Origin of the sequence: Streptomyces sp. NRRL S-87 (assembly GCF_000719335.1) — a bacterium.
Taxonomy (GTDB): Bacteria; Actinomycetota; Actinomycetes; order Streptomycetales; family Streptomycetaceae; genus Streptomyces.
Window position 1 is genome coordinate 1 of record NZ_JOGB01000033.1, and the last position, 55,840, is coordinate 55,840.

The 55,840-nt window shown below is 73.0% G+C and carries 55 protein-coding genes and 1 pseudogene; 22 read left to right on the plus strand and 34 right to left on the minus strand.

The features are described 5' to 3' along the window. Nucleotides 1-309 precede the first annotated feature (309 nt). Entirely contained in the window at nt 310-951 is a 642-nt protein-coding gene (locus tag IF43_RS0121385; protein WP_030203038.1) for a DNA-3-methyladenine glycosylase, read from the minus strand. Between the two features lie 107 nt (nt 952-1,058). Between IF43_RS0121385 and IF43_RS0121390 the strand changes: the two genes are divergently transcribed. The 3 genes from IF43_RS0121390 to IF43_RS0121400 all read left to right on the plus strand — a co-directional run bounded on the left by IF43_RS0121390 (nt 1,059) and on the right by IF43_RS0121400 (nt 3,169). Beyond that, a complete protein-coding gene (locus IF43_RS0121390) occupies nt 1,059-1,841 on the plus strand; it encodes a sporulation protein (protein ID WP_030203040.1) in 783 nt (260 codons plus the stop codon). Between the two features lie 120 nt (nt 1,842-1,961). Next, complete coding sequence (locus tag IF43_RS0121395) at nt 1,962-2,495, plus strand: YbhB/YbcL family Raf kinase inhibitor-like protein (protein WP_030203042.1); 534 nt, start codon at nt 1,962-1,964, stop codon at nt 2,493-2,495. A 170-nt stretch (nt 2,496-2,665) separates the two neighbouring features. Beyond that, nucleotides 2,666-3,169, plus strand: a complete 504-nt coding sequence (locus IF43_RS0121400) for an HNH endonuclease (protein WP_030203044.1) — start codon at nt 2,666-2,668, stop codon at nt 3,167-3,169. A gap of 141 nt (nt 3,170-3,310) precedes the next feature. Here IF43_RS0121400 and IF43_RS0121405 read toward each other — a convergent pair whose 3' ends face one another. The 4 genes from IF43_RS0121405 to IF43_RS0121420 form a co-directional block, all read right to left on the minus strand. After that, entirely contained in the window at nt 3,311-4,087 is a 777-nt protein-coding gene (locus IF43_RS0121405) for a sulfite exporter TauE/SafE family protein (protein ID WP_030203046.1), read from the minus strand. Nucleotides 4,088-4,263: 176 nt separating this feature from the next. After that, nucleotides 4,264-5,208: an SPFH domain-containing protein gene (locus tag IF43_RS42170; RefSeq protein WP_030203048.1), complete on the minus strand. Its 945-nt coding sequence runs from the start codon at nt 5,206-5,208 to the stop codon at nt 4,264-4,266. 142 nt (nt 5,209-5,350) lie between these two features. Further along, entirely contained in the window at nt 5,351-5,779 is a 429-nt protein-coding gene (locus IF43_RS0121415) for an NfeD family protein (protein WP_030203051.1), read from the minus strand. A gap of 97 nt (nt 5,780-5,876) precedes the next feature. Further along, a complete protein-coding gene (locus IF43_RS0121420) occupies nt 5,877-6,671 on the minus strand; it encodes an ABC transporter ATP-binding protein (RefSeq protein WP_030203054.1) in 795 nt (264 codons plus the stop codon). Between the two features lie 194 nt (nt 6,672-6,865). Here IF43_RS0121420 and IF43_RS0121425 point away from each other — a divergent pair, with 194 nt between their 5' ends. Then, nucleotides 6,866-7,654: a hypothetical protein gene (locus IF43_RS0121425; protein ID WP_030203061.1), complete on the plus strand. Its 789-nt coding sequence runs from the start codon at nt 6,866-6,868 to the stop codon at nt 7,652-7,654. A 101-nt stretch (nt 7,655-7,755) separates the two neighbouring features. Here IF43_RS0121425 and IF43_RS0121430 read toward each other — a convergent pair whose 3' ends face one another. Beyond that, nucleotides 7,756-8,412 carry a response regulator transcription factor gene (locus tag IF43_RS0121430; protein ID WP_030203064.1) on the minus strand — a complete coding sequence of 219 codons (657 nt, stop codon included), beginning with the start codon at nt 8,410-8,412 and terminating at the stop codon, nt 7,756-7,758. Further along, complete coding sequence (locus IF43_RS0121435; RefSeq protein WP_030203065.1) at nt 8,405-9,619, minus strand: GAF domain-containing sensor histidine kinase; 1,215 nt, start codon at nt 9,617-9,619, stop codon at nt 8,405-8,407. The genes IF43_RS0121430 and IF43_RS0121435 overlap by 8 nt, the downstream gene beginning before the upstream one ends. A 186-nt stretch (nt 9,620-9,805) precedes the next feature. On the opposite strand from IF43_RS0121435, the gene IF43_RS0121440 reads away from it, so the two are divergent. The 3 genes from IF43_RS0121440 (at nt 9,806) to IF43_RS0121450 (ending at nt 12,844) form a co-directional block, all read left to right on the plus strand. Further along, complete coding sequence (locus IF43_RS0121440; RefSeq protein ID WP_037889432.1) at nt 9,806-10,534, plus strand: SDR family oxidoreductase; 729 nt, start codon at nt 9,806-9,808, stop codon at nt 10,532-10,534. An 11-nt stretch (nt 10,535-10,545) separates the two neighbouring features. Next, nucleotides 10,546-11,826, plus strand: a complete 1,281-nt coding sequence (locus tag IF43_RS0121445; RefSeq protein WP_063753379.1) for an S-adenosylmethionine:tRNA ribosyltransferase-isomerase — start codon at nt 10,546-10,548, stop codon at nt 11,824-11,826. A gap of 283 nt (nt 11,827-12,109) precedes the next feature. Continuing rightward, nucleotides 12,110-12,844 carry a transglycosylase SLT domain-containing protein gene (locus IF43_RS0121450; RefSeq protein ID WP_030203068.1) on the plus strand — a complete coding sequence of 245 codons (735 nt, stop codon included), beginning with the start codon at nt 12,110-12,112 and terminating at the stop codon, nt 12,842-12,844. A 105-nt stretch (nt 12,845-12,949) separates the two neighbouring features. Here the strand turns inward: IF43_RS0121450 and IF43_RS0121455 are convergent, their stop codons facing one another. After that, the gene (locus tag IF43_RS0121455; protein ID WP_030203073.1) at nt 12,950-15,445 is read right to left on the minus strand and encodes an FHA domain-containing protein; all 2,496 of its coding nucleotides are present in this window, start codon (nt 15,443-15,445) and stop codon (nt 12,950-12,952) included. Between the two features lie 170 nt (nt 15,446-15,615). On the opposite strand from IF43_RS0121455, the gene IF43_RS0121460 reads away from it, so the two are divergent. Both IF43_RS0121460 and serB read left to right on the plus strand, forming a co-directional pair. After that, a complete protein-coding gene (locus tag IF43_RS0121460; RefSeq protein WP_324605121.1) occupies nt 15,616-17,502 on the plus strand; it encodes a streptophobe family protein in 1,887 nt (628 codons plus the stop codon). Between the two features lie 82 nt (nt 17,503-17,584). Continuing rightward, a complete protein-coding gene (serB, locus tag IF43_RS0121465; RefSeq protein ID WP_030203077.1) occupies nt 17,585-18,784 on the plus strand; it encodes a phosphoserine phosphatase SerB in 1,200 nt (399 codons plus the stop codon). 145 nt (nt 18,785-18,929) lie between these two features. On the opposite strand, the gene IF43_RS0121470 is transcribed toward serB, so the two are convergent. From IF43_RS0121470 to IF43_RS0121485, 4 genes are all read right to left on the minus strand, one after another. After that, nucleotides 18,930-19,448, minus strand: coding sequence for a histidine phosphatase family protein (locus IF43_RS0121470; protein WP_030203079.1), 519 nt, complete (start codon nt 19,446-19,448; stop codon nt 18,930-18,932). Between the two features lie 89 nt (nt 19,449-19,537). Next, nucleotides 19,538-19,768, minus strand: coding sequence for a hypothetical protein (locus IF43_RS0121475; RefSeq protein ID WP_030203082.1), 231 nt, complete (start codon nt 19,766-19,768; stop codon nt 19,538-19,540). A 186-nt stretch (nt 19,769-19,954) separates the two neighbouring features. Next, a complete protein-coding gene (locus IF43_RS43545; protein WP_267884798.1) occupies nt 19,955-20,074 on the minus strand; it encodes an SGM_5486 family transporter-associated protein in 120 nt (39 codons plus the stop codon). Between the two features lie 4 nt (nt 20,075-20,078). After that, a complete protein-coding gene (locus IF43_RS0121485) occupies nt 20,079-21,413 on the minus strand; it encodes an MFS transporter (RefSeq protein ID WP_030203084.1) in 1,335 nt (444 codons plus the stop codon). Between the two features lie 110 nt (nt 21,414-21,523). Here IF43_RS0121485 and IF43_RS0121490 point away from each other — a divergent pair, with 110 nt between their 5' ends. Beyond that, entirely contained in the window at nt 21,524-22,213 is a 690-nt protein-coding gene (locus IF43_RS0121490; protein WP_030203088.1) for a FadR/GntR family transcriptional regulator, read from the plus strand. A gap of 134 nt (nt 22,214-22,347) precedes the next feature. Here IF43_RS0121490 and IF43_RS0121495 read toward each other — a convergent pair whose 3' ends face one another. The 4 genes and pseudogenes from IF43_RS0121495 to fabG form a co-directional block, all read right to left on the minus strand. After that, nucleotides 22,348-24,108: an immunity 49 family protein gene (locus IF43_RS0121495; RefSeq protein ID WP_030203091.1), complete on the minus strand. Its 1,761-nt coding sequence runs from the start codon at nt 24,106-24,108 to the stop codon at nt 22,348-22,350. A 73-nt stretch (nt 24,109-24,181) separates the two neighbouring features. Continuing rightward, a pseudogene (locus IF43_RS38210) lies at nt 24,182-24,415 on the minus strand (hypothetical protein); the annotation flags it as partial. A 430-nt stretch (nt 24,416-24,845) separates the two neighbouring features. Beyond that, a complete protein-coding gene (gene fabI / locus IF43_RS0121505) occupies nt 24,846-25,616 on the minus strand; it encodes an enoyl-ACP reductase FabI (RefSeq protein WP_030203098.1) in 771 nt (256 codons plus the stop codon). Between the two features lie 5 nt (nt 25,617-25,621). Continuing rightward, nucleotides 25,622-26,341 carry a 3-oxoacyl-[acyl-carrier-protein] reductase gene (gene fabG / locus IF43_RS0121510; RefSeq protein ID WP_030203101.1) on the minus strand — a complete coding sequence of 240 codons (720 nt, stop codon included), beginning with the start codon at nt 26,339-26,341 and terminating at the stop codon, nt 25,622-25,624. A 184-nt stretch (nt 26,342-26,525) separates the two neighbouring features. Between fabG and IF43_RS0121515 the strand changes: the two genes are divergently transcribed. The 3 genes from IF43_RS0121515 (at nt 26,526) to tyrS (ending at nt 30,791) form a co-directional block, all read left to right on the plus strand. After that, the gene (locus tag IF43_RS0121515; protein ID WP_030203103.1) at nt 26,526-28,049 is read left to right on the plus strand and encodes a TldD/PmbA family protein; all 1,524 of its coding nucleotides are present in this window, start codon (nt 26,526-26,528) and stop codon (nt 28,047-28,049) included. Further along, entirely contained in the window at nt 28,046-29,437 is a 1,392-nt protein-coding gene (locus tag IF43_RS0121520) for a metallopeptidase TldD-related protein (RefSeq protein WP_030203105.1), read from the plus strand. The genes IF43_RS0121515 and IF43_RS0121520 overlap by 4 nt, the downstream gene beginning before the upstream one ends. Before the next feature lie 88 nt (nt 29,438-29,525). Then, entirely contained in the window at nt 29,526-30,791 is a 1,266-nt protein-coding gene (gene tyrS, locus IF43_RS0121525) for a tyrosine--tRNA ligase (RefSeq protein ID WP_030203108.1), read from the plus strand. 126 nt (nt 30,792-30,917) lie between these two features. Here tyrS and IF43_RS0121530 read toward each other — a convergent pair whose 3' ends face one another. Then, a complete protein-coding gene (locus IF43_RS0121530) occupies nt 30,918-31,196 on the minus strand; it encodes a GlsB/YeaQ/YmgE family stress response membrane protein (RefSeq protein ID WP_030203111.1) in 279 nt (92 codons plus the stop codon). A 223-nt stretch (nt 31,197-31,419) separates the two neighbouring features. On the opposite strand from IF43_RS0121530, the gene IF43_RS0121535 reads away from it, so the two are divergent. After that, nucleotides 31,420-31,746: a DUF3099 domain-containing protein gene (locus IF43_RS0121535; RefSeq protein ID WP_030203115.1), complete on the plus strand. Its 327-nt coding sequence runs from the start codon at nt 31,420-31,422 to the stop codon at nt 31,744-31,746. Between the two features lie 141 nt (nt 31,747-31,887). After that, the gene (locus IF43_RS0121540) at nt 31,888-32,127 is read left to right on the plus strand and encodes a hypothetical protein (RefSeq protein WP_234332424.1); all 240 of its coding nucleotides are present in this window, start codon (nt 31,888-31,890) and stop codon (nt 32,125-32,127) included. Between the two features lie 71 nt (nt 32,128-32,198). Here IF43_RS0121540 and moaA read toward each other — a convergent pair whose 3' ends face one another. The 3 genes from moaA to IF43_RS0121555 form a co-directional block, all read right to left on the minus strand. Next, the gene (gene moaA / locus IF43_RS0121545; RefSeq protein WP_030203132.1) at nt 32,199-33,188 is read right to left on the minus strand and encodes a GTP 3',8-cyclase MoaA; all 990 of its coding nucleotides are present in this window, start codon (nt 33,186-33,188) and stop codon (nt 32,199-32,201) included. 186 nt (nt 33,189-33,374) lie between these two features. Then, nucleotides 33,375-35,012 carry a cation acetate symporter gene (locus IF43_RS0121550; protein ID WP_030203136.1) on the minus strand — a complete coding sequence of 546 codons (1,638 nt, stop codon included), beginning with the start codon at nt 35,010-35,012 and terminating at the stop codon, nt 33,375-33,377. Then, entirely contained in the window at nt 35,009-35,374 is a 366-nt protein-coding gene (locus tag IF43_RS0121555; protein ID WP_030203139.1) for a DUF485 domain-containing protein, read from the minus strand. Before IF43_RS0121555 ends, IF43_RS0121550 begins: the two co-directional genes overlap by 4 nt. Before the next feature lie 235 nt (nt 35,375-35,609). Between IF43_RS0121555 and IF43_RS0121560 the strand changes: the two genes are divergently transcribed. After that, complete coding sequence (locus tag IF43_RS0121560; RefSeq protein WP_030203141.1) at nt 35,610-37,151, plus strand: S8 family serine peptidase; 1,542 nt, start codon at nt 35,610-35,612, stop codon at nt 37,149-37,151. Between the two features lie 151 nt (nt 37,152-37,302). Here the strand turns inward: IF43_RS0121560 and IF43_RS0121565 are convergent, their stop codons facing one another. From IF43_RS0121565 to IF43_RS0121575, 3 genes are all read right to left on the minus strand, one after another. Further along, nucleotides 37,303-38,346: a zinc-dependent alcohol dehydrogenase family protein gene (locus IF43_RS0121565; RefSeq protein ID WP_030203150.1), complete on the minus strand. Its 1,044-nt coding sequence runs from the start codon at nt 38,344-38,346 to the stop codon at nt 37,303-37,305. Between the two features lie 150 nt (nt 38,347-38,496). Then, a complete protein-coding gene (locus IF43_RS0121570; protein WP_078910340.1) occupies nt 38,497-39,222 on the minus strand; it encodes a lysoplasmalogenase in 726 nt (241 codons plus the stop codon). Then, nucleotides 39,219-40,160, minus strand: coding sequence for a sterol desaturase family protein (locus IF43_RS0121575; protein WP_030203154.1), 942 nt, complete (start codon nt 40,158-40,160; stop codon nt 39,219-39,221). Before IF43_RS0121575 ends, IF43_RS0121570 begins: the two co-directional genes overlap by 4 nt. Before the next feature lie 121 nt (nt 40,161-40,281). On the opposite strand from IF43_RS0121575, the gene IF43_RS0121580 reads away from it, so the two are divergent. Next, complete coding sequence (locus tag IF43_RS0121580) at nt 40,282-43,362, plus strand: NACHT domain-containing NTPase (protein WP_030203156.1); 3,081 nt, start codon at nt 40,282-40,284, stop codon at nt 43,360-43,362. Nucleotides 43,363-43,411: 49 nt separating this feature from the next. On the opposite strand, the gene IF43_RS0121585 is transcribed toward IF43_RS0121580, so the two are convergent. From IF43_RS0121585 to IF43_RS0121600, 4 genes are read right to left on the minus strand one after another with little or no spacing between them, the layout of a single operon-like run. After that, on the minus strand, nt 43,412-44,656 hold the full coding sequence (locus IF43_RS0121585; RefSeq protein ID WP_030203159.1) for an amidohydrolase family protein: 1,245 nt from the start codon (nt 44,654-44,656) through the stop codon (nt 43,412-43,414). Next, a complete protein-coding gene (locus tag IF43_RS0121590; RefSeq protein WP_051795788.1) occupies nt 44,653-45,969 on the minus strand; it encodes an amidohydrolase family protein in 1,317 nt (438 codons plus the stop codon). Before IF43_RS0121590 ends, IF43_RS0121585 begins: the two co-directional genes overlap by 4 nt. A 10-nt stretch (nt 45,970-45,979) precedes the next feature. Then, nucleotides 45,980-46,864 (minus strand): SDR family NAD(P)-dependent oxidoreductase, encoded by an 885-nt coding sequence (locus IF43_RS0121595; RefSeq protein WP_030203164.1) that lies wholly within the window; start codon nt 46,862-46,864, stop codon nt 45,980-45,982. Beyond that, nucleotides 46,864-47,661, minus strand: coding sequence for an acetoacetate decarboxylase family protein (locus IF43_RS0121600; RefSeq protein WP_030203166.1), 798 nt, complete (start codon nt 47,659-47,661; stop codon nt 46,864-46,866). Before IF43_RS0121600 ends, IF43_RS0121595 begins: the two co-directional genes overlap by 1 nt. Before the next feature lie 137 nt (nt 47,662-47,798). Here IF43_RS0121600 and IF43_RS0121605 point away from each other — a divergent pair, with 137 nt between their 5' ends. From IF43_RS0121605 to IF43_RS0121625, 5 genes are all read left to right on the plus strand, one after another. After that, entirely contained in the window at nt 47,799-48,431 is a 633-nt protein-coding gene (locus tag IF43_RS0121605) for a TetR/AcrR family transcriptional regulator (protein ID WP_030203169.1), read from the plus strand. 175 nt (nt 48,432-48,606) lie between these two features. Next, complete coding sequence (locus IF43_RS0121610; protein ID WP_030203170.1) at nt 48,607-49,578, plus strand: DEDDh family exonuclease; 972 nt, start codon at nt 48,607-48,609, stop codon at nt 49,576-49,578. A gap of 64 nt (nt 49,579-49,642) precedes the next feature. Further along, entirely contained in the window at nt 49,643-49,852 is a 210-nt protein-coding gene (locus IF43_RS39710) for a hypothetical protein (protein WP_078910341.1), read from the plus strand. Nucleotides 49,853-50,000: 148 nt separating this feature from the next. Further along, a complete protein-coding gene (locus tag IF43_RS0121620; protein WP_051795791.1) occupies nt 50,001-50,843 on the plus strand; it encodes an SURF1 family protein in 843 nt (280 codons plus the stop codon). Between the two features lie 104 nt (nt 50,844-50,947). Continuing rightward, a complete protein-coding gene (locus tag IF43_RS0121625; RefSeq protein WP_030203175.1) occupies nt 50,948-51,703 on the plus strand; it encodes an SDR family oxidoreductase in 756 nt (251 codons plus the stop codon). A 152-nt stretch (nt 51,704-51,855) separates the two neighbouring features. Here IF43_RS0121625 and amaP read toward each other — a convergent pair whose 3' ends face one another. The 7 genes from amaP to IF43_RS0121660 all read right to left on the minus strand — a co-directional run bounded on the left by amaP (nt 51,856) and on the right by IF43_RS0121660 (nt 55,545). Continuing rightward, nucleotides 51,856-52,416 (minus strand): alkaline shock response membrane anchor protein AmaP, encoded by a 561-nt coding sequence (gene amaP, locus IF43_RS0121630; protein ID WP_030203178.1) that lies wholly within the window; start codon nt 52,414-52,416, stop codon nt 51,856-51,858. Further along, nucleotides 52,413-53,039 carry a DUF6286 domain-containing protein gene (locus IF43_RS0121635; RefSeq protein WP_037889444.1) on the minus strand — a complete coding sequence of 209 codons (627 nt, stop codon included), beginning with the start codon at nt 53,037-53,039 and terminating at the stop codon, nt 52,413-52,415. Before IF43_RS0121635 ends, amaP begins: the two co-directional genes overlap by 4 nt. Further along, on the minus strand, nt 53,036-53,338 hold the full coding sequence (locus IF43_RS0121640; RefSeq protein ID WP_051795799.1) for a hypothetical protein: 303 nt from the start codon (nt 53,336-53,338) through the stop codon (nt 53,036-53,038). Before IF43_RS0121640 ends, IF43_RS0121635 begins: the two co-directional genes overlap by 4 nt. 171 nt (nt 53,339-53,509) lie before the next feature. After that, complete coding sequence (locus IF43_RS0121645; protein ID WP_030203185.1) at nt 53,510-53,701, minus strand: hypothetical protein; 192 nt, start codon at nt 53,699-53,701, stop codon at nt 53,510-53,512. A 25-nt stretch (nt 53,702-53,726) separates the two neighbouring features. Then, a complete protein-coding gene (locus IF43_RS0121650) occupies nt 53,727-54,212 on the minus strand; it encodes an Asp23/Gls24 family envelope stress response protein (protein ID WP_030203187.1) in 486 nt (161 codons plus the stop codon). Nucleotides 54,213-54,409: 197 nt separating this feature from the next. Further along, nucleotides 54,410-55,189, minus strand: a complete 780-nt coding sequence (locus tag IF43_RS0121655) for an enoyl-CoA hydratase/isomerase family protein (protein ID WP_030203189.1) — start codon at nt 55,187-55,189, stop codon at nt 54,410-54,412. 134 nt (nt 55,190-55,323) lie between these two features. Next, nucleotides 55,324-55,545: a helix-turn-helix domain-containing protein gene (locus IF43_RS0121660; RefSeq protein WP_030203198.1), complete on the minus strand. Its 222-nt coding sequence runs from the start codon at nt 55,543-55,545 to the stop codon at nt 55,324-55,326. Between the last annotated feature and the right edge of the window lie 295 nt (nt 55,546-55,840).

Here is a 55,840-nt window from a genome sequence, read left to right on the forward strand (position 1 = left end):
CGCTTCCTTCGTTTCCGACTCTATCAGATCTTTTCTCGACCCGATTTCCTCGGCGCTTTCCGGTTCCGGCCCGTTTCCCTCTCGGGGGGCTTTTCCCTTTCGGCGTTCACTACGCTAGCGGATTTTCCGCCCGACTCATAATCGAGCCGGCAGCGGGAATTCGGGCACGCCGAATAGACCCCGCCAGGGTGAATCGTAGGTAGTGGTTGGCCGCTCCGGGCTGCCCGGCCCCGGCCCCCGATGGGGTCGGACCAAAAGCAGTACCGTCTCAAGCGGCTCGGGCTACGTTAATAGCCTTGACAACCCGAGTCAAGTCGATCTGCGGCGCGGCGCGTGGGCCCGGTACGGGCTCACGGTGGGCTCGTGCGCGAGCCAGAACCGGTAGGGATGGTGGGCGCCGGCGCCGCCCACTCCGGTGCGGGGACCGCTGAGCACCAGCTCGGGATCGGTGGGCGTGCCGGTGAGGACGGTCAGCGGGTCGTCCGGTCCCCCGCACAGGTCGGTGCCGTCCAGGACCCGGGTGACGTCGAGGGCCGTGGCCAGGCGGGCCGGCCCTTTGGCCAGTTCCTTGTCGTTACGGGCCGAAAGTCGACGTTTACGAGCGAGCTCGGCGCCCTCGGTGATCTCCCCCGCGCGGATCAGCACACCGCTGGCCGTGCCCTCCGGGCCGCACACGAGGTTCAGGCTGAACCACATGCCGTAGATGAAGTAGACGTACGCGTGTCCGGGCGGTCCGAACATGGAGGCGTTCCGGGGGGTGCGTCCGCGGTAGGCGTGGGAGCCCGGGTCGAGCCGGCCCTCGTACGCCTCCACCTCGGTGATGCGCAGCTCGATCGTTCCCTCGTCCGTGCGGCGCACCAGCGTGCGGCCGAGGAGATCGGGGGCGACGGAGAGGACCGGCCGATCGTAGAAGGAACGGGACAAAGGCGTACGGTCGGTGCGTGCGCTCATCCGTCCGAGCGTAGTGGACTGCCTGCTGGTGGAACCAAGGGCCTAGGGTTCCGCGTTTGTAGGGGTCAGTCCCGCGGTCCCGCAGACGTATAGAGGAGATATCAGGCATGGGGTTCAAGAAGCTGCTCGCGGCCATGGGTGCCGGCGGTGCGTCGGTGGAGACCGTCCTGTCCGAGGTGAACGTCGTCCCCGGCGGTGTGGTCCAGGGTGAGGTCCGCATCCAGGGCGGCAGCGTGCCGCAGCAGATCGAGGGCCTGTCGGTGGGCCTGCAGGCCAAGGTCGAGGTCGAGAGCGGCGACCAGGAGTACAAGCAGGACATCGAGTTCACCAAGGTGCGCCTGGGCGGTGCCTTCGAGGTGCAGGCCGGTGCCGTGCACGTGGTGCCGTTCGGTCTGGAGATCCCCTGGGAGACCCCGGTCACGCACTTCGCGGGCCAGCACCTGCACGGCATGCACATCGGTGTGACGACGGAGCTGGAGATCGCGCGCGCCGTGGACGCGGGCGACCTGGACCCGATCAACGTGCACCCGCTGCCGGCGCAGCAGGCGATCCTCGACGCCTTCGGCCAGCTGGGCTTCCGCTTCCGCAGCGCGGACATGGAGCGCGGGCACATCCGCGGCACCCGCCAGCAGCTGCCCTTCTACCAGGAGATCGAGTTCCTGCCGCCGCAGCAGTACCACGGTCTGAACCAGGTCGAGCTGACCTTCATCGCGGACGGCCGCGAGATGGACGTCGTCCTCGAGATGGACAAGAAGCCGGGCCTCTTCAGCGAGGGCAGCGACACCTACCGGTCGTTCACGGTCGGTCTGCACGACTACCAGAACACCAACTGGGCGGCCTACCTGAACGAGTGGATCGCGTCGGTCGGTTCGAAGCGCAACTGGTTCTGACCGGTCCGCTCGTGCAGCCTGGTGCAGCCTGGTCCTGACAGGGCCAGGCTGCACGCCGTTCGGGCGGGTCAGAATCGGCTCGCACGTCGCACGAGATCGCGCTTTTCAGGAGGTTCCGTAGTGTCCGAGCTCAAGAGGCCGTCGCTGCCGCACGATTTCCACCCGGAGGTCCCGTCGTTCACCGTGGTGAGCGGTGACCTGGAGGCGGGTGCGGACCTCGGGCCGCAGCTGGTGCTCGCGGAGGGCAACGTCTCGCCGCACCTGCGCTGGCAGGGCGCCCCCGAGGGGACGAAGAGCTACGCGGTCACGTGTTTCGACCCGGACGCGCCCACCGGCAGCGGCTTCTGGCACTGGGTGCTCTTCGACATCCCGGCCTCGGTCACCGAGCTGCCGACGGGTGCCGGCACCGGGAAGTTCGAGGGGCTGCCCGTGGGTGCCGTGCACGCGCGCAACGACTACGGGACGAAGGACTTCGGCGGTGCGGCGCCGCCGGCCGGCGAGCGGCACCGGTACGTGTTCACGGTGTACGCGGTGGACCAGGAGAAGCTGGGCCCCGACTCGGACGCCTCCCCCGCGGTCGTCGGTTTCAACCTGCGCTTCCACACCCTGGGGCGGGCGCAGCTGATGGGTGAGTACGAGGCGCCCGCGGAGTAACGCGTGCGGTGCGGCGGGCCGATCGTTCGCCGTCCGTTTGCCCGGTCCTGGTCTAAAGGCGACCAGGACCGGGCATTTTTATTGCGTTGTCCCGCCGGACACACCCGGCCAGAGTGGTTCGTGGCCTTGGGCGCCGTGGGGTGCGGGCCTGCACACGGGAGGTGGGCGAGATGCGGGACACGCTGGTACTGAACGCGAGCTTCGAGCCGCTGTCGACGGTGACGCTGAACCGAGCGGTGGTCCTCGTGCTGCAGGACAAGGCCGTCGTCGAGCAGTCCCATCCCGAACTGCGGGTGCGTGCCCAGGCGGTGGAGCTGCCGGTGCCCCGGGTGATCAGGCTCTGCCGGTACGTGCGGGTGCCGTTCCGAAGACATGCCCCGTGGTCGCGGCGGGGTGTGCTGGTACGGGACCGGCACCGGTGCGCGTACTGCGGCCGGAAGGCGACGACGGTGGACCACGTGGTCCCGAAGGCGCAGGGTGGTGGGGACACCTGGTTGAACACGGTGGCCTCGTGCGCGGAGGACAACCACCGCAAGGCGGACCGGACTCCGGAGCAGGCGGGCATGCCGCTGCTGCGCGGGCCGTTCGTGCCGTCGCCCACCGACGCGATGCTGTTCGGGCTGGGGACGGCGGAGCGGGAGGCGCTGCCGGACTGGCTGGCGCCCTCGGCGTAGCGGCTCCCCGTTCCCGCGTACCGCGTACGGCGCCGTGGACGGCGGCCGCGTTCCCCGTGGCCGGCGGTCCCGGGCGCCCCCGTGCCGACGGCCCGCTCCCTGCCGGGGGCGGGCCGTCGGCGTGTGCGGGGCGGGGTCGTGTCAACGCAGGACGAGTTGGACGATCGCGACGGTGCCGACGACGACGATGAGCGCGCGCAGGGCGGTCGGGGGCAGGCGGCGGCCGACCTTGGCGCCGATCTGGCCGCCGATGGTGGAGCCGACGGCGATGAGCAGGACGGCGGTCCAGTCGAATGCGGCGACGAAGAGGAACACCACGGCGGCGATGCCGTTCACGAGCGCGGCGATCACGTTCTTGACGGCGTTGATGCGCTGGAGGTCCTCGCGCAGGAGCAGGCCCATCAGGGCGAGGTAGAGCACGCCCTGGGCGGCGCCGAAGTAGCCGCCGTAGGCGCTGGCGAGCGTCATCCCGGTGAGGAGGGCAGGTCCGCCGTCGGGGTGGGCCGGTTCGGCGCCGGCGGCCTCCTGGCGGCGGCGCAGGGCGGCGGCGAGGCGGGGCTGGAGGACGACGAGGACGAGGGCGAGCCCGATGAGGACGGGCACGATCGTGTCGAAGGACTCGGACGGCAGGGTGAGGAGCGCGATGGCGCCGGCCGCGCCGCCGACGAGCGAGACGGAGCCGAGGCGGAGGATCCGGGCGCGCTGGCCCTTGAGCTCGTGGCGGTAGCCGATGGCGCCGCTGATCGAACCGGGTACCAGGCCCAGGGTGTTGGAGACGTTGGCGGTGACCGGTGGCAGGCCGGTGGCGAGGAGCACCGGGAAGGTGATCAGGGTGCCCGAGCCGACGATGGTGTTGATGGTGCCGGCGCCGATGCCGGCGGCGAAGACCGCCAGTGATTCCCAGATGGACAAGGCCATCCCCTTCACATGAGGTTGTCGCCTCCCCGCCGTGGAGGTCGGGGGGCCGTCGCCGATCATGCACGAAGGGGGCGGTCGGGTACACGTGCGCACGAACGCCCGGCCCCTGGTGCGGGGCCGGGCGCGGGTTCGTGCGTGCGGGGCGCGGGTGCGTGCGTGCGGGTGCGCCCGGGGAGTCAGTCGAGGGGCGGCTGTTCGCGGCGCGGGGCGCCGATGTCCTTGCGGGGGGCGCTCGGAGTACCGCCCATGGCACCGAAGTTGCCGAGGGCCCCGCTGAGGCCCTTGAGCGCGTCTCCGATCTCGCTGGGCACGATCCAGAGCTTGTTGGCGTCGCCCTCGGCGATCTTCGGGAGCATCTGGAGGTACTGGTACGAGAGGAGCTTCTGGTCGGGGTCGCCGGCGTGGATGGACTCGAAGACGGTGCGGATGGCCTGGGCCTCGCCCTCGGCCTTGAGGGCGGCGGCCTTGGCCTCACCCTCGGCGCGCAGGATGGCGGACTGCTTCTCGCCCTCGGCCTTGAGGATCTCGGACTGCCGGACACCCTCGGCCTGGAGGATCGCGGCGCGCTTGTCGCGGTCGGCGCGCATCTGCTTCTCCATCGAGTCCTGGATGGAGGTGGGCGGCTCGATGGCCTTCAGCTCCACGCGGTTGACGCGGATGCCCCACTTGCCGGTGGCCTCGTCGAGGACGCCGCGCAGGGCCGCGTTGATCTCCTCGCGGGAGGTGAGGGTGCGCTCCAGGTCCATGCCGCCGATGATGTTGCGGAGGGTGGTGACGGTGAGCTGCTCGATGGCCTGGATGTAGCTGGCGACCTCGTACGTCGCGGCGCGGGCGTCGGTCACCTGGTAGTAGATGACCGTGTCGATGTTGACCACCAGGTTGTCCTGGGTGATGACCGGCTGCGGCGGGAAGGGGACGACCTGCTCGCGGAGGTCGATCCGGTTGCGGATCGAGTCGATGAACGGGACGACGATGTTGAGGCCCGCGTTGAGGGTGCGGGTGTAGCGGCCGAAGCGCTCGACGATGGCGGCGCTGGCCTGCGGGATGACCTGGATCGTCTTGACCAGGGCGATGAAGACCAGCACCACCAGGATGATCAGGACGATGATGATCGGTTGCATACGGCTCCCCGTACCCCTTCTGACTGCCTGTCCGGCCGCTGTGCTGCTCTGATTGACTGATGGTCAGTCTCCCAGACGCGCGGTCCAGGGGACGCGGGGTTGGCAGATCACGCCCGGTAGGGGTGATGGCCGCCGGCGGATCTCAGATGACCACGGCGGTGGCACCGTCGATCTCCACGACGTCGACCTGCCGTCCGGCTTCGAAGACGCTCTCCTCGTCGAGGGTGCGCGCGGACCAGACTTCGCCGGCGAGTTTGATGCGGCCGCCGTGGGCGTCGACGCGTTCGAGGACCGTGGCGGTACGGCCCCGCAACGCGTCCACGCCGCTGGCGAACTGGGGCCGCTGGGAGCGGTGCCGGTTGGCGATCGGCCGGACGACGGCGATGAGCGCGACCGACACGACGGCGAACACCAGGACCTGGCCGGTGACGTGGACGCCGAGGGCGGCCGTGCCGGAGGCGGCGAGCGCGCCGACCGCGAACATGCCGAATTCGGGCATCGCGGTCAGGACGAGGGGGATGCCCAGTCCGACCGCGCCGATGAGCCACCACACCCACGCGTCGATGTCCACGGGGTCATGGTAGGTCGGGGGGCGCGGTCCGGACAGGGGACGTCGGGTACTGCGGCGCCGGTGGTGGAGGCGTGGCCGGCCGGCCGCGTGGACGTCGTCAGCGCAGGGGCAGTCCCTGGGCGGTCCAGCGGTCGCCGTCGGTGCGTTCGACGACGAGCGGGAGGCCGAAGCAGAGGGAGAGGTTGCGCGAGGTCAGTTCGAGGTCGATCGGGCCGGCGGCGACGACCTTGCCCTGGCGGACCATGAGGACGTGCGTGAAGCCGGGCGCGATCTCCTCGACGTGGTGGGTGACCATGACCATGGAGGGGGCGAGCGGGTCGCGGGCGAGGCGGCCGAGGCGGCGTACGAGGTCCTCGCGGCCGCCGAGGTCGAGGCCGGCGGCGGGCTCGTCGAGGAGGAGCAGCTCGGGGTCGGTCATCAGGGCGCGGGCGATCAGGGTGCGCTTGCGCTCGCCCTCGGACAGGGTGCCGAACTTCCGGTCGAGGTAGTCGGACATGCCGAGGCGGTCGAGGAAGGCGCGGGCGCGCTGCTCGTCGATGTCCTCGTAGTCCTCCTGCCAGGTGGCGGTCATGCCGTAGGCGGCGGTGAGGACGGTCTGCAGGACGGTCTGGCGCTTGGGCAGCTTGTCGGCGAGCGCGATGCCGGCGATGCCGATGCGCGGGCGCAGCTCGAAGACGTCGACCTTGCCGAGGGTGCTGCCGAGGATGCTGGCCGCGCCCTTGGTGGGGAAGAGGTAGCTGGAGGCGACGTTGAGGAGGGTGGTCTTGCCGGCGCCGTTCGGGCCGAGGATCACCCAGCGCTCCCCCTCCTTGACCGACCAGGAGACCTGGTCCACCAGAGCCCGGCCCTCGCGGACCACGGATACGTCCACCAGCTCCAGTACATCGCTCATGAGCGCGTTGTCTCCCATTGCAGTCTTGGTTGTCCCAGCCGCCGCCTGTCGGCGCAGCCCCCAGGGAAAACCTACGCCACTCGGGGTGGGGTCCGAAGACGCGGGCCTTCGGTGGGCGGGTGGCGGGGGCCGGTGCGGGGGTGGGACGGGGCGGGGTGCGGGCGGCGGGCGGGTGCGGTCCGTAGGGTGGTCGCATGCTTTCGGAACCACGTTCAGGGCGGTTGGTCGCCTGGGGGAACGCACTGTTGGGCGGGTTTGTGTCGCCGGACGACGCCGCGGTGGCGGTGGTCGGCGGGGATGCGGTGCACCGGGTGGAGGGGTTGCCCGGGGAGTCGGGGCCGGTGGGGCTCACGCTGGGACTGGGGCGGCTGCGGGCGCTGGGGGCGACCGGGCTGCGGGTGGCGCTGCCGGCGCCGGGGCATCCGCTGGGGCTGAGCGGGCCGCCGGAGTTCAACGCGCGGGCGTTGGAGGCGGAGGAGGCCGTGGTCGCGGTCGGGGCGGCGGTGGGGCTCGTGCCGGAGGTGTACGAGGCCGGGCCCGCGGGCGACGTGCACGTGGAGGTGGTGTGGCACTGCCTGCCGGTGCGGGAGGCGCCGCCGGCGGACGTGCCGTCGCTGGGTGAGGCGGAGCGGGAGCTCGCGGAGGCCCTGCGGGAGGCCACGGAGGTGCTGACGCGGCTGGACGTGGCGGCCTCGGGGCCGGTGGCGGCGGCCGCGCTGGGCGCGTACCGGGCGCGGGCCGAGGCGGGCCGCGAGGTGCTGGCGCCGGGGTATCCGGGGCGGGCGGTGCGGGTGCTGGAGCTGGCGCAGCGGATCGCGCTGATGATGGAGCTGGCGACCGGCTCCGGGCACGGGGGCGCGGTGGCGGCGTCGGAGATGGCGGCCCGGGCGGAGGCGCTGCGGCCGGTGGAGCGGGTCGCGCGGCGGGCGCAGGTGGCGGCGTACAACGCGTACGTGGAGGAGCAGGAGCGCAGGCGGGGGTGAACGCGCGGCCCCGCTCTCCCGGGTGGGGGCGGGGCCGCGGCACGTCGGGGTCGGCCGGTGGTGCCGGAGTGTGCCGGGGACGTCCGCGGCGGGCGGCCGGGTCAGGCCTCGGTGAGGCCGTGGCGTACGGCCCACAGTGCGGCCTGCGTGCGGTCGGCCAGGTCGAGCTTCATCAGGATGTTCGACACGTGGGTCTTGACGGTCTTCTCCGACAGCACGAGGGCGCGGGCGATCTCGCGGTTGGAGCGGCCGTCGGCGATCAGGCCGAGCACCTCGCGCTCGCGCTCGGTCAGCGCGCCGCCGCGGCTGGTGGAGGGGGCCTCGTCCTGGGCGAGCAGGACCCCCGCCACCTCGGGCTGGAGCAGGACGTGGCCGGCGTGCACGGAGCGGATGGCGCCGGCCAGGGCGTCGGGGTCGATGTCCTTGTACACGTAGCCGGCGGCGCCGGCGCGCAGCGCGGGGACCACGGTGCGCTGCTCGGTGAAGCTGGTGACGATCAGGACCCGGGCGGGGTTGCCGCGCTCGCGCAGCCGGCGCAGGGCGTCGATGCCGTCGGTCCCGGGCATCTTGATGTCCATCAGGACCACGTCGGGGCGCAGCTCCTCGGCGCGGGCCACGCCCTCCTCGCCGTCGCCGGCCTCGCCGACGACCTCGATGTCGTCCTGGACCTCCAGGAAGGTGCGCAGGCCGCGGCGGACGACCTGGTGGTCGTCGACGAGCAGGACGCGGATCTTGGGGCGGGGGGCCGGTTCAGCCACCGGGGACCTCCATCTCGATCGTGGTGCCCTTACCGGGCGCGGAGTGCACGGTGAGGGTGCCGCCGACGCCGGCGGCCCGGTCGCGCATCGAGACCAGGCCGAGGTGGCGGCCGGCGCCGCGGACGGCCGTGGGGTCGAAGCCGCGGCCGTCGTCGGTGACGCGGAGCAGGGCGCCCTGGCCGCGGCGGGCCAGGGTGACCTCGACGTGGTCGGCGCCGGAGTGGCGCAGGGCGTTGTGGAGGGCCTCCTGGGAGACCCTCAGCAGCGCTTCCTCCTGGGCGGCGGGCAGGGCGCGCACCCCGTCGCAGGCGAAGGTGGTGCGGGCGGTGTGGGCGCGGTCGAGGACCTGGACGTGGGTGCGCAGGGTGGCGACGAGCCCGTCCTCGTCGAGGCCGGCCGGCCGCAGCTCGACGACGGCGGCGCGCAGCTCGTCGGCGGCCTCGGCGGCCAGGGCGGCGACCTGCTGGAGCTCGTCCCTGGCGCGGGCCGGGTCGCGGTCGACGAGGGCGGCGGCGGCCTGGGCGGTCAGGCGCAGGGAGAACAGCTTCTGGCTGACGGCGTCGTGCAGCTCGTGGGCCAGCCGGGAGCGCTCCTCGGCGATGGTGAGTTCGCGGCTGCGCTCGTAGAGGCGTGCGTTGGTCAGGGCGATGGCGGCGTGCTGGGCCAGGATGCCGAGCACCGCCTCGTCGTCGGCCGTGAAGCCACAGCCACCCTTCTCCCCTTTGTCTTTGTTGTTCCTGTTTTTCCCATTGCCCCCTTCACCTGATCTGCCCTGCTTCGCGCAGTCGAGGCCGCGGCGCTTGTTGGCGAGGAAGAGCGCGCCGATGATCTCGTCGCCGTCGCGGACGGGCAGGCCGAGGAAGTCGGACATCTCGGGGTGGGCGGCGGGCCAGCCGCCGAAGCGCGGGTCCGCGCGCACGTCCGCCAGCCGCTGCGGGGTGGCCTCGTGCAGCATCGCGGCGAGGATGCCGTGCTGGCGCGGCAGGGGGCCGATGGCCCGCCACTGCGCGTCGCTGACGCCGTCGACGACGAACTGGGCGAAGCCGCCGTGGTCGTCGGGGACGCCGAGGGCCGCGTACTCGGCGTCGAGCAGTTCGCGGGCCGAGGCGACGATCGTCTTGAGGACGTCGCGGACCTCCAGGTGGCGGCTCATGGCGAGCAGCGCGTCGCTGACGGCGGCCAGGCCGGTGCACGGTCCTTGGGTCATGGGCTCACCGTACCCGCGGCCCCCGGGGGGCGGATCGGGCCTGCGACCGGGGGGTGCAGGTCCCCGGGCCTAGGCCGAAGGGACCCGGTCGGGTGGGGCCCGGGGCCGAGGCGCGCGGCGCGGGGCCGTACCTACGTTGGGGCCGTCGGGATACGGATCACGGGACACCGTTGAGGAGTGGTCGGGATGTCGGTGGCGATCGTGACGGGGGCCTCGCGGGGACTCGGCCGGGCACTGGCCCGGGAGCTGGCGGGGCGGGGCTGGGACCTGGTGCTGGACGCGCGGGGCGCGGGGCCTCTGAAGGAGGCGGCCGCGGAGCTGGGCGTGCTCGGGGTACGGGTGGTGGCGGTGCCGGGGGACGTCACGGCAGAGGGGCACCGGGCGGCCCTGGTGGCGGCCGCCCGGGAGCTGGGCGGGCTGGACCTGGTGGTGAACAACGCGGGCGTGCTCGGCGCCGAGCCGGTGCCGCCGCTGGCCGTCCACCCGTTGGCAGGGCTGCGGCTGGCGCTGGAGGTGAACGTGGTGGCGCCGCTCGGGCTGGTCCAGGCGGCGCTGCCCCTGCTGCGGGCGTCGGCCGCGGGGGCGGTGCTGAACATCAGCTCGGACGCGGCGGTGGTGGCGTACCGGGGCTGGGGCGGGTACGGCGCCTCGAAGGCGGCGCTCGACCAGCTGTCGGCGGTACTGGCGGTGGAGGAGCCGGGGCTGCGGGTGTGGTGGGCGGACCCCGGGTCGATGCGGACCCGGATGCTGGCCGCGGCCGAGCCGGAGGAGGACCTGACGGGGACGCCCGAGCCGGCGGAGGTGGCGGCGGTGCTGCTGCGGCTGCTGGAGGAGGGCCGGCCGAGCGGCCGGTACACGGCGGCGGGTCTGGCGGGGGCCGTGGGCGCGGCGGCCGGGCCGGAGGGAGGTCGGTGACCGTGCTCGGGGTGCTCCCGATACCAGCGGTGCCCGAGGAGCTGTCCGCCCGGGTGCCGGCGGAGCAGCGCGGGCCGGGGCTGGGGCGGGACGCGGTGCGGCTGCTCGTCTCCCGCGGCACGGAGGTCTCGCACCACCGCTTCGACGCGCTGCCGGAGCTGCTGCGGGCCGGGGACGTGCTCGTGGTCAACACCTCCCGCACGCTGCCGGCGGCCGTGGACGGGACGCTCGGCGGGGACCCGGTGGTCGTCCACTTCTCGACGCGGGGGGACGACGGACGGTGGGCGGTGGAGCTGCGCGCGCCCGACGGGGCGGGGACGACCCGGCCGCGGCCGGGCGGACCGGCCGGCGCGGAGGTGCGCCTGCCGGCCGGGGCCCGGCTCGTGCTGGAGGAGCCGCTGGCGCCCGGGGCGGACCGGCTGTGGTGGGCGCGGGCGGCGGGGACGTGGCCGGGGGCGCCGGACGGGCGAGGGGGCGCGGACGCGGGAGCGGGCGCGGACGGGAGAGGAGGCGCAGGCGCGTGGGGGGACGCGGGCGCGGGCGGCGGACGGTACGGGAGCGGCGCCGGGGGCGCAGAAGTACAAGACGGCGGGGCCGCGGGGGCGTACAACAGCGGAACGGGGGCAGGAGTGCCGGTCACGGGGGTGCCGGCACTCCTCGACCGGTACGGGCGCCCCATCCGCTACCGCTACACCGAGCGGGACCAGCCGCTGTCGGCGTACCAGACGGTCTTCGCGCTGCCGGTCGCCGACGGGGCGGGCAGCGCGGAGATGCCGAGCGCGGCCCGTCCCTTCACGGCGGAACTGGTGGCCCGACTGGTGAGCCGGGGCGTGCAGGTCGCGCCGCTGGTGCTGCACACGGGGGTGGCCTCGGCGGAGGCGCACGAGCCGCCGTACCCGGAGCGCTTCGCGGTGCCGGGCGCGACGGCCCGGCTGGTGAACGCGGCGCGGGCCGGCGGCGGCCGGGTGATCCCGGTGGGGACGACGGCGGTGCGGGCGCTGGAGTCGGCGGCCGGACCGGACGGGGTCGCGCGGCCGGCGGAGGGATGGACGGACCTGGTGGTCACGCCGGAGCGCGGGGTGCGGGTGGTGGACGGGCTGCTGACGGGGCTCCACGAGCCGGCGGCCTCGCACCTGCTGATGCTGGAGGCGGTCGCGGGCCGGGCGGCCGTCGTGCGTGGCTACACCGAGGCGCTGGACCGCCTCTATCTCTGGCACGAGTTCGGGGACGTCCATCTGCTACTCAAGAAGGAGGAACGTTACAGCGCGCATTGCTCCCGCAACGGATGGTGAGGCTGTAACGTGCCCGATGTGAGCCCGCGCATAGGACGCACATCACTTACGAACTTCCCTAGTGGAGAGATAAGAGCGCTGTCAGTGCTGCTCTGAGCAGTCCAAGCGGCCAAAAATCCGGACAAGCCAGGGCGCCTGATCCACTAAGCGGGATCGTACGTCACACCTTTGCCACAGGATTTTGCCGCCGCTAAGAATGGCTGCCGTCGCCAGGCGCCGCGGGTTTTTCCGAGAAACCCCCGGCGCTTTCCCGCGGCCCCCGCTATTCGAAGAGGTTGCCCGTATGTCTGCGTCCAGCACTCCCGGTCTTCGCCGTCTGACCAAGACCCACAAGGTCTCGATCGCCGGTGTCGTCGTCCTCGGCGTCGCCTCTCTGGCCATCTCCGCGATCCCCGCCCAGGGTGCCGACGCCAAGTCGGTCGTGGTGGCGGACCCGATCTCGTGGAGCAAGACCGTCGAAGCGGTGCAGACCAAGAGCGTGCAGGGCCTGACCCAGCAGCACCAGGTGATCGAGAAGGCCGTGAAGGCCGCGGCCGCCAAGAAGGCCGCGGAGGCGAAGAAGGCCGCCGAGGCGAAGGCGAAGGCCGAGGCCGACGCGAAGAAGGCGGCCGCCGCCAAGAAGGCCGCCGCCGCGGCCAAGAAGGCCCGCGCGGCCAAGGCCGCCGCCAGCCGCTCCGCGGCGCGGACGCCGGTCTTCGCGAACAACCTCGACGGCTGGATCAAGGAAGCGCTCCACATCATGAAGCGCGAGGGCATTCCGGGCACGTACAACGGCATCTACCGCAACGTGATGCGCGAGTCGAGCGGCAACCCGCGGGCCATCAACCTCTGGGACATCAACGCGCGGAACGGCATCCCCTCCAAGGGCCTGCTCCAGGTCATCCAGCCGACCTTCAACGCCTACCACGTCAAGGGCACGAAGTTCGACCTGTACGACCCGGTCGCCAACATCGTCGCCGCCTGCAACTACGCGGCCGACCGCTACGGCTCGATGGACAACGTGAACAGCGCCTACTGAGCGCGCGTCCCACCACGCTCCCCCATGCGCCGCGGGGCGGCACCCTGATCAGGGTGCCGCCCCGCGGCGTACGTGCGTACGGGCGTCCGTACGGTCCGGCGTGCGCTAGTTGCGCATGACCTCCGGCTCGTGGCGGCGCAGCAGGCGCTGCACGGCGAAGCCGCAGGCGATGCCGATGAGCAGCAGGATCACGATGTCGAGCGTCCACTGCCCGGCCGTGGCCTCCCACAGCGGGTCGGTGTTGCCGGGGTTGTCGCGGTCCCACGGCGGCATGAGGTGGCCGAGGTCGAGCGTGGTGCCGGCGGCGGCCACGGCCCAGCGCGAGGGCATGAGCCAGGCGAACTGCTCCAGGCCCGGGGAGTCGTACACCTGGAAGAGGATGCCGGTGAACACGACCTGGACGATCGCGAACATCACGAGCAGCGGCATGGTCTTCTCGGCGGTCTTCACCAGCGAGGAGATCACCAGGCCGAACATCATCGAGGTGAAGCCGAGCGCGATCACCGACAGGCACAGCTCGACGGCCGGCGGGAAGATCAGTCCCTCGGCCGGCAGCTGGCGCGTGGCGAAGCCGATGCCGCAGATGATCACGCCCTGGATGGCCGTGATGAACCCGAGGACGATCACCTTCGACATGAGGTACGCGGACCGGGACAGACCCGTCGCGCGTTCCCGCTCGTAGATGACCCGTTCCTTGATCAGCTCGCGGACGGAGTTCGCCGCGCCGGAGAAGCACATGCCGACCGCGAGGATCAGCATGATCGTGCCGGCGTCGCCGTTGAACCGGGCCTTGCCCGTCGGCGGGGCGAGGCCGAAGTCCGCGGGGATGACCGTGGAGACCACGCCGAGCACCGCGGGCAGGATCAGCATCAGGCCCATGAAGCCCTTGTCCGATGCGATCACCGAGACGTAGCGGCGGATCAGGGTGCGCAGCTGCGAGCCCCAGTCCTGCGGCTTGGGCGGCTGCATCTGCTGCATGGGCGGCATCTGCACCGACTGCGGGGCGACGGCGTCGATGTCCGCGGCGTACATCTGGTAGTGCTGCGAGCCCTTCCAGCGGCCCGCCCAGTCGTAGTCGCGGTAGTTCTCGAAGGCGGAGAACACGTCGGCCCAGGTCTGGTAGCCGAAGAAGTTCAGCGCTTCCCCGGGCGGGCCGAAGTACGCGACCGAGCCGCCCGGCGCCATGACGAGGAGCTTGTCGCACAGCGCCAGCTCGGCCACGGAGTGCGTGACGACCAGGACGGTGCGGCCGTCGTCGGCGAGGCCGCGCAGCAGCTGCATGACGTCGCGGTCCATGCCCGGGTCGAGGCCGGAGGTGGGCTCGTCGAGGAAGATCAGCGACGGCTTGGTGAGCAGCTCGAGGGCGACGGACACGCGCTTGCGCTGACCACCCGAGAGCGAGGTGATCTTCTTGTCCTTGTGGATGTCGAGCTTGAGCTCGCGCAGCACCTCGTCGATGCGGGCGGTGCGCTCCTCCTCGGCGGTGTCACCGGGGAAGCGGAGCTTGGCCGCGTACTTCAAGGCCGTCCGGACGGTCAGCTCCTTGTGCAGGATGTCGTCCTGCGGGACCAGGCCGATGCGCTGGCGGAGCTCCGCGAACTGCTTGTACAGGTTGCGGTTGTCGTAGAGGACGTCACCCTGGTTGGCCGGGCGGTAGCCGGTGAGCGCCTTGAGCAGCGTCGACTTGCCGGAGCCGGAGGGGCCGATGACCGCGACCAGGGACTTCTCCGGGACGCCGAAGGAGACGTCCTTGAGGATCTGCTTGCCGCCGTCGACCGTGACGGTCAGGTGGCGGGCCGAGAAGGAGACCTCACCGGTGTCGACGAACTCCTCGAGGCGGTCGCCGACGATGCGGAACGTGGAGTGGCCGACGCCGACGATGTCGTTCGGACCCAGCGTCGCGCTACCGGACTTGGCCAGCGGCTGACCGTTGACGTACGTGCCGTTGTGGCTGCCGAGGTCCTTGATCTCGAACCGGCCGCCCGCCGAGCGGAATTCGGCGTGGTGGCGCGAGACCTGGAGGTCGGAGACCACCAGTTCGTTGTCCAGCGCACGACCGATGCGCATGACCCGGCCGACGTCGATGTGGTGGAACGTCGTCGGGCTGCGGTCCCCGTAGACCGGCGCGCCGGCCGGCTGGGCGGCCTGCGGCTGGTGGGCCTGCTGCTGGTGGCCCTGCTGCTGCGGGACGTGCGGCTGCGCCGGCTGCTGCTGGTACTGCGGCTGGTGCCCCTGCTGCCCGGGCCAGCCGGCCGCGGGTGCCCCCTGCTGCCCGTGCCCCGACGGGACGTTGGCGACGGCGGCGGTCAGGTTCAACCGCGGGCCGTCGGTCGCGTTGCCGAGGTGGACGGCGGTCCCCGGCGCGAGGTCCAGTCGCTGCACCCGCTGGCCGTGCGCATACGTCCCGTTGGTGCTGCCGTGGTCCTCGAGGGCCCAGCCGCTCCCGGTCCAGCTGATGGTGGCGTGCCGCCACGAGACCCTGGCGTCGTCGATCACCATGTCGCCCTGGGGGTCACGGCCCAGGGTGTACGACCTGGACGGATCGAGGGCCCAGGTCCTTCCGTTCAATTCCAGTACGAGTTCCGGCACTCCATGCCCCACTTGTTGTCCCCCGATGCCCCCTGACGGCAGGGAGTCTAGGGATGGCGAACTTCGGGGGGAACTATTTCAGGCCCACGCGCAGAAGTGGAATCCGGGCCCCACCGAGTGCGTACGGATCATACGGGGCGGGGAGATGCGTGGTGACTCGGCACGAATCGGGGGGTCCGCGCATGGGGTCGTCTTCGGGGTGGGGCGGTGGCGGGGCGGCGGGCTTCGGCGCGCCCGCGCGGGTCGGGGCACGCGCGCCGACGCCCGGGGCGGCCGACGTGGTGATGTCCGCGGTGGCGGCGGTGAGCTGGGCGTTGGTGGTGATGGCCGGGGTGGCGGCCGCGGGGCTGCACCTGTTGGGGGCGGACGCCGCGGGCGGTTCGCTGGGGGCGATGACAGCGGCCGTGGTGGTACTGGCCGTTGGGGGAACCGTGACGCCCTCCGGAGACGTCTCGGTCTTTGGACTGGAGGGTGCGGGGGCGCAGACCGCCGTCGACATCGCGCCACTGGGGGTGGGGTTGGCGGGGGCGTCGGTGTTGGCGCTCGTCTTCCTGCGCCCGGTGCGGGCGGTCGGCTTCGACGGGCGCCAACTGCTGGTGCGGGGCGCGGCGGTCGTGGTGCTGTTCGTGGCCATGGCGGGGGCCCTGGCCTGGGTGGGGCACGACGTGGTGACGCTCGACGGGGTGCGGCTGCCGGGTGCGCGCGGGTCCGGGGGCGGCGGACCGGGGAGGCCCGGCGGGGGCTCGGGGGGCCTGGAGATCCCCGGGTTGGGCGATGTCGGGGACATCGGCGGCATCGGTGGCGCCGGGGACGTCGGCGGCCTGCTGCCGGACCGCATCGGGGACCTGGTCGACGCGAAGGCGCGGGTCGGGTTCTCGGTGCGGACCGGGCCGACGCTGCTGGGCGCGCTGGTGTGGGTGGTTGCGGTGCTGCTGATCGCGGTGGCCGCGAGCCGGCGGACCGGGCCCGGTGCCCCGCGGCTGCTCGCGGCGGTCCGGCCGGCGGTGTCGGCGACGGTGGCCGCCCTGCAGGTGACGGTGGCGGCGGCGCTGGCGGCCGCGGTGTGGGCGGCTGCCGGCGACGACCATCCGCGGATGGTGCTGGGCGGGGCGCTGCTCGGGGCGCCGAACGGGGCGTGGTCGGCGGTTCCGCTGGGGATGTTCGTGCCCTTCGACGGGCGGGTGAGCGGTCGGCTGGCCGGGGTGCTGCCCGACCCGCTGGACCGGCTGCTCGGGATGTCGGCGCGGGAGCCGGTGACCGTGGGGCGGCTGGCCGGGTACGACGACCGGGTGTGGCTGCTGGTGGCCGCGGTGGCCGGTGCGCTGCTGTACGCGGGGACCCTGGCGGGCGTACGCACGGCCCGCCGGCCCGCCGGGGGGCGATCGGCCTTCGCGGCCCGAGCGGCGGTGCGCATGGGGCTGGTCTGGGCGGTGGTGACGCCGCTGCTGGTGTGGCTGACGGGGGTGTCGGTGAGCGCCTCGCTGTCGGTGCTGGGCGTGGACGCGTTCGGGGCGGCGCTGGAGCTGCACGGGCAGGCGGGACCGGCGGCGCTGCTGGGGGCGGGCTGGGGAGCGCTGGCGGGCGGGGCGGGGGCGCTGCTCGCGTTCCGGCGCGCGCCGCTGGCGGCGGCCGGGGCGGCCGGGCCGCCCGCGGGGTACGGGTCGGGGGCGCCGTGGCCGACGTACGGGCCGTACGCGGGCCCGGGCGCGCCGTACGGCCCGGGCCACCCCTACGGTCCGGCGGGCCCGGGCGCTGCGTACGGTCCGGCGGGCCCGTACGCGCCCCGGCCCGGACACGGCCCGCCGACGGTGAACCCGTACCGCGACGGACCGGGCGCGGGCCGCTCGGGCGGGCGGGACGTGTCCACGGACGAGACGATCGCCGGACCCCCGCCGGGGGCGCCCTGGCGCGGGTCCGGCGGGCGGGGCCGGGCGGGGCCCGACAGGTCGACGGACGCCACGCTGGCGGGCCCGCCGCCGCCCCCTCCGCCGCGGCCCCGGCAGCGGAAGCCGCCGTTCACTCCCCCGCCACCGCCCGGACCGCCGCCGGACGCCCCGCGGACCCGCTAGCAGCGGTCTTGAGCCAGATACGCGTCCGGGGGGTGGGACAGGGGGAGCCACATCGTGGGCGGGAGGATACGGTGAGGGGACCATGAGCGCTTCGCAGACCTCCGACGTCCCGACCCTCCTCGTCAAGATCTTCGGCAAGGACCGCCCTGGGATCACCGCCGGGCTGTTCGACACCCTCGCCGCGTACTCCGTCGACGTCGTCGACATCGAGCAGGTCGTCACCCGCGGCCGCATAGTCCTGTGCGCCCTGATCACCTCGCCGGGCACGGTGATGGAGGGCGAGCTGCGGGCCACCGTGCACAGCTGGGCCGAGTCCCTCAAGATGCAGGCCGAGATCATCTCGGGTACGGGCGACAACCGGCCGCGCGGCAGCGGGCGTTCCCACGTCACCGTGCTGGGCCACCCGCTGACCGCCGAGTCCACCGCCGCCGTGGCCGCGAAGATCACCTCGGTGGGCGGGAACATCGACCGCATCTTCCGCCTCGCGAAGTACCCGGTGACGGCCGTGGAGTTCGCCGTGTCGGGCACCGGGACCGAGCCGCTGCGCACCGCGCTGGCGATCGAGGCGGCCCGCATCGGCGTGGACGTCGCCGTGGTGTCGGCAGGGCTGCACCGCCGGGCGCAGCGCCTGGTGGTCATGGACGTGGACTCGACCCTCATCCAGGACGAGGTCATCGAGCTGTTCGCGGCCCACGCGGGCTGCGAGGACAAGGTCGCCGAGGTCACGGCGCAGGCGATGCGCGGCGAGCTGGACTTCGAGCAGTCCCTGCACGCCCGGGTGGCGTTGCTGGCGGGCCTGGACGCGTCGGTGGTGGACAAGGTGCGGGCCGAGGTGCGGCTCACGCCGGGGGCGCGGACCCTGATCCGCACGCTGAAGCGGCTCGGCTACCAGGTGGGTGTCGTCTCGGGCGGCTTCACGCAGGTGACGGACGACCTGCAGGAGCGGCTGGGGCTGGACTTCGCCTCGGCCAACACGCTGGAGATCGTCGACGGCAAGCTGACGGGCCGGGTGACCGGGGACATCGTGGACCGGGCGGGCAAGGCGCGGCTGCTGCGCCGCTTCGCGGCCGAGGCGGGGGTGCCGCTGGCCCAGACCGTGGCCATCGGCGACGGCGCCAACGACCTGGACATGCTGAACGCCGCCGGGCTGGGCGTGGCCTTCTGTGCGAAGCCGGTGGTGCGGGAGGCCGCGCACACCGCCGTCAACGTGCCCTTCCTGGACACCGTGCTGTACCTGCTGGGCATCACGCGCGAAGAGGTCGAGGCCGCCGACCTGCACTGACACCGTCCGCGACGCCCGCGCCCGTACCGACGGGCCCGGGGACCCGGCGCTGCGGGCCGGGGCCTTCGCGCCCGCGCGGAGTACGAGAAGGGCCCCCGGCCGGTGCTGCCGGGGGCCTTCTCGGGCTGCGGATACCCCATGGGGGTCAGTGCTTGGGGGTCCAGAAGTCGAGGAGGGTGCCGACCCCGTGCTCGACGGACTTCCAGCTGCCGCTGAACCCGATGACGGCGACGGCCGCGGTCGGGAAGCCGCTGCGGGCCATGCGCGCGAGGGTGTCGCCCTCGGCCCGGCCGGCGAGGGCGTCGGCCAGTGCGTGCATGCCCGGGTTGTGGCCGATGACCAGCAGGTCGTGCACGTCGTCCGGGGTCTCGTTGACCAGGGCGATCAGCTCGCCGAGGGAGGCCTCGTACAGGCGCTCCTCGTAGACGGTCTTGGGCCGGTGCGGGAGTTCCTGGACGGCGAGCTTCCAGGTCTCGCGGGTCCGGGCGGCGGTGGAGCACAGGGCCAGGTCGAAGGTGATGCCGGTCTCTGCCAGCTTCAGCCCGACGGCCGGGGCGTCCGCCCTGCCCCGGTCGGCCAGCGGCCGCTCGTGGTCCGACACGTCGGGCCAGTCGGCCTTGGCGTGCCGGAGGAGGACGATCCTGCGGGGTGTATCGGCGCTCATGGCTCCCAGCTTCGCACGAAATGAGCCATGGGGCGCAGGGTGTTGAAGGGCTCACCCCATGGAGGCGGACGTGCTCCGGCGCGCGGGTGTCAGGGCAGTGCGCGCACCAGCTGCTCCAGGAGCGGGACCAGCGCGGAACCCGCCCCCGGCTGGTGCGCTCCGGCCGCGCCCGGGCCGGACAGGAGGATGAGGAGCGCCGCGAAGGCCGCGACGGGGAGGGCGAGGGCCCACCAGCGCAGGCGGGTGTCGGGGCCGGTGCCGGGAGTGCGGCCGAAGGGCGAGGACCGGTGGACGGTCCGGATCTGGGTGGGGGCCGACATGACCGCCTCCGTCTGGGTGGGCTCGGCTGGGCTGCTGGGAGTGCCGCGTTGTCTTCGCTGCCTCGAATCTAGAGATCCGGTGCGGCGGTTCCCATCAGGTGGTCCACCCACTTGACCCTGAGTCCCACCCCCTAGGGGACGGGGGGTTATCCCCACCCCGGCCGCCGCGCGGGGGCGCGGGGTGCGTCAGGGGGAGGCGAACGTGGCGATGATCGCGACGATCACCGTGACACCGAGCATGGCGCCGAGGACGAGGGCCAGCTTCCGGCGGCCGTTCTGGGGGTTCGGTTCGAGCACGGGCTGCATGGACTCAGTCTCCCATGGCGCATTCGTCCTCGATCGTGCGGTCCCGGCCCGCGAGGACGCCCACCACCATCTGCGGCACCATCAGGCCCGCCATGACCGCCAGCGGCAGGTCCCAGCCGCCGCTGTGCTGGTACAGCATGCCGATGACCAGGGGGCCGGGGAGGGAGATCAGGTAGCCGGTGCTCTGCGCGAAGGCGGACAGCTTGGCGACGCCGGCCGCGGACCGGGCACGCAGACCGATCATGGTGATGGCCAGCGGGAACGCGCAGTTCGAGACGCCGAGCAGCATGGCCCAGGCCCACGCCCCGCCCGCGGGTGCGGCGTACAGGCCGGCGTACCCCGTCAGGCCGAAGAGGCCGAGGGCGACGACGATGACGCCCTGGTTGCGAACGGCCCCGGCCAGCCGCGGGATGACGAAGGCCAGCGGCACTCCCATGACCATGGTGAGGGCGAGCAGCACCCCGGCGCCGTCGGCCGAGACGCCCGAGTCCCGGAAGATCTGGGCCAGCCAGCCCATGGTCACGTACGCGCCGGTGGCCTGGAGGCCGAAGTAGCCGGCCAGCGCCCAGGCGGTGCGGCTGCGGGTGACCCGGGGGCCCGCGGTGTCGGCGGGCCGGGCGCCCGCACCCGAGGGCGCGGCGGCGGGGCCGCCGCCCCGCTCCCGCCGGGCCTCCCGCCGGGCCTCGCGGGCCACGGCGAGCCAGGGCAGGACGGCGGCCAGGGCGAGGACGGCCCACACCAGCAGGCCGGTGCGCCAACTGCCGCCGAGGGCCCGGGTCATCGGGACGGTGGCCGCGGCGGCCAGTGAGGTGCCGATGGCCAGCGCCATGGAGTACAGGCCCGTCATGGTGCCGACGCGGTCGGGGAACCAGCGCTTGACGATGACCGGGAGCAGCACGTTGGTGAGCGCGATGCCGGCGAGGGAGAGGGCACTGGCGGCGAGGAAGCCGCCCGTGCTGCCCGCGCAGGAGCGGACCACCATGCCGGCGGCGACCGCGGCCATGCCGGCGCACACGACGGCGGCAGGGCCGAACCGGCGCGAGAGCCGGGGCGCGGTGACGCCGAAGACCGCGAAGCAGAGCGCCGGCATGGAGGTGAGCAGACCGGCGACGGTGCCGCTCATGCCGAGGCCGGCGCGGGTCTCCTCCAGGAGGGCGCCGAGGCTGGTGATGGCCGGTCGCAGGTTGAGGGCGGCGAGGACGATGGCGACGACGACGAGCGGCCCGAGCCAGCGGGGGGCCTCCTGGGCGGGCACCGCGGCGGGGCCACGGGTGGCGGGGGCGGCGCTGCTGCCGGGCGCGGCCGCGCGGCCGAGGGTGCGGGTCTTCTCATCGCGCATGCCACCCATCATAGATTCATGGGATGATTGGTTGTCCAGCGGTGGTCCGACCCGCTCCGCTCGCCGGTACCGCTACGGTGTCGTCCCGTCCACTACGCCCAGGAGGGTCCATGCCGCTGACCTCGCCCCGCCGCTCCGCACTCGTCGACCAGGTGATCTCCCAGCTCAGGAACCAGATCACGTCGGGCGAGTGGCCGGTGGGTTCGCGGATCCCCACCGAGCCGGAGCTGGTCGAGCAGCTGGGCGTGGCCCGCAACACCGTGCGCGAGGCGGTCCGCGCGCTCGCGCACAACGGCCTGCTGGACATCCGGCAGGGGTCGGGCACGTACGTCCTCGCGACCAGCGAGCTGGCGGGGGTCATGCACCGCCGGTTCGCGGGCGCCGACCCGCGGCACGTCGCGGAGCTGCGGTCGACGCTGGAGTCCTCGGCGGCACGGCTGGCGGCGGAGCGGCGCACCGAGCGCGACCTGGGCCAGCTGGACGCGCTGCTGGCGCGGCGCGAGGAGGCGTGGGCGTCCGGGGACGCGGAGGTGTTCGTGGCCGCCGACATCAGCCTGCACATGGCGGTGGTGGCGGCCTCGCACAACGAGGTCCTGGTCGGGCTCTACGCCGATCTGGGCGACCTGCTGCGCGACTGGCTGCGCGACGACGTGGGCACCGAGCTGACGCCGGACACCCACATGGACCACGGCCGCCTGGTGGAGGCGATCCGCCGCGGGGACGGGGACGCGGCGGCCTCCGAGGCCGCGGGCTACCCGTTCGAATGGCTGAAGGCAGCCCCGGGGCGGGCGCGCGGCTGACCGCCGGGGGGATGCCGTGGTGTGGGGGTCCCCTCGCCTCTTGACCCCTCATGGCCTGCAGGCCACGACGCCTCACGAGGCTCCCCACACACCACGGCCCCCGCTTACCGAGCGGGCCTCCTGAGGACAGAGGGCTAGAAGGCTTCGGCCGCGAGGAGCAGTCGTCGGGGCAGGTACGGCGACTCGACGCGGACCTCCCAGCCCCGGCGGCGGGCGTGGCAGGCCAGCGACAGGACGTCGAGGTCGATCGACGCGTCGACGTCGTCGGCGCGGTCGGCCACCCGGAAGTGGTCGCGGTAGGCCTCCAGGGCGTCGGCCAGGGCCAGGTTGAAGCTCTCCTCGTCCCCCTCGACGAGCTGCGAGAGCAGCACCGCCGGCGGCGGCCGGAAGCCCCGGTCCCGGGCCCTCTCGACCTCCCGCAGCGCGCGCTCGGCCGCCGGCCCGGCGTCCTCTCCCTTCAGGTAGGTGTGGAGGGCCACCCGGTACGCGGCGAACGCGGAGCGGTCCTCCTCCGCATACCCGGGGCCGGTCAGGACCAGTGGTGCGAGGTCCTCGCGGGCCCCGGTGACGAGGGCGAACGCGGTGGCGGTCTGCCAGGTGCCGGGGCCCGCGTCCTCGCGGGAGGCCGGGCAGCGCAGCGTGCGGCCGTCGATCTCCACCTCGACCTCGGTGCCCGGCTCGGCCAGCGCGATCGTGAACAGCGCGGCGCCGAGCCGGGAGGCCAGCCGCAGGTTGGCGAGCTGGGCGTCGGTGGCGTCAGCGGAGCGCGCGGCCCGCGTCTTGAAGAGGATGTCCTGGTAGCGCACCGCGCTCTCGAGCCGCCACGCCTTGAGGGGCTCGCCGTCCTCGCCGGTGAGGGCCTTGCGGGTGCGCTCCTCGAACCGGGCCTCGTACTCCGGGCCGGAGCTCCGCTCCACGGCCGGCCGCTCGACCACGAGGGGCCCGGCGGCCAGGGCGGCGACCGCGTCGGCGCGCCGGTCGCGGCCGAAGCCCCCGACCCGGGGGCCGGCGGTCTCGAAGCCGGTGACCAGGGCGCGGGGCAGGTAGTCGGTGTCGACGGCCGGCGACCAGCCCAGGGTGCGGTACGCCAGCGCGGCGAGGGCGATCGGCAGCAGCGGCAGCAGGCTGCGCGGCCGCGCGCCGGGCCCGGGCCGCTCGGTCAGCGGGAGCAGCAGCGCGGCGATCCCGGCCTCGAAGGCCTCCCGGTCCTCGACGACCAGGGCGCGCAGGGTGCGCAGGGCCACCGTGTCCGGCCGGTCGAGCAGCTCCGCGCCGCGCTCCTGGGCCCGGGCGGCGATCCGGGCGAGCGCGGCGTCGACCGCGACGGTCTTCTGCTCCGCGGTCGGCGGGTATGCGTCGTCGTCGTTCCCCGTGTCGCCCATGACGTGGGCCATGAAGCCGGCGACGAGTTCCACGGCGGGGGTCCCGGCCGTGTCGTCGCCGAACTTGTGGCGGGCGAAGTGGAACGCCTCCCCGTGGTACGAGGCCTTGCCGGAGAGGACCGCGAGGCAGAACGCGTCGAGCCACTCGCCCGGGGTGACCGACTCCTCGGGGTGCTCGGTGTCGCCGCGGTCGTACCCCATCCCGAAGTTCACGTAGTCGAGGTGGATGTGGAAGCTGTCGTGCGGGTGGTACGCGGCGTACGTGACGGCGCCGGCCGCGGCCTCGGTGGCGTCCCTGAGCACGGCCCTGGCCTCGGGGTGGTCGAGGTCGGGGGTGTCGACGGACAGGGCGCCGAGGTAGTCGAGGAACTCCTCCGAGAGGTACTGCCACTCGTACGTGGCCATCCGGCCGCCCCGCGACATGGACCGGACCTCTCCCCCGATCCGGTTCACGAAGTCCGTCCGGGCGGCCGAAACCGCTGCCTGGCCCACCTGGTGACGCTCTATCCGCACTGCCCCGCTCCTTGCTCGACCGAACCGGGGCCAGCCTAGGGGCGGGGTCTGACAGTCCGTCGGAGCGGGGTTCTCAGCCGCGCTGATGGCTCACCCACGCCGACCGCACTTCCTTCCAGCAGCGCCCGGTCAGCTGGAGCAGGTCGGCGGGCCCGACGGCGACCGCCACGGTGTCGCTGTCGAGGTCCCACCACCGGTCGCACTCGATGTGCAGGCGCACCAGGTCGGTCCCGGGGTACGGGTTGTGGCAGCGCGCGGTGACGTGGGACCCGGCGATCTCGGTGTCGCAGTCGGCCCCGAACAGCTCGCGGCGCCCCGGCCGGGTCGGCTGGGCGGGCGGCTCGACGGGCAGCTCCGCCGGGTCCACGCCGGCCTCCGCGCCGGAGAGGGGGTCGAGCGGGTCCGGAACGGCCTCGCCCGCGGCGGGCGCGCCCTCGGATCCGGCCACGCCCTCCGCTCCGGCCACGGCCGCGGGGTCGGCCCCGGGGGCCGCGTCGGCCGCCGCCCCGGGCGCGAGGAGGCCGGTCAGCACGATGGCAGCGGCCAGCAGTGTCGTCGTACGGCTGCGGATCGGACGCACCCGGTCCTCCCTCCCGCGAGTCGGCCGGGAGCCCCCGCTCGGCGCTCCCCGGGCGTGATCAGTCTGCGGGAAACGCGAGGGCCGCGCCTCCCGGAGGAGGCGCGGCCCAGGTGGGTGCGCGCGGCGGCTGGCCCGTACGGGTGAACCCGGTGCGGGGTCAGGCGCCCATGATGTGCACGCCGCCGTCGACGTGCACGATCTCGCCGGTGGTCTTCGGGAACCAGTCCGAGAGCAGGGCGACGACGCCGCGGCCGGCCGGCTCCGCGTCGTTCATGTCCCACGCCAGCGGGGAGCGGTGGTTCCACACGTCGGCCAGGTCGGAGAAGCCCGGGATGGACTTCGCGGCCATGGAGCCGAGCGGGCCGGCGGAGACCAGGTTGCAGCGGATGTTCTCCTTGCCCAGGTCGCGGGCGAGGTAGCGGCTGGTGGCCTCCAGCGCGGCCTTGGCCGGACCCATCCAGTCGTACTGCGGCCAGGCGTACTGCGCGTCGAAGGTGAGGCCGACGACGGCCGCGCCCTCCGCCGGGAACAGCGGCTTGCAGGCCATGGTCAGCGCCTTCAGGGAGAACGCCGAAACGTGCATCGCGGTGGACACCGACTCGAACGGCGTGTTCAGGAAGTTGCCGCCGAGGGCGTCCTGCGGGGCGAAGCCGATCGAGTGGACGACGCCGTCGAGGCCGCCGAGCTCGTCGCGGACGACCTGCTCCAGGCGGCCCAGGTGCTCGTCGTTGGTGACGTCGAGCTCGATGACCTTGACGGGCTTGGGGAGCTTCTTGGCGATGCGCTCGGTCAGGGTGGGCCGGGGGAAAGCGGTGAGGATGACCTCGGCGCCCTGCTCCTGGGCCAGCTTGGCGACGTGGAAGGCGATGGAGGACTCCATCAGCACACCAGTGACCAGGATGCGCTTGCCGTCGAGAATTCCGCTCATGGTGATCAGTGACCCATGCCCAATCCGCCGTCAACGGGAATGACGGCTCCAGTGATGTACGACGCGTCGTCCGACGCGAGGAAGCGCACGGCCGAGGCGATCTCCTCGGGCTGCGCGTAGCGGCCGAGCGGCACCTGGGAGACGATGCCGGCGCGCTGCTCGTCGGTGAGCACCTTCGTCATGTCGGTGTCGACGAAGCCGGGGGCGACGACGTTGAAGGTGATGTTGCGGGAACCCAGCTCGCGGGCGAGGGAGCGGGCGAAGCCGACGAGGCCGGCCTTGGAAGCGGCGTAGTTCGCCTGGCCCGCCGAGCCGTACAGGCCGACGACGGACGAGATGAGGACGACGCGGCCCTTCTTGGCGCGCAGCATGCCGCGGTTGGCGCGCTTGACCACGCGGAAGGTGCCGGTGAGGTTCGTGTCGAGGACGGACGTGAAGTCGTCCTCGGACATGCGCATCAGCAGCTGGTCCTTGGTGATGCCGGCGTTGGCCACCAGCACCTCGACCGCGCCGTGCTTGCCCTCGATCTCCTTGTAGGCCTGCTCCACCTGCTCGGCATCGGTGATGTCGCACCGGACGGGCAGCACGCCCAGGTCGACGAGCTCCTGCGGGGGCTCCCCCGAGCGGTACGTGATCGCGACCTTGTCGCCCGCGTCGGCGAAGGCGCGGGCGATGGCGAGGCCGATGCCCCGGTTTCCTCCGGTGACGAGAACCGAGCGGCTCAACGGATCACCCTTTCCCTAGCTGTCTGGACAGCGAAAACCTATCGGTCCAGTCGTGTGTACGCAGAATCGGTCCTCGACAGGGCCTGAAGTCGACGGCTGTCGAGTCCCTACAGAAAGGTGTAGGCATTCCGGGCGCCGGCGCGACATGATCGGGGCGACCGGTCCCGACCACAGGGAGACATCCGTGCCTCATTCCATCGACGCGGCGTTCACCGCGCTGCCGCTGCGGGCGCTCGCCGACGCGGCGCTCGCGCGGGCGCGCGCTCTGGGCGCCGAGCATGCCGACTTCCGGCTCGAGCGGGTCCGCAGCGCCTCGTGGCGCCTGCGGGACGCCAAGCCCGCGGGCTCCTCGGACACCACCGACCTCGGCTTCGCCGTCCGGGTGGTGCACGGGGGCAGCTGGGGGTTCGCCTCGGGCGTCGACCTGACCATGGACGGTGCTGCGCGGGTCGCCTCGCAGGCGGTGGCCATGGCGCAGCTGTCGGCGAAGGTGATCAAGGCGGCCGGCTCGGACGAGCGGGTGGAGCTGGCGGACGAGCCGGTGCACGCGGACCGGACGTGGGTCTCGGCGTACGAGATCGACCCGTTCACGGTGCCGGACGAGGAGAAGGCCGCCCTGCTGGCGGACTGGAGCAACCGGCTGCTGGCGGCGGACGGCGTGGCGCACGTGGACGCCTCGCTGCTGGCCGTGCACGAGAACAAGTTCTACGCGGACACCGCGGGCACCGTCACGACCCAGCAGCGGGTACGGATCCACCCGCAGCTGACGGCGGTGGCCGTGGACGAGCGGACCGGCGAGTTCGACTCGATGCGCACGATCGCGCCCCCGGCGGGCCGCGGCTGGGAGTACCTGCGGGGCACCGGCTGGGACTGGGACTCCGAGCTGGAGCGGATCCCGGGGCTGCTGGCGGAGAAGATGCGGGCGCCGAGCGTCGAGGCCGGCCGGTACGACCTGGTGGTCGACCCGTCGAACCTGTGGCTGACGATCCACGAGTCGATCGGGCACGCCACCGAGCTGGACCGGGCGCTGGGCTACGAGGCGGCGTACGCCGGCACCTCGTTCGCGACGTTCGACCAGCTCGGCACCCTGAAGTACGGCTCCCCGATCATGAACGTGACCGGTGACCGCACCGCGGAGCACGGCCTGGCCACGGTCGGGTACGACGACGAGGGCGTCGAGGCGCAGAGCTGGGACCTCGTCAAGGACGGCACCCTGGTCGGCTACCAGCTGGACCGGCGCATCGCGAAGCTGACCGGCCTCGGCCGCTCGAACGGCTGCGCGTACGCGGACTCCCCCGGGCACGTGCCGGTGCAGCGGATGGCGAACGTCTCGCTGCAGCCGGACCCGGGCGGGCTGTCGACGGAGGACCTGATCGGCGGGGTCGAGCGGGGCATCTACGTGGTCGGCGACCGCTCCTGGTCGATCGACATGCAGCGGTACAACTTCCAGTTCACCGGCCAGCGGTTCTTCCGGATCGAGAACGGGCGGCTGGCGGGCCAGCTGCGGGACGTGGCCTACCAGGCGACGACCACCGACTTCTGGGGCTCCATGGAGGCCGTCGGCGGCCCGCAGACGTACGTCCTGGGCGGCGCCTTCAACTGCGGCAAGGCCCAGCCGGGCCAGGTCGCTGCCGTCTCGCACGGCTGCCCGTCCGCGCTGTTCCGCGGCGTCAACATCTTGAACACCACCCAGGAGGCCGGCCGATGACCCGGAGCACGAAGCCGCACGAGATCGTCGAGCGGGCGCTGGAGCTGTCCACGGCCGACGGCTGCGTGGTGATCGCGGACGAGGAGTCGACGGCGAACCTGCGCTGGGCGGGCAACGCGCTGACGACGAACGGCGTCACCCGCGGCCGCACCCTCACGGTGATCGCCACCGTGGACGGCAAGGAGGGCACCGCCTCCGGCGTGGTCTCCCGCTCCGCCGTCACGGCCGAGGACCTCGAGCCGCTGGTGCGGGCCGCCGAGGCGGCGGCGCGCGGCGCGGGGCCGGCTGAGGACGCGCAGCCGCTGGTGACGGGGGTCCCGTCGTCCCCGGACTTCACCGACGGGCCGGCCGAGACCTCCTCGGCGGTGTTCGCGGACTTCGCCCCGGCGCTGGGCGAGGCCTTCGCCCGGGCCCGCGAGGGCGGTCGCGAACTGTACGGGTTCGCCAACCACGAGCTGGTCTCCACGTACGTCGGCACCTCGACGGGGCTCCGGCTCCGGCACGACCAGCCGAACGGGACGCTGGAGCTGAACGCGAAGTCGCCCGACCGGCAGCGGTCGGCCTGGGCCGGCCGGTCCACCCGTGACTTCAAGGACGTCGACCCCGGGGCGCTGGACGCGGAGCTGGCCCGCCGGCTGGGCTGGGCGGAGCGGCGCATCGAGCTGCCGGCCGGCCGCTACGAGACGCTGCTGCCCCCGACAGCCGTGGCGGACCTGCTGATCTACCAGATGTGGTCGGCGTCCGCGCGGGACGCGACCGAGGGCCGCACGGTGTTCTCCAAGCCCGGCGGCGGCACCCGGCTCGGCGAGCGGCTCTCGCCGCTGCCGCTGACGCTGCGCAGCGACCCGAACGAGCCCGGCCTCGAGGCGGCGCCGTTCGTCATCGCGCACAGCTCGGGCGACGACGCGTCGGTGTTCGACAACGGTCTGCCGGTGCCGCCGGTGGAGTGGGTGCGGGGCGGCGAGCTGGCCCACCTGACCACCACCCGGCACACCGCGGCGCTGACCGGGCTGCCCCCGGCCCCCGGCTTCGGCAACCTGGTCCTGGACGCGGGCGGGGAGAAGTCCCTGGACGAGATGGTGGCGGCCACCGGGCGGGGGCTGCTGCTCACGTGCCTGTGGTACATCCGCGAGGTCGACCCGGCGACGCTGCTGCTGACCGGCCTGACCCGGGACGGGGTGTACCTCGTCGAGAACGGCGAGGTCGTCGGCGAGGTGAACAACTTCCGGTTCAACGAGTCCCCGGTGGACCTGCTGTCCCGGGCCACCGAGGCCGGCCGTACCGAGAAGACCCTGCCGCGCGAGTGGAGCGACTGGTTCACCCGGGCCGCGATGCCCGCGCTGCGGATCCCCGATTTCAACATGAGCTCGGTCAGCAAGGGCGTGTGACCCCCATAGACTGAGATCCACGCGCCCCGGCGCGTGCCGCGGCCACCGCACCGGCCGCCTCTCCACCATTCGAAGGAGTCGAAAGACCGTGACGGACATCGTCGACGAACTGAAGTGGCGCGGGCTGTTCGCCCAGTCCACCGACGAGGACGCCCTGCGCAAGGCGCTCGCGGACGGTCCGGTCACCTTCTATTGCGGCTTCGACCCGACGGCCCCGTCGCTGCACGTGGGGCACCTGGTGCAGGTGCTCACCGTGCGCCGGCTCCAGCAGGCCGGCCACCGGCCGCTGGCGCTGGTCGGCGGGGCCACGGGGCAGATCGGTGACCCGCGCCCGACGGCCGAGCGGACCCTGAACGACCCGGAGACGGTCGCGAACTGGGTCAACCGGCTGCGCACCCAGATCGAGCCGTTCCTGTCCTTCGAGGGCGAGAACGCCGCGGTGATGGTGAACAACCTGGACTGGACGGCGGGCCTGTCCGCCATCGAGTTCCTGCGGGACATCGGCAAGCACTTCCGCGTCAACAAGATGCTGACCAAGGACTCCGTCGCCCGGCGGCTGGAGTCCCAGGAGGGCATCAGCTACACCGAGTTCAGCTACCAGCTGCTGCAGGGCATGGACTTCCTGGAGCTGTACCGGCGCCACGGCTGCACCCTGCAGCAGGGCGGGTCGGACCAGTGGGGCAACCTGGTGGCCGGCCTCGACCTGATCCACAAGCTGGAGCCGCACGCGCAGGTGCACGCGCTGGCCACGCCGCTGATGGTCAAGGCGGACGGCACGAAGTTCGGCAAGACCGAGAGCGGCGCCGTCTGGCTGGACCCGGAGCTGACCACGCCGTACGCGTTCTACCAGTTCTGGCTGAACGTGGACGACCGGGACGTCTCCACGTACCTGCGCATCCTGTCCTTCAAGAGCCGCGAGGAGCTGGAGGAGCTGGAGGCGCAGACCGCGGAGCGGCCGCAGGCGCGCGCCGCGCAGCGCGCGCTGGCCGAGGAGCTCACCACGCTGGTGCACGGTGCCGACCAGTGCGCCGCCGTGATCGCCGCCTCGAAGGCCCTCTTCGGGCAGGGCGACCTGGCGGAGCTGGACGAGGCCACGCTGGCCGCGGCCCTCTCGGAGCTGCCGCACGCCAAGGTCTCCGAACTCGTGGCGGTGCCGGACCTGCTCGCCGAGACCGGCCTCGTCGCGAGCAAGTCGGCCGGTCGCCGTACGGTCAAGGAGGGCGGGGCGTACGTGAACAACGTCAAGATCACCGCCGAGGACGCGGTCCCGGCCCGGGAGGAGCTGCTGCACGGGCGTTGGCTGGTGCTGCGTCGCGGCAAGAAGAACCTGGCCGCGGTGGAGCTCACCGGCTGACGGCGCCGACGGCTCCGGGGCCGCCCGGCAGCACACGGCGAAGGGGCCGGTCCGCACGGTGCGTGCGGACCGGCCCCTTCGCCGTGCCCACGGGCCTCGACGGGAGCCCGCGGGTACCGTTCCCCGTCACGTCGTCTGGCCGCGCTTGCCCCGGATCGCCATGTACATCATGTCGCCGAGCGCGACGACGGCGATCGCACACGCCAGCTGGAGCAGGTGGCGGGTCCAGTCGATGCCCCGGGTGTCCGCGACCCCGATCCAGCCGGCCACCGCGTTGCCGAGGATGGCGCCGGCCATGCCGAAGAGGGTCGTCAGCCACAGGGGCTGGTGCTGCTTGCCGGGCAGGACCGCCCGGGCGATGAGCCCGAGCACGAAGCCCACGATGATCGCCCACAACCAACTCATGTCGCCTCCTCATGCGGCATGCCGCGCGTACCGCGCAGATGCGCTCAAGTCTCGCCCTACCGGGCTAATGACGCATGTCGGACGCCTCTGTTCGGGGGAGGCCGTCCCGCCGGTCCGCCGGAGGCCCGACCCCCCGCCCTCGGCAGCACCCGGGACCGGGCGTACCGTGGAGGTCCGGCCCGGGCGAGGAGGCTGCCCGGCGGCACGATGGGGTGGTGGAACGGTGCGCAAGCGGAACGGTACCGAGGTGTTCCGGATCACCGGAGCCCGGCAGGGGCTGGCCGAGGACGTACGCGGCCGCCAGCGGCGCTACGTGATCTCGATGGGCATCCGCACGGTGTCGGTGATCCTCACCGTGCTGTTGTGGAACGTCGAGCGGTACGTGGCCGTGGTCACGCTCGTCGCGGGCGCGCTGCTGCCGTACGTCGCCGTGGTCATCGCCAACGCGGGCCGCGAGCGGGCGCCCTCCCTGCCCTCGCACTTCATCCCGGCGCCGGTGCGTCCGGCGCTGGACGCGGGAAACCTCAATAAAAGCTCAGATCAATCATGAAGTTCCGCTGCACCGCACCGGGTCCTGCGTGACATACTGCCTAGGCGCTCCGCATCCCCCGTCGGAGCGACGGACCGACGCCGGGCAGCTCCCCCCGTGGCTGCTCGGCGTCGTCATTTCGTCTTCTAGGGTTGAGGCGTGATCCTCCCCATCGGACCCGACGAGTCCCCCGCCACCCCGATCTGCTCCGCCAAGGGCTGCCGCGCCGCCGCGGTCTGGGTCCTGGCCTGGAACAACCCGAAGCTGCACACGCCCGAGCGCCGCAAGACGTGGCTGGCCTGCGAGGAGCACCGCGAGCACCTGTCCCAGTTCCTGGGGGTGCGCGGGTTCCTCAAGGACGTCGTGAAGTTCGAGGACTGGCAGGACCCGGAGGTCCCGTAGGTCCTGTAGGTCCCGTGGACCCTCGGGGGGCCCTCGGGCCCCGCGGGCCGTGGCCCGGAAGGCCCCGCAGGTCAGCCGCCGATGGCGGACATCGGGCGGTCGGGCTGGAGGAAGGACGGGTCGTCGAGGCCGGAGCCGGCCTTCTTCCCCCACATCGCCACCTTCCACAGGCGGGCGATCTCCTCGTCCGGGGCGCCCGAGCGCAGGGCCCCGCGCAGGTCGGACTCCTCGGTGGCGAACAGGCAGGTGCGCACCTGGCCGTCCGCGGTCAGCCGGGTCCGGTCGCAGGCCCGGCAGAACGGCCGGGTGACGGAGGCGATGACGCCGACGGTGGCCGGGCCGCCGTCGACGATCCAGCGCTCGGCGGGGGCGGAGCCGCGTTCGGCGGCACCCTCCTCGGTGAGGGTGAAGCGGGTGCGCAGCGAGGCGAGGATGTCCCCGGCGGTGATCATGCCGTCGCGCTTCCAGCCGTGCTGGGCGTCGAGCGGCATCTGCTCGATGAAGCGCAGTTCGTAGCCCTGCTCGACGGCCCAGGCCAGCAGGTCGGGGGCCTCGTCGTCGTTGAGTCCGGGCATGAGGACGGCGTTGACCTTGACCGGGGTCAGGCCCGCGTCACGGGCGGCGGCCATGCCGTCGACCACGTCGTGGTGGCGGTCGCGGCGGGTGAGCGTCTTGAAGACGTCCGGACGCAGGGTGTCGAGCGAGACGTTCACGCGGTCGAGGCCGGCCGCCTTGAGGGCGGCGGCGGTGCGCTTGAGGCCGATGCCGTTGGTGGTCAGCGACATCCGGGGGCGCGGCTCCAGGGCGGCGCACTGCTCCACGATGCCGACCAGGCCGGGCCGCAGCAGGGGCTCGCCGCCGGTGAAGCGGACCTCGGTGACGCCGAGGTGGGTGACGGCGATCCGGACCAGGCGGACGATCTCCTCGTCGGTCAGCAGGTCGGGCTTGGCCAGCCACTGCAGGCCCTCTTCGGGCATGCAGTACGTACAGCGCAGGTTGCACCGGTCGGTGAGCGAGACCCGCAGGTCGGTCGCCACCCGGCCGTAGGTGTCGATGAGCACTGTGGCCCCCTCCCGTGTCCGGATGTGTAGAGGTTCAACTACGTGTTCGAGCCTACGCGACGCGTGTTACGGACAGACGTGCCCAAAGGAACGAGACGCGGCGCGGCCGCGTCGTAGAGAAGTACGACGCGGCCACGCTGGGTGAACGCCGGGTGCCGGTGGGCAGCCGCCGGAGCCCCTACGGGCTCAGTGGGCCCCCGTACCGGTGAGCGAGCGCACCTCCAGCTCGGCGTACTTCTGCTGGTCGGCCGGCTCCTTGGACAGGACGGTGCCGAGCCAGCCGAGCAGGAAGCCGAGCGGGATGGAGACGATGCCGGGGTTCTCCAGGGGGAACCAGTAGAAGTCGGCGGTCTTGAACATCGACGTCTCCTTGCCGGAGACCACCGGCGAGAAGAGGACGAGGACCACCGAGGAGATCAGGCCGCCGTAGATGGACCAGAGCGCGCCCCGGGTGGTGAAGCGCTTCCAGAAGAGGCTGTACAGGATCGTCGGCAGGTTGGCCGAGGCGGCGACGGCGAAGGCGAGGGCGACCAGGCCGGCGACGTTGAGGTCCCGGGCCAGGGTGCCCAGGCCGATGGCGACGGCTCCGATGCCGACGGTGGCCCAGCGGGCGGCGCGTACCTCCTCCTGCTCGGTGGCGTTGCCCTTGCGAATGACGTTCACGTAGAGGTCGTGCGCGAACGACGAGGAGGAGGCGAGGGTGAGGCCCGCAACGACCGCGAGGATGGTGGCGAAGGCGACGGCCGAGATGACGGCCAGCAGGACCGCGCCGCCGGTGGAGCCGGCGCCGCCCCCGACGGCCTCGGCGAGCATGGGCGCGGCGGTGTTGCCGGCCTTGTTGGAGGCGATGACCGCGTCGCGGTCCAGCAGGGCGGCGGCGCCGAAGCCGAGGGCGATGGTCATCAGGTAGAAGGCGCCGATGATGCCGATGGCCCAGTTCACGGACTTGCGCGCGGCCTTGGCCGTGGGAACCGTGTAGAAGCGGATCAGGATGTGCGGCAGGCCCGCGGTGCCCAGGACCAGGGCGAGGCCGAGGGAGATGAAGTCGAGCTTGGTGGTGGCGTCCTTGCCGTACTTCAGACCCGGTTCGAGGAAGGAGCTGCCCTTGCCGCTGTTCTCGGCGGCCCGGCCGAGCAGCTCGGAGATGCTGAAGTCGAACTTGAGCATCACCAGGAAGGTGATGAGCAGGGCGCCGGCGATGAGCAGGACGGCCTTGACCATCTGCACCCAGGTGGTGCCCTTCATGCCTCCGATGGTCACGTAGACGATCATCAGTACGCCGACCAGGGCGACGATCGCGACCTTGCCGCCGTCGCTGGTGATGCCGAGCAGCAGCGAGACGAGGACGCCCGCGCCGGCCATCTGCGCGAGCAAATAGAAGATGGAGACGACGATGGTGGACGTGCCGGCGGCGGTGCGGACGGGGCGCTGGCGCATCCGGTAGGCGAGGACGTCGCCCATCGTGTAGCGGCCGGAGTTGCGCAGCGGCTCGGCCACCAGGAGGAGGGCCACGAGCCAGGCCACCAGGAACCCGATGGAGTACAGGAAGCCGTCGTAGCCGAAGAGGGCGATGGCCCCGGCGATGCCGAGGAACGAGGCGGCGGACATGTAGTCGCCGGAGATGGCCAGGCCGTTCTGGAAGCCGGTGAACTGGCGGCCGCCGGCGTAGAAGTCGGCGGCGCCGCGGGTCTGGCGGCCGGCCCAGATCGTGATGATCAGGGTGGCGACGACGAAGAGGGCGAAGAGCGTGATGATCAGGGGGCGGTGCTCGGTGGCGGCCCCGGCCGCGAGCGGGACGGCCGGGGTGTGTGCGATGCCGCTCATGCGCCTTCCTCCATACCGGACTTGATGGACTCGGCCTGCGGGTCGAGGACGGCGGCGGCGTGCCGGGAGTACCACCAGGCGATCAGGAACGTGGTGGCGAACTGGGCGAGCCCGAGCACGAGGGCGACGTTGATGTTGCCGAGGAGCTTGATGCCCATGAACCCGCCGGCGTAGTTCGACAGCAGCACGTAGACCAGGTACCAGGCGATGAACGCCACGGTGAGCGGGAAGGCGAACGAGCGGTAGGAGCGGCGCAGCTCGCCGAACTCCGGGCTCTGCTGCACGGCGGCGAACTCCTCGGCCGAGGGCCCGGGCCGGCGCGTGCCCGCGCTGCCGGGGGGCGGGGGTGCTTCGGTGCTCACGGGGTCTCCTTGCGGGGCGGGTGCGATGGGAGCGGACAAAACGACCTCCGTGGGGGGAAGGTGTGACACGTTCCCCCTGTCAAGGGCACGGGCGGCAGGACTGGACGGTTCAACACCCGATTTTTCTTTCGGAATTCATTGCTCAAGCGGGAAGATCGGCGCTAGCTTCACTCGTCATGTACCCGTCCAGCGCAACCTGCGCGGACGGCTTTTTCACGGATGATGTGGAGAACCCATGGCTCATCTGGGATCCGGACGCCGACGCCTGCTGGCCGTGCCGATCGGTCTGGCGCTCACTGCTTCGCTCGGCGTCCTCCCCGCGATGACGGCCTCGGCGGCCACGCTCGACGGAGTGGCCGCGACCGCCTCGGACTACACCGGTCCGAAGCTGTCGTACGTGGTCAACCTGGAGCGCACCGGTCCGGGTACGGCCAAGCAGGTGACGAAGGCGATCGAGGCGGTGGGCGGCACGGTCGTGCACGCCTATGAGCAGATCGGCGTCATCGTCGCCCACTCCCAGAACCCCGACTTCGCGAAGCAGATACGCGCCGCGAAGGGCGTGACCTCGGCCGGTGCCACCCGCACCGCCCCGCTGTCGCCCGTCCAGACCACGGAGGAGGGCAGCACCCAGGTCCTCACCGCGGACGAGGCCGCCAAGGCCGCCGCCGAGGCCGCTCCCGGTCAGGAGCCGCTGGAGCCCAACCAGTGGGACCTGCGGAAGATCAAGGCCGACGAGGCGCACGCGATCAACCTTGGCAGCTCCAAGGTGACCGTCGGCGTCATCGACACGGGTGTCGACGACACCCACCCCGATCTGGCCCCGAACTTCTCCAAGGAGCAGTCGGCCAACTGTGTCGGCGGCGTCGCGGACCAGACGGACGGCGCCTGGCGCCCGTACGCCGACGGCAGCGACCACGGCACGCACGTGGCGGGCACCATCGCGGCGGCCCGCAACGGCGTCGGCATCAGCGGTGTCGCGCCCGGCGTGAAGGTCGCGGGCATCAAGGTCAGCGAGCCGGGCACCAGCCTCTTCTTCACGGAGGCCGTGGTCTGCGGCTTCGTGTTCGCCGCCGAGCACAACATCCAGGTGACGAACAACAGCTACTACGTCGACCCGTGGTACTTCAACTGCAAGGACGACGACGACCAGAAGGCCCTCGTCGAGGCCATCGGGCGCGCCACCAAGTACGCCGAGCGCAAGGGCACGCTCAACGTGGCCTCGGCCGGCAACTCGAACTGGGACCTGGCCGGCGAGTCCATCGTCGACACCACGAGCCCCGACGACGCGACCCCGGTGACGCGCACCATCGACCCGCGCAAGTGCCTCGACCTGCCGACGCAGCTGCCGGGCGTCGTGTCGGTGTCGGCCACGGGTGACCAGGGCCTGCGCTCGTACTACTCGAGCTACGGCCTGGGCGTCATCGACGTCGCCGGCCCCGGCGGCGACAAGTGGCAGGTGCCGGACACCCCGGACAAGAACGGGCGCGTCCTGTCGACCCTGCCGGGCGGCGGCTACGGCTACAAGCAGGGCACCTCGATGGCCGGCCCGCACGTGGCGGGTGTCGCGGCGCTCATCAAGAGCAAGCACCCGAACTTCACCCCGGCCCAGGTGCAGGCCGCGCTGAAGGCCGAGGCGGACGAGATGGCCTGCCCCGACAAGGTCTACGACGCCACCGGCGCGCTGGTCGACGCCACCGCGACGTGCAAGTCGTACGGCACCCAGACGGGCTACTACGGCGCGGGCCTGATCAACGCCCTGCGCGCCGTGAAGTGGTAGCGGCGGCCTGATCCGCGGTACGTGACACGCGGCGAGAGGGGCCGGGCGGAATCGTTTCGCCCGGCCCCTCTCGCCGTACGGCCCGTCAGGGCCTGGTGCCCCTCAAGGCCTGATGCCCGTCAAGGCCTGATGCCCGTCAAGGCTGATCCCGTCAGGGCTTGATGAGCACCTTCAGGGCGGAGCGGTCGTCCATCGCGCGGTAGCCGTCGGGGACCTCGTCCAGGGTGACGGCGCGGTCGAAGACCGGGGACGGGTCGATGGTGCCGTCGAGGACGTCCGCGAGCAGCTCGGGCAGGTACGCCCGGACCGGGGCGACACCGCCGCGCAGGGTGATGTTCCGGTCGAACATGACGCCGAGGTCCAGGCCGGTGCCGCTGCCGTGCGGCACGCCCACGTAACCGATGGCGCCGCCGTCGCGGGTGATGTTCACGGCGGTGCGCATGGACTGCTCGGTGCCGACGGCCTCGATGACCGCGTGCGCGCCCTGGCCGCCGGTGAGCTCGCGCACGGCGGCCTCGGCGGCCTCCCCGCGCTCGGCGACCACGTCGGTGGCGCCGAAGCGCTTGGCGATGTCGGTACGGGCGCTGTGCCGGCCCAGCGCGATGATGCGGTCGGCGCCCAGCCGCTTGGCCGCCAGGACGCCGCACAGGCCCACCGCACCGTCGCCCACCACGGCGACGGTGGAGCCCTCGCGCACGCCCGCGCCGAGGGCGGCGTGGTGGCCGGTGCCCATGACGTCGGAGAGCGCGAGCAGCGCGGTCAGCAGGTGGTCGTCGGAGGCGGCCGCGGCGGGCAGCTTCACCAGCGTGCCGTCGGCGTGCGGGACGCGGACGGCCTCGCCCTGACCCCCGTCGAAGCCCACGGAGCCCCAGAAGCCGCCGTGCACGCAGGAGGTGTGCAGGCCCTCGCGGCAGTAGTCGCAGGTGCCGTCGGACCACATGAAGGGGGCCACGACCAGGTCTCCGGCGCGGAAGCCGGACACCTCGGAGCCGGTCTCCTCGACGATGCCGAGGAACTCGTGTCCGATGCGCTGCCCGGGCTCGCGCTTGGCCTCGCCGCGGTAGGCCCACAGGTCGCTGCCGCAGATGCAGGCGCGCAGCACGCGGACGACGGCGTCCTGCGGCTGCTTGACGGCGGCGTCGGGCACCTCCTCCACGCGGATGTCGTGCGGGGCGTGGATGACGGTGGCGCGCATGTTCGGCGTTCCTTGCCTTCGGTACCGGCCCGCCGGATCCGGATCGCGGCCCGCGCGGGTATGACGTCCCTACCGTACGCCCGGGTGGTCGGCGGGGCCTGGGCGGAGGGGGTCGTTCCGCGGCGGGTGCGGGGACCTCGGGGACCCCCCCTACGCGGGGCGCAGGGTGCGCACGCCGGGCCGCAGGCCGCCCGCGGCCAGCAGGTACTGGGCCGCGAGGTACGTGAGCATGATCCAGAAGTCGGGCCGGGGCAGTTGGGGCCACTCGGCCACGCCCGTGGCGATCAGGGTGTCGGAGAGCAGGAACAGCGCCCCGCCGATGCCCGCGACCGGGCCCAGGACGCCGGAGCGGAAGGCCATGGCGGTCAGCAGCAGGCTGTAGCCCGCCACCGGGATGCGCAGCTCCGCGGGCAGGTCGGACCAGAGCAGGCTGACGGTCGTGACCAGGGCGAGGGCGTACGCCGCGCCGAGCAGCGGGTGGGCCCGGGCGCGACCGAAGAGCACGAGGTAGCAGACGTGCCCGAGGGCGAAGGAGCCCATGCCGACGAGGAAGGCCGGGTCGGCGTCGAAGAGCAGCGCCAGGTCACCGCCCCACCCGAAGGCGAGCGCGGCCACCAGCAGCCAGGGACCGCGCCGGGTCAGGACGTGGCCCACGAGCAGCGGCATCAGCAGCGGCTTGGCGAGCACGTGCCCGGGGTGCCAGCCGGCGAGCAGGGCGCCGAGGTCGAGGACGGACGCGGCACCGAAGGCGACCAGCAGTCCGCGGGCCACCGCGTCGCGGTACCCGGCGACCTTGGGCGCGGCCCAGGAGGGCACGCGCAGCCCTGCGGCGGTGCCGCCGACCGGCTCGGGCGTCGGGGCGGTGCGGGCGCTCATGCGGGGGACTCCGTGGGGGTCGAGGGGGTGGGGACGGGGGTGGGAGCGAGGGGGGCGGGGGCGGTTGCGGCGGTGTCGGGGGCCGGGACCGGGGCCGGGGCCGGGGCCGGGGCCGGCTGCCAGCCCGGGCCCTTGAAGACCCGGCCGGCCCGCTCGCGCCAGCTCGTGGCGGCCCGTACGTCGCGGGCGATGGCGGCGTACTCGTGGGTGGCCACGCGCAGGGGGTTGTGGGTGGTGATGTTCTTCGTGAGGCCGAAGAGCGGCCGCTCGGTCTCGGCCGTGAACGAGCCGAACATCCGGTCCCAGACGATCAGGATCCCGCCGTAGTTGCGGTCCAGGTAGCCGCCCTGCGAGGCGTGGTGCACGCGGTGGTGGGAGGGGGTGTTGAAGACGTACTCGACGGGGCGCGGCAGCCTGTCGATCCGCTCGGTGTGGATCCAGAACTGGTACAGGAGGTTCACCGAGTAGCAGAAGGCCAGCGCCGCCGGGTGCACGCCGAGCGCGATCACGGGCAGGTAGAAGGGCCACGAGGTGGCGCCGGTCCAGGGCTGGCGCAGCGCGGTCGAGAGGTTGAACCTGCGGCTGCTGTGGTGCACCACGTGCGAGGCCCACAGGATGCGGACGACGTGGTGGCTGCGGTGCTGCCAGTAGTAGCAGAAGTCCTGCGCGAGCAGCATGAGCGCGAGGGTCCACCACAGGAACGGCACCCGCAGCGGGGTCAGTTCGTACACCACCGTGTAGAGCGCGACGAACGGGATCTTCGAGAAGAAGTCGAAGAAGAGGCTGCCCAGCCCCATGGTCAGGCTGGTGGCCGTGTCCTTCGCCTCGTACCCGGCGGCGTCCTCGTCCGGATGGATCCGGTAGCTCACCGCTTCCAGGATCGTGAGCAGCACGAAGGCGGGTATGGACCACAGCACGACGTCGGGCAGGTTCGGCATGCCCGCACGATAGAGGCGGCGGGGCGGCACGGCTAGGGGGTGTTACCGATCGGTATCCGGCGGGGTTACCGGGGGTTCGCGCGATAGGGTCCGAGCACGCTCCGAGGAGGGGGTCCGGGGGATGACGGGCATCGAGACGGCCGTCTTACGCACGGCGGGCGCGGTGGGCGGCTGGCTCTACCGCTCGCGGCTGGGGCAGGTGCCGGGAGCCGGTCTGGCGGACCGGCCGGTCCGGCCGGGGCGGCACTGGCAGCGCCCGGCCCAACTCGGGGAGGCGGAGCTGCGCCGGCTGGCCGAAGGCCTCGCCGAACGCCTCGGCCCGGCCACGGCCCGGCTGCCGCAACACGAGCGGCTCGCGGCCCTCGCCGCAGTCGCCGACGCCTTCGCGGGGCTCGGCCCGCTGGACGCGGACACGGTCCTCGCGGCGGACTTCGACCCGGCGGAGCTGGCGGCGCGGGTGCGGGTGCCGCCGGGAGCGGGGCTGAGCGCGGCGGCGGAGGCGCTGTGCTGGGAGCTGATCCGGGCGGCGTGCGCACACGCGGCCGACTACCTGACGACGCTCCCCTCGTTCGGCGCCCGCGCGGACGTCGAACTGGTGCGGCGTGCGGGCGAGTTGCAGCGTACGGTCGACCGCCTCGCGGACCGCGCCGACGGAGCCGCGCTCGCCTTCGAGGAACGGTACGCCGCCTACGTCGCCCAGTCGTACGGCCGTCTCCAGCTCTTCGGCCTGACCCTGGGCTCGGGCCGCCGCGAGTGGCCGCTGGACCTGGCGTACATCAGCCTGGCGGTCAGCGCGGAGCAGCACCACCTGCAGCCGGGCGAACCCGGCCCGCACCCCACCACCGTCAAGGCGGAGCGGGCCCTGGGGGCCGCGGACCGGGTGCTGCTGCGCGGCCCGGCGGGCTCCGGCAAGAGCACGCTGCTCCAGTGGCTCGCCGTACACGCTGCCCGGCGGGAGGACGGGCCGTGGCGCATGTGCGTGCCGTTCGTACTGCGGCTGCGCTCGTTCACGACGGCCGACGCCCTGCCGCTGCCGGAGGACTTCCTCAAGGCCGGCGGGGTGCCGCTGGCGGCCCCGCCGGGCTGGGTCGAGGAGCTGATGCTCGGCGGGCGGGCGTTGGTCCTGGTCGACGGCGTGGACGAGGTCCCGCAGCGGCTGCGCGGCCGTACGGAGACCTGGCTGCGCTCGCTGGTCTCCGCCTTCCCGAAGGCGCGGTACGTGGTGACGACCCGGCCGTCGGCGGTGCCGGAGGACTGGCTCGCGGGACAGGGCTTCGTACCTCACGCGCTGCTGCCGATGGAGCGGGAGGACGTGGGGGCGTTCATCGCGCACTGGCACACGGCGGCGCGTGCGGAGGCCGGCGCCGGCGGCGAGGACCTGGACGCGTACGAGGCTTCGCTGCGGGAGGCGGTCTCGGCCCGCCGGGACCTGGGCCGGCTGGCGACCAACCCGCTGATGTGCGCCCTGCTGTGCGCGCTGAACCGGGACCGCCGCATGCACCTTCCGCGCGCCCGGAAGGAGCTGTACGACGCGGCGCTCGACATGCTGCTGGTGCGCCGGGACACCGAGCGGGAGATCGGCGGGGTCGAAGGGGTCTACCTCACCCGGGACGAGCAGATCCTGCTGCTCCAGCGGTTCGCGTACTGGCTGATCCGCAACGGGCAGGTGGAGGCGGGCCGGGACGAGGCGGTCGAGCTTGTGGCGCAGTGGCTGGACGCGATGCCGCAGGTGCGGGAACAGGGGGACGCGGAGCGGGTGTTCGCGCACCTGCTGATCCGCAGCGGGCTGCTGCGCGAGCCGGTGAAGGGTTCGGTGGACTTCGTCCACCGAACCTTCCAGGACTACCTGGGCGCGAAGGCGGCGGTGGAGTCGCGCGACTTCGGCGTCCTGGTGCGCAACGCGCACGACGATACGTGGGACGACGTCGTCCGCATGGCCGTCGGCCACGCCCGTCCCGACGAGCGGGCCCGCGTCTTGCGGGGCCTGCTGAAACGCGCCGACAGGGTCAAGGGCGCGCGCAGCCGCCTGGTCCTGCTGGCGGCGGCGAGCCTGGAACACGCCCCGGAGCTGGACCCGTCCCTGCGGGGGGAGATCCAGTCCCGGACGGCGGAGCTCCTGCCGCCGAGGACTCCCGGCCAGGCGGAAGAACTCGCCAAGGCGGGCGAACTCGTCCTCGAGCTGCTTCCGGACCTGTCGAGCCTCGGTGAAGCGGAGGCCGCGGCGACGGTGCGCACGGCCGCATTGTTGGGAGGCGACCGTGCGCTGGAGGTCATCGCCGCCTTCCGACGCGACGACCGGTACGAAGTAGGCCATGAGATCGCCGAATCATGGGGTCGCTTCCCTACGGGGCGGTTCGCGGATGCCGTACTGACCGACGCCCCGATGCGCGCCGCGCATCTCCACATCCGCTCGCCCGAACAGCTCGACGCGTGGAGCAGGTTGCCCCACATCCGCCGCGTCCACCTCACCTGGGAGCAGGGCGTGCCACCCGAGATCGCGCGGCACCGGGACCTGGAGTGGCTGGTGTTGCAGCACAACAAGGGGCTGCGGGACCTCTCCGCCTTGGCCGGTCACCCGACCCTGCGCCACCTGGGGGTGTTCGACTGCCCCCGGCTGACCGACATCGGTGCGGTCGCGGACATGGCCACGGACAGCCTGGCCTTCGGATACATGCCGGAAGGGGTCTCGTTGGCGCCCCTGGCCGGGGCCCCCGGGCTGCGGTCCCTGGTCATCGGCTTCGAGCCGATGGAAGGCCACATCGGGGACGTTCCGGCAGACGAAGGGCTCACCAAGCTGGTCCTGTGGCAGGGAGCACGTCGCATGTCCCTGCGCGGGTTGGAGCGCTGGCCGCTCCTGGAGTCCTTGACCGTGTCGGGTGACGACCAGTACCGGCAGCTCGTGTCGGAGGAGCTCGGGGCCCCGCTCCGGTCGCTGCAGATCCGCTTCGCCGAACCGGTGGACGCGGTGCACCTGGTCGCCTTCGACACGGTGAGCGAGCTGATGCTGCTCCGCTGCACTCTCGGCAGCCTGGCACCTCTGCGGGGAATGCCGCGGCTGAGCCGACTCCGCCTGGCGGAGTGTGCCGGCGTCGTCGACCTGTCCCCCCTCGCGGGATCGGACCGCCTGCGGATCGAGATCGACCGGCGTACCACGTGTGTCGGCACCGACCGGATCCCTCCCGAGCGGCTCACCTACTTCTAGGACCGCCGGGGCGGCTCCTGTCGACCGGAGCCGCGCCGGCGGGCCCCGTTCACCAGACCCGGACCGAGCCCCCTCGGGCGAAGGCCGGGCTGGTGGCGTCGGGCGGCACCTGGGTCAGGGGGGCGGCGATCTCCGCGACCGTCGGGCCGTGCTTCGCGGCCAGGGCGTCGAGGAGCGGCAGGTCGAAGCCGTAGACGCGGGCCGCGTTGCCGCCGGCCATGGCGGCCACCTCCGCGCGCGGGAGGCCGGCGTACGCGATGCGCAGGCCCTCGCGGGAGTACGGGGTGGTGCCCTCGTCGTGGGGGTAGTCGCTGCCCCACATGATCTTGTCGAGGCCGATGCGCCCGCGCAGCGGGACCTCGTGGGGACGCATGAAGCTCGCGCCCACGAAGCAGTTGTCCCGCCAGACCTCGCTCGGCCCCCTGCCCATCGAGTCGGCCAGCCCGGCGCCGAACTTGGACTCGGCGGTGGCCGCCCGCGTCGCGGCGCTGACCAGTCGGCCGTGGTAGTAGTCCAGCATGTCGAGCACGCCCGGGATCCACCCCGAGCCCTGCTCGGTCAGCACCAGTTTCAGGCTCGGGTGGCGGCGGAAGGCCCCGCCGAAGATCAGGTGCCACAGGGCCCGGTGCGAGAACCAGGTGGTCTCGACCATGAAGACCGCGCGGGCGGCCGGTTCGGGTCCCAGCGGCGGGGAGGCGGAGCCGCCGTGGTGGTTGACCGGTACGTCCAGCTCGGCGCAGACCGCCCAGATCGGGTCGTAGGCCTCGGAGTACAGCTCGGGGACCGCCGAACCGGGCGGGACGCCGGGCAGCAGGATGCCGCCGGTCAGGCCCGCCTCGCGGGTGCGGCGGATCTCCGCCACCGCCGCGTCGACGTCGTTGAGGAGGATCTGGACGACGCCCGCCCGTCGGCCCGGCGCCTGCCCGCAGAAGTCGGCGAGCCACCGGTTGTGGGCCTGCAGCCCGGCCCAGCGCTGCTCGTACTCGGCACGGGTGGGCGGCTGCGCCATCAGGGAGGCGTTGGGGAAGAACGGCGGGATGGTGTTCGGGAAGACCACCTCGGCGACGATCCCGTCGGCCTCCAGCTCGGCGAGCCGGCGGTCGGAGTTCCAGTTGCGGTCGGCGGTGTCGGCGAGGAGGTCCTCGTACGGGTTGACGTACGTGGCGGCCCAGGCGTCGAAGTCGTCGTGGTGCCGCTTCTCCAGGTACGGCCTGTAGTCGAGCAGGTCGGCGCCCGCGTGGCAGTCCGCCGAGATGACCGTGTACCGGTCGTGCTCCGGGTCCGCGGGGTTCACCCGTCCACCCCCAGGTGCGGGAAGTCGTGCCCGGTCAGCCAGTGCCGGCCGGCCTCGCGCGAGCGCGCCCATGAGGCCTCGACGGCCGCCTGGTCGGGGGACTGGCCGAGTTCTGCCGGGGTCGGGCCGATCCGGCGGGCGATCGGGGCCAGCGCGTCGGTGTCGAAGCCGAAGGCCTCGGCCGCGGCCAGCCCCAGCATCCGGCGGCTCTCCGCGACGGGGATGTCGTGGAAGGTGTTGCGCAGCCACTGCCGGGTGTGGGGCCACGTGCCCTCGGGGTGCGGGAAGTCGGAGCCCCACAGGATGTTGTCGACGCCGATCTCGTAGCGCTGGGCGAGCTCGCGCCGCTTGGTGTTGGTGGCGCAGACGAACACCTGGCGGTCGAGGTACTCGCTCGGCGGCCGCTTGAGTTCCGCGAAGGGCGAGAGCTTCTTGCCGCCGTGCGCGCCGAGGTAGAGCCGGTCCATGAACCACAGCTGGTTGGGCAGCCACCAGCAGCCGGACTCCGCGACGCCGAACCTCAGCCCGGGGTGACGCTCGAAGGCGCCCGACCAGAGCAGGAACCACAGGGGCCGGGCCGGCCACCAGGTGACCTCGGAGACGTAGATGCCCAGGTGGTCGCCGTACTCGTGGCGGGGCGCGGCCCCGGAGTGGGTGACGACCGGCATCGCGGTCTCGGCGGCGGCCGCCCACACCGGGTCGTAGCGGCGGTCGTGGTACGGCTCCTTGTCGACCCACATGGAGGGGATCATCAGGGCGCCGAGTCCGGACTCCTTGGCCCGGTGGATCTCGGCGACGACCGCGTCCGGCTCCGCCGTGATCGGCAGCAGGGCCACGCCGCTATGCCGCTCGGGGTTCTCGGAGACGAACTCGGCCAGCCAGCGGTTGTGGGCCTGGGCACCGGCCATGCCGAGCTCGGGGTCCTGGTCGCCGGAGAGGCCGAGACCGACGCCGAAGGGGGCGGCGGTCTGGCTGTCGACGGCGTCCGCGTCGGGGAAGACCACCTCGGCGGCGACCCCGTCGCCGTCGAGCTCCTTCAGGCGCTGGGCGGTGTCCCAGCCGCCCCGCAGGCCCTCCTCGTTGTCGTGGAACCACTTGGCGGCGAAGGCCTCGTTGCGGATGCCGAGCCGGGTGGCCTCCTCGCGGCGGGCGTCGCGCTCGCCGAGGAACTCGTCGAAGGCGCGGTGGAAGCGGGAGTCGAGGTAGGGGCGGTACCGCTCGGTGGGCAGGCCCGCGTGGCAGTCGGAGGAGATGATCAGGTACGGGTCGTCGTACCCGCCGGACGGGCTGTTCTGCGCGGCTTCTTCTGTCACGTCGGGCCCCTCAGTCGAGGATGAAGCTTTCCAGGTAGGCGGGGTTGGCGCGGTCGAGCATCGACTGCGACCGGGCGCGGATCTGACGGTCGCTGTGCTCGCTGGCCGGCAGCATCCAGAAGCGGTCGGCGCGGATGCCGTCGACGACGTGCTCGGCGACCTCCTCGACCGGGGTGAAGTCCACCTCGTGCCCGGCCGCCCGCATGGCGGCCTCGTACTGGTCGAGGGTGCGGTACGGGCTCTTGCGCGGGCGCTGCTTGGCGTACCGCTCGGGGCGGTTGCGGTGGGACTCCCACAGGCCGGTGCGCAGCATGTGCGGGCCGGGGAAGAGGACGGAGGCGCCGACGGCGGCGCCCTCGGCCTTGAGGTGGGCGTAGAGGGACTCGGTCATGGTGACCACGGCGGCCTTGGTGACGGCGTAGACGGAGGCGGTCGGCAGGGGTGCGATGCCGCCGTCGCCGGAGGAGGTGTTGACGACGTGGCCGGGCGCGCCGCCCGCGATCATGCGGGGGACGAAGGCCTGGATGCCGTGGAAGACGCCCCAGACGTTGACCGAGAAGGCCCATTTCCAGTCGTTGGGCTCGTGCTCCCACATCCGGCCCTCGGCGCCGGAGCCGACGCCGGCGTTGTTGCACAGCACGTGGACCGCGCCGAAGGCCCCGTACGCGGCGTCGGCGAGGGCGAGGACGGACTCACGGTCGCTGACGTCGACGGTACGGGCGAGCACCTCGGCGCCCTCCGCCGCCAGCTCGTCGGCGGCCTTGCGCAGGGCCGCCTCCTCCACGTCGCCGAGGACAACCCGGAGGCCCTCGGCGGCGAAGCGGCGGGCCATGGCGAGTCCGATGCCGCTCGCGGCCCCGGTGACGACGGCGGTCTGGCCGGCTTCGAGGCGCATCACGCACTCCCCTCGGGCGGGCCGTCGAAGGCCTGCTGCGGGTCGTCGTAGCGCTGGTGGAGGTAGGGCAGGAGCGCCCGGGCGCTCACCCGTTCGACCACCCGGCCCTGCTGGTCGGTGGTCTTCTCACCGATGGTGATCTCCACGATGCGCCGTACGGGCAGGTCGGCGACCGGGTCGTACATGGACTCGCGCAGGACGACGTCCCCGGTGATCCCCTCCAGCCGGCGCACCTTCTCGTTGCGCGTGCAGTGCACGAGCACCGGGTCCCCGTCGAAGCCCGAACCGTCAACGGCCGGAAGGAACTTGAAGTAGAAGTCGGTCTTGCGGGTCGGCTCGGGCAGCGGCAGCGCGCCGCTGACGGCGCCGCGCACCTCGACGAACGCGATGCCGTGCCGGGCGAGGGCGGCCCGGACGACCAGCCCGTCGCGCTCGACGGTGACCTCGCCGAGCTTCTTGGGTTCGCCGAACACCTCACGGCCCCCGGTCAGCGCCCGCTCGTGGGTCATCGGCATGACCAGGGGGTACCAGCCCTCGACCGCGTCGTGGCGGGCGGCCACCGCCACGGATCCGGCGCCCAGCGGGTAGCCGGGGAGGTCGACCTTGCTGATGTTGGCCCGGACCAGGGGGCGGTCGCCGGGCTTGAGGGGCGGCGGGAGGACCGCCGCCACCACGTCGGGGTCGGTCTCCCAGACGGCCACGACGCCCGTGGACCAGATGTCGGGGAGGTTCGAGCTCTTCCTGCGCGATGCGGCGACCTCCGCCTCGGTGCGCGCTCCGTACCGTACGCGTGCCATGGGTGTGCCACCCTTCGTCGACGGCTTCCGAACGGCTTCTGTAACACAGTTACACCGAGCCCGATGAAGGGTAAAGAGGGCCGCACGGAGCAAAACTGACGATGCGTCGGACATCCCTGACACGGAGGAGGACGTCGATGGCGAAGAGGGCGCTCACCCGCGAGACGGTGCTGGCGGCCGCGGCCGCGCTGGTCAGGCAGCACGGGCCGGACGCCCTCACCATGCGCAAGCTCGCCGCCGAACTGGGCACGGCGGTCACCTCGATCTACTGGCACGTGGGCAACCGCGAGCAGCTGCTCGACGCACTCGTCGAGCGGACCGTACGGGACATGGCGGCCATCCGGCCGGCCGGCCGCACCCCCGCCGAGCGCGTGGTCTCGGTGGCCCGCAGCATGCGCCGGGAGCTGCGCGAACGCCCGCACCTGATCGCGATGGTGCACGAGCGCGGGCTGACCGACCGGATGTTCCTGCCCGCCCAGCAGGCGCTGGTGCGCGAGGTGCGGGCGGCGGGACTGCGCGGGGCGCGGGCCGCGGACGCCGTACGGGCCGTCCAGTTCCAGGTCGTGGGCTTCGTCCTGGTGGAGCGCAACCGCGAGCGCTCCCCCGTCCAGTCCCCCGGCGAGGGCGAACTGTGGGACCCGGCGGAGACGGGCGCGGCGGTGCCCGGGGACCCGGCCCTGCGCCGCGCGCTGGCGCGGCCCGCGGACCCGGAACGGCTCTTCCTGGTCTCCGTGAAGGCCCTGGCGCAGGCGCTGCTCGCGCCGGAGTGACGCCCCACGGCAGGACGGCCCACCGCGACGCCCCACGGCCGCGCCGCCCACGGCCGCGACGCGCCACGGCAACGGCGCGGCGGCGACTCCCCGCGTTCCGGCCCGGGCGCGGGCGGCCTGAATCCGACCCCGGTGGGACCGTCACTGTCGGCGGGGGCCCGTATCCTCTGTGACCATGCTCGAGGACCGTACGACCGCAGAGACGACGTGGCCGACCGCGTACCCCCAGGGGTACGCGGTCGTCGACGTGGAGACCACCGGGCTCGCGCGCGACGACCGGATAGTCTCCGCCGCCGTCTACCGGCTGGACGCCCAGGGGAACGTCGAGGACCACTGGTACACGCTGGTCAACCCCGAGCGCGACCCCGGTCCGGTGTGGATCCACGGGCTGACCAGCGACGTCCTCGAGGGTGCTCCCCTGTTCGCGGAGGTCGCCGAGGAGTTCGCCGAGCGGCTGGCCGACCGCGTGCTGGTGGCGCACAACGCTATGTTCGACTGGCAGATGATCGCCCGCGAGTACGCGCGCGCCGAGCGCACCGCGCCGGTCCGTCAGCGGCTGTGCACCATCGCCCTGTCGAAGGAGCTGCGGCTGCCGCTGCCCAACCACAAGCTGGAGTCGCTGGCCGCCCACTTCGGCGTCGTGCAGCAGCGCGCCCACCACGCGCTGGACGACGCCCGGGTGCTCGCCGAGGCCTTCCGTCCGTCGCTGCACGCCGCCGCGCGGGACAACGTACGGCTGCCGCTGCTGGAGTGCCGACCGCTGACCGAGTGGTCGGACGGCCCGGCCCGGCCGCGGATCGGGTACCAGGCCTCCTACCGGTCCGTCAGCTGGCGGCCGGCGCGTCGCCGACCGCCGTGCCCCTACCCCAATCCGGGGCGTTACGAGGACGGCGCCCCGCTCAAGCAGGGCATGCGCGTGGCGTTCTCGGGGGACACCTCGGTGGAGCGGGAGCTGCTGGAGGACCGGGCCGTCGAGGCGGGGCTGCACGTCGCCACGAGTGTGTCGCGGCTCACGAGCCTGCTGGTGACGAACGACCCGGACTCGGCCACGTCCAAGGTGGCCAAGGCGCGCTCGTTCGGGACCCCGGTGGTGGACGAGGCGGCCTTCACGCAGCTGCTGCGGGACGTGGCTCCGGCAGACGGGTGACCGTGGGGCGACTCGCCCGGGTCCCGCTCGCCCGGCCCCGCCCGCTGGTCCCACCCTGTGGCCCATGGCACGTTGCGAGGTCTGCGGAAACGACTACGGCATGTCCTTCGAGGTGCACGCGCAGGGCGCGGTGCACGTCTTCGACTGCTTCTCCTGCGCCATCCACCGCATGGCGCCCATCTGCGAGCACTGCCGGGTCCAGATCATCGGACAGGGCGTCGAGGTGGAGGGGCAGTGGTTCTGCGGAGCGCACTGCGCCCGCGCCGAGGGGTAGGTGGGGATCGTCGACAGCGTCCGGTAACCACCATCTCGGCACATAAAGGACATTGAGGACTCCGACGGGCGTTCCTCCCCCACTGCCCCGGCGGGCGTGGACGGGGCCCGCTCGTCGGGGTCCGGCACGCGCGGGGTACCGTCGGAGCGTGTACCGCTTCTTGCTGACCCGGCAGTGGGTGTGCTTCACCCTCTTCGCCCTCCTCCTCATCCCCGTGATGATCAAGCTGGGCTTCTGGCAGTTCCACCGCCACGAGAACCGGGTCGCGCAGAACGAGCTCATCGCCCGGAGCCTGGCCGCGAGACCGGTGCCGGTCACCGAGCTCACCTCCCCCGGGCACACGGTGCCGCGCTCCGACTACTGGCGCACGGTCACGGCCACGGGCACCTACGACAGCGCGCACGAGGTCGTCGTGCGCCGCCGCACCTCCACCGACGAGCAGGTCGGCGTGCACGTGCTCACCCCGCTGGTCCTCCGGGACGGCCGGGTGGTGATGGTCAACCGCGGCTGGGTGCCGGCCGCCGACGACCAGCGGGCCTACCCGGCGGTGCCGCCGGCGCCCAAGGGCGAGGTGACGGTCACCGGGCGCCTCAAGGCCGACGAGACCACGGGCGCCTCCGGCATCAAGGACCTCAAGGGCCTGCCCCCGCGCCAGGTGATGCTCATCAACAGCGCGCAGCAGGCTGCCCTGCAGCACCGGACGGTGCTCGGCGGGTACGTCGAGCTGACCGCGCCCGTCCCCCCGGACAACAGCCCCGAGCCGATCGCCGAGCCCGACCACGACTCCATCGGCCCGCACATGGCGTACGCGGTGCAGTGGTGGCTGTTCACGGCGGGTGTGCCGGCGGGGTGGGTGGTCATGGTCCGGCGGGAGAGGCGTGATCGCGAGGCGGCGGCCGCTGCCGGCGCCGGGGCGTCGGCGGATCCTGCCGGTCCTTCCGATCCCGAGGATCCTGCGGAACCGGCCGAGGCGGGGACTGCTTCCGCCTGAGTCGGGTCGGGTCGGGTCGGGTCGGGTCGGGCTAGGTTCGGGTTGGGTTCGGTTCGGGTTGAGTTCGGGTTCTGGTTCTGCCTGTGGTTCGGCAGGATAGGGACATGGATCTTGGACTGAAGGACCGTGTGTACGTCGTCACCGGGGCCAGCCGTGGCCTCGGCTTCGCCTCCGCCCGCGAACTCGTGGCGGACGGCGCGAAGGTGGTCGTGAGCGGCCGGGACGAGAAGACGGTGGCGGCCGCGGCCGCCGAACTGGGGCCGAACGCCGTCGGGATCGCCGCGGACAACTCCGACCCCGAGGCCGCGCACCGGCTGATCACCGCCGCGCGCGAGCGGTTCGGGCGCTTCGACGGCGTGCTGGTCAGTGTCGGCGGCCCGCCCTTCGGATTCGGCACCGACAACACCGACGAGCAGTGGAGCTCCGCGTTCGAGGCGGTCTTCCTGGGCGCGGTCCGGTTCGCCCGGACGGCGGCGGCGGAGCTGGGCGAGGGCGGGGTCATCGGCTTCGTGCTCTCGGGCTCGGTGTACGAGCCGATCCCGGGTCTGACCATCTCCAACGGGCTGCGCCCCGGGCTCGCCGGTTTCGCCAAGTCGCTGGCCTCCGACCTGGGGCCGCAGGGCATCCGCGTGGTGGGGCTGCTGCCGGCGCGGATCGACACCGACCGCGTGCGGGGGCTGGACGAGATGTCCGGGGACGCGGAGGCGACCCGGGCCGCGAACGAGTCCCAGATCCCGTTGCGCCGGTACGGCACGCCGGAGGAGTTCGGCAAGGCGGCGGCGTTCCTGCTGTCGCCGGCGGCCTCGTACCTGACCGGTGTGATGCTGCCGGTGGACGGGGGCGCGCGGCGGGGCTTCTGAGCCGGTGTCGGGGTGGGCTCGCTCCGGGCCCCCGTGGTGTGCGGGTCCCCTCGGCGCTTGACCCGGTCGGGCCCGCAGGCCTCCCCCGGCTACTGCTGCGAGGTACTCCAGCGGCAGGCCCACCCCGAGGGCTGCGGGGCGGAGCGGACGGGTCAGGTGACCCGGCGCGCGTGGTGGTCGGTGGCGTGCAGGCGGGCCTCCGCGCGGAGTTCGGTCAGGCCGGCCGAGTCGCGGGCGTGGGTGAGGGCCTGGTCGGCGAGTGCGTCGAGGGCGTCGGCGGGGACGGCGTACGGGGCGAGCAGCAGGCGGACCCGGGCGGTGGGCGCCTGGCGCCGACCGTGCAGGGTGACCTGCGAGCGGGCGACGCCGTCCTGGGCCGCGAGCTCCGCGCTCAGCGCGGCCTCCAGGGCCCGGCCGCGCAGCAGGGCGAAGGCCCCGTCGCCGGTGTCGACCAGCACCGTCTCCAGCCGGGACCGGCGCAGCTGGGCGAGCAGCCACCACAGGGCGAGCAGGACGCAGAGCGCCAGCACCGCCAGCACCACGGGCCACCACCAGCCCTCGGCGCGCCAGTGCTGCCGCTCGTCGACGCTCAGCAGGACGTCGTCGCGGCCCGAGAACGGCCACAGTCCGAGGAGTCCGACGACGCCCAGGGCCAGGAGCACCAGGCCGACGAGCCCGAGCAGGACCCGGTTGACCCGTCCGAGGCGGTTCACCGCACGCGCCCCCCTTCCTTCGTGGGGCGGGTGACCTTGACGTGGACCTGCATCTCGCGCGCGAGTCCGAGCTCGTCGAGCCCCACCGCCAGTACGTGGTCGAGGTCCGCCCGTACCTCCTCCAGCGGGCGGAAGTGCGAGGTCGCCCGGACCGTCACCCGGGTCCGGCTCACCGCCGCCCGGGCGGACTGGATGCCGGACACCTCCATGGCGCGGTCGCGCAGGACGAGCGCGGCCGCCTTGCGGGTGAGCCCGGCCCGGACGCCGGGAGCGACGGCGCGCATGGGGAGCAGGCCGCGCAGGCCGGGGGTGGCGGCCAGGGCGAGCAGCAGGACCCCCAGGGCCACGGCGGTGACGGCCGCGGCCGTCACCACGGGCTCGTCCAGGGTGTGCCGCGCGAGCGCGTCGGCGAGGGAGCGGCGCCATTCCATGCCCGGGCGGTGGGCCCGTACGGCGGCGACGTCGTAGAGGAACAGGACGGCCGCGCCGAGCAGGACGAACGCCGTCAGGGCCGCCGGCACGCGCCGGGCCGACCAGAACCGCCGGGCCGTTCCGTGGCGCGGGGCCCGGGCGACGGGCGCGGACGCGGGCTCCTTGTGGAGGTCGGGGGGGCGGGAGGTCATCGCAGCCGGCTCCGGGGCGAGGGCTGGGTGTGGGTGGAGTGCAGCCGTTCGACGTCGATGTCGACCTCGGGCACGGTCATACCGGCCAGCTCCTCGACGCGTGCGGCGACGGTGCGCCGGACGGCGGCGCACTCGGCGCCGAGGTCCGAGGGGTAGTCGAGCTCCAGGCTGATGCGGACCCTGGCGATGTCGTGGTGCACGGTGACGGTCGCGTGCGGGGGCGCCACGTCGCGCGGCGCCCGGGGCAGCGCCTCGCCCGCGGCCCGGGCGGCGATCTTGGCGACGACGCGGTCGGCGATCCGGGTCGAGCCGCGTTCGGCGGGTGGTACGGCGGCAGCCCGGGAGGGGCGCGGGGGCCGGGGGCCGGGCGCGGCGGGGGGCCGCGGGGCGTCACCGGCGGCGCGGGGCCCGGTCCCGTCGGGGACCGGCCGGGGGGTGGGTCCGTCCGGGTCGGGCGTGGTCACGGGCGGTCACCTGAGCCGGTCGTCGCGGCCGCGCGGGCGGAGGAAGTCGCCGAGTTCCACGTCCCCGTCGAGGAAGCGGCCCGCCACGAAGCCGACGGCGCCGAGTGCCGCCACGAGAAGGAAGGCACCGAAGCCGCCGAAGTACCCGGCGAACCCCAACGCCATGCCGGCCAACAGGCCGACCACGGCCATGCTCATCGAGAGCTCCTCTCGGCGGGTGCGGCTACTGGAGCCGGCTACTGGCGGGCGAGTCCGGTTCCTCGTCGTAGTCGTCCGGCAGCTTGACGTCGGTGACGGCGATGTTCACCTCGACGACCTCCAGGCCGGTCATGCGCTCGACCGCCGAGACGACGTTCTCACGGACGCTCCGGGCGACGGTCCGGATCGACACGCCGTAGTCGACGACGAGCTCCAGGTCGAGAGCCGTCTGGACCTCGCCGACCTCGGCCTTCACACCGCGGGAGACGGACTTCGCGGAGCCGCCGGGGACCCGGTCGCGGACGGCTCCGAACGTGCGGGACAGGCCGCTGCCCAGGGCGTGCACGCCGGGGACCTCGCGGGCGGCCAGGCCGGCGATCTTCTCGACCACGTCGTCGGCAACGGTGGTGCGGCCGCGGTCGGCGGGGTCGGGGAGGGGGCTGCGGGAGTGGGTGCCGCGGGCGGCGGACGGGCCGGGTGCGCCGAAGTCGCTGGAGCTGTCGTCGGTCATGCCGGGTCCCTTCGGGATGGTCGGGCTCCCCCCACCGTAAGCGGGGTCGGCAGGGACCGCCCGCCCTGCGGGGCTGTTCCCCTGCCCGCCCGGTCCCGAAACGGGGGAAGGGCCTCCGGACGCCTTCCGGGCGCGACCGTGACGCCGACGGGCCCCCGGTCGCCGTGGCGACCGGGGGCCCGTCGGGATGGTGCGGGTCAGTCGGAGAGGCCGGCGAGGTCGCGCAGCCGGCGGGCCTGGGCGGCCCGCTCGGCGGCGCGCTGGTCCTCGTACGAGCGGGCGACGGCGCCCCGCAGCAGGGTCTTCGTCTCGATCACCGCGTCGCGCGGGGCGGCGAGCAGCGCGGCGGTGAGGTCCTTGACCGCGTCGGCGAGCTCGGCGCCGGGCACGACGAGGTTGGCCAGGCCGATCCGCTCGGCTTCCTCCGCCTGGACGAAGCGGCCGGTGGCGCAGATCTCCAGGGCGCGGGCGTAGCCGACGGCGGAGACCAGCGGGTGCGTGCCCGTGAGGTCCGGGACGAGGCCCAGGCTGGTCTCGCGCATGGCGAACTGCACGTCATCGGCGACGACGCGCAGATCGCAGGCGAGGGCCAGCTGGAAGCCCGCGCCGACGGCATGCCCCTGTACGGCGGCGATGGAGATGATGTCGTTGCGCCGCCACCAGGTGAACGCCTCCTGGTACTCGGCGATCGTCGCGTCGAGGCGCTCGTCCGAGCCCCGGGCCAGGTCGAGGAAGGACGGCTCTCCCTCGAAGCCCTCGGGCGTGAACCCCTGCCGGTCGAGCCCGGCCGAGAAGGACTTGCCCTCACCGTTCAGGACGACGACCCGCACCGTGCCCGGCAACGACCGCCCGGCCTCCGCCAACGCCCGCCAGAGCGCGGGGGATTGAGCGTTTCGCTTGGCCGGATTGGTCAGTGTCACCGTGGCGACCGTGTCTTCGACGGTGAGTCGTACGCCGTCCTTTTCGAGCAGAGCCATCATCGCCTCCGGAGGCAGTCAGCATGCAGCTAAGTGACTGCACAGTAACCACCCAGTCGACCTCACGGCCGACCGGGGGTCACCGAAGGATCCGACGGCAGGTGGGACGATCCGCGGCAGCGCGCGGCCTTGGGTCAGGTCGTGGCCACCTTCTTGCCGCGCGTCGCGCCACCGCGACCTCGCAGCGTGACTCCGGACTCGCTGAGCATCCGGTGCACGAACCCGTAGGAGCGACCGGTTTCCTCGGCCAGCGCCCGGATGCTCGCACCGGAGTCGTACTTCTTCTTCAGGTCTGCCGCGAGCTTGTCGCGCGCGGCGCCGGTCACCCGGCTGCCCTTCTTCAGAGTCTCGGCCACCCGTGCCTCCTCATGGGAAGTGCGCTCTGGACTTCTCATGATCACCCCTCCCCGCCTTCCTGGCCACCCATTCGACAAGGTCCGTCGGGGGGCTTTTTCCCGGAGTGCTGCGGCCGTCACGAGCGGAATTACATAGTCCGGATCTTTGCGGGCCCTGACCAGGAGATTCTTTTCTCCGGCGGAAAAGGAAGTGAGACGGCCAGCACGCAGAGGTACCAGTCCGTCTCACTCAGATGATGGATCACGCATGGGCCGAATGATCCAGAAGCCTCCGGATCATTCGCCCCGAACGGGC

Coding starts and splice junctions, on each gene's coding strand:
- IF43_RS0121475 (WP_030203082.1), bottom strand. CDS start 19,768: ATGTCGGCCCCCACCCAGATCCGGACCGTCCACCGGTCCTCGCCCTTC.
- IF43_RS0121435 (WP_030203065.1), bottom strand. CDS start 9,619: ATGACCCAAGGACCGTGCACCGGCCTGGCCGCCGTCAGCGACGCGCTG.
- IF43_RS0121390 (WP_030203040.1), top strand. CDS start 1,059: ATGGGGTTCAAGAAGCTGCTCGCGGCCATGGGTGCCGGCGGTGCGTCG.
- IF43_RS0121610 (WP_030203170.1), top strand. CDS start 48,607: ATGCTCGAGGACCGTACGACCGCAGAGACGACGTGGCCGACCGCGTAC.
- IF43_RS0121530 (WP_030203111.1), bottom strand. CDS start 31,196: ATGAGTTGGTTGTGGGCGATCATCGTGGGCTTCGTGCTCGGGCTCATC.
- IF43_RS0121405 (WP_030203046.1), bottom strand. CDS start 4,087: ATGGCCTTGTCCATCTGGGAATCACTGGCGGTCTTCGCCGCCGGCATC.
- serB (WP_030203077.1), top strand. CDS start 17,585: ATGAGCGCTTCGCAGACCTCCGACGTCCCGACCCTCCTCGTCAAGATC.
- IF43_RS0121600 (WP_030203166.1), bottom strand. CDS start 47,661: ATGGCACGCGTACGGTACGGAGCGCGCACCGAGGCGGAGGTCGCCGCA.
- IF43_RS0121625 (WP_030203175.1), top strand. CDS start 50,948: ATGGATCTTGGACTGAAGGACCGTGTGTACGTCGTCACCGGGGCCAGC.
- IF43_RS0121460 (WP_324605121.1), top strand. CDS start 15,616: ATGGGGTCGTCTTCGGGGTGGGGCGGTGGCGGGGCGGCGGGCTTCGGC.
- IF43_RS0121575 (WP_030203154.1), bottom strand. CDS start 40,160: ATGCCGAACCTGCCCGACGTCGTGCTGTGGTCCATACCCGCCTTCGTG.
- IF43_RS0121560 (WP_030203141.1), top strand. CDS start 35,610: ATGGCTCATCTGGGATCCGGACGCCGACGCCTGCTGGCCGTGCCGATC.
- IF43_RS42170 (WP_030203048.1), bottom strand. CDS start 5,208: ATGCAACCGATCATCATCGTCCTGATCATCCTGGTGGTGCTGGTCTTC.
- IF43_RS0121565 (WP_030203150.1), bottom strand. CDS start 38,346: ATGCGCGCCACCGTCATCCACGCCCCGCACGACATCCGCGTGGAGGAG.
- IF43_RS0121485 (WP_030203084.1), bottom strand. CDS start 21,413: ATGCGCGATGAGAAGACCCGCACCCTCGGCCGCGCGGCCGCGCCCGGC.
- IF43_RS0121580 (WP_030203156.1), top strand. CDS start 40,282: ATGACGGGCATCGAGACGGCCGTCTTACGCACGGCGGGCGCGGTGGGC.
- IF43_RS0121490 (WP_030203088.1), top strand. CDS start 21,524: ATGCCGCTGACCTCGCCCCGCCGCTCCGCACTCGTCGACCAGGTGATC.
- IF43_RS0121655 (WP_030203189.1), bottom strand. CDS start 55,189: ATGGCTCTGCTCGAAAAGGACGGCGTACGACTCACCGTCGAAGACACG.
- IF43_RS0121385 (WP_030203038.1), bottom strand. CDS start 951: ATGAGCGCACGCACCGACCGTACGCCTTTGTCCCGTTCCTTCTACGAT.
- IF43_RS0121420 (WP_030203054.1), bottom strand. CDS start 6,671: ATGAGCGATGTACTGGAGCTGGTGGACGTATCCGTGGTCCGCGAGGGC.
- IF43_RS0121470 (WP_030203079.1), bottom strand. CDS start 19,448: ATGAGCGCCGATACACCCCGCAGGATCGTCCTCCTCCGGCACGCCAAG.
- fabI (WP_030203098.1), bottom strand. CDS start 25,616: ATGAGCGGAATTCTCGACGGCAAGCGCATCCTGGTCACTGGTGTGCTG.
- IF43_RS0121425 (WP_030203061.1), top strand. CDS start 6,866: ATGCTTTCGGAACCACGTTCAGGGCGGTTGGTCGCCTGGGGGAACGCA.
- IF43_RS0121635 (WP_037889444.1), bottom strand. CDS start 53,039: ATGACCTCCCGCCCCCCCGACCTCCACAAGGAGCCCGCGTCCGCGCCC.
- IF43_RS0121605 (WP_030203169.1), top strand. CDS start 47,799: ATGGCGAAGAGGGCGCTCACCCGCGAGACGGTGCTGGCGGCCGCGGCC.
- IF43_RS0121440 (WP_037889432.1), top strand. CDS start 9,806: ATGTCGGTGGCGATCGTGACGGGGGCCTCGCGGGGACTCGGCCGGGCA.
- IF43_RS0121520 (WP_030203105.1), top strand. CDS start 28,046: ATGACCCGGAGCACGAAGCCGCACGAGATCGTCGAGCGGGCGCTGGAG.
- IF43_RS43545 (WP_267884798.1), bottom strand. CDS start 20,074: ATGCAGCCCGTGCTCGAACCGAACCCCCAGAACGGCCGCCGGAAGCTG.
- IF43_RS0121450 (WP_030203068.1), top strand. CDS start 12,110: ATGTCTGCGTCCAGCACTCCCGGTCTTCGCCGTCTGACCAAGACCCAC.
- IF43_RS0121650 (WP_030203187.1), bottom strand. CDS start 54,212: ATGACCGACGACAGCTCCAGCGACTTCGGCGCACCCGGCCCGTCCGCC.
- IF43_RS0121595 (WP_030203164.1), bottom strand. CDS start 46,864: ATGCGCCTCGAAGCCGGCCAGACCGCCGTCGTCACCGGGGCCGCGAGC.
- IF43_RS0121400 (WP_030203044.1), top strand. CDS start 2,666: ATGCGGGACACGCTGGTACTGAACGCGAGCTTCGAGCCGCTGTCGACG.
- IF43_RS0121570 (WP_078910340.1), bottom strand. CDS start 39,222: ATGAGCGCCCGCACCGCCCCGACGCCCGAGCCGGTCGGCGGCACCGCC.
- IF43_RS0121645 (WP_030203185.1), bottom strand. CDS start 53,701: ATGAGCATGGCCGTGGTCGGCCTGTTGGCCGGCATGGCGTTGGGGTTC.
- IF43_RS39710 (WP_078910341.1), top strand. CDS start 49,643: ATGGCACGTTGCGAGGTCTGCGGAAACGACTACGGCATGTCCTTCGAG.
- IF43_RS0121550 (WP_030203136.1), bottom strand. CDS start 35,012: ATGAGCGGCATCGCACACACCCCGGCCGTCCCGCTCGCGGCCGGGGCC.